Below are 48,582 nucleotides of genomic sequence, written 5' to 3'. Positions count from 1 at the left end.
AGATATTAAAAGTCATCAATTGGGTTTATCAGCACGTTATGCGCACACAAAAAGCATTTATCGTTGGGGAGTTAAGATGCTTTTGGCTGCTATTGTTCAACTGATGTTTTGGATTATCGGGGTCATCGCCCATAGCCAAAATTACCAACGCGTTTTTCAGGCAAACACCGTCAGAGATAAAAAAGTATTCTCTTATTTCTATCTGGGGCAGTTGATGATTGAATTTGATAAGCTACAAGAGCTCAATATTGACTATGAAAACTTGCCAACCCTGATGGAGCAGGAGTTGGCTAGAAAATGGTAAATTCTAGTTGTTCAAAAAATATCAGGGGATCACTCAGCCCGCGCAGGCGCACTAATGTTCGAGGAAATTGAGCTTCTTTCGATCTAATCCCCTCTCCACCGCGCGTAGCGTGGGGGAGAGGGTTTAGGGTGAGGGGGTTAAAATACTTGCCCGCAAAAGCGCGCTCATTTAAAAAATAATGCAGCAATCAAGCTCACAAAAAACAACTACGTGCATGGAGAAACGATACTGGAAGAACATTTATTTTTATTTAAAAATAAAACGCTGCGAAGGGGTAAACGCAACTTATATCAACAGCCATTACGATGAATCAGTGTCAAAAGAAAAGGAAATGAACCTATCATTCCAGTAACTAATTTAAATGAGCGCGCTTTTGCGCGCTAATATTTTAACCCCCTCACCCTAAACCCTCTCCCCCACGCTACGCGTGGTGGAGAGGGGATTGGCTCGAAAGAAGCTCAATTTCCCCGAACATTAGTGCGCCTGTGCGGGCACGATAGCTTATTTGTTATATAGAGCTTAATTAATCCGCCTCGCTAAAAAACATTTGGAAGTTCCCTGGAAGAGAAAAGAATGTATATTATGATGTTTAGGGTGCTGTAATGAGTATTCGTCATCGAAGCTACGGAAGCAGAAACAGCTTCCGTAATGATTAATTAATTTTAATGGGTTTTTCTGAGGTATCTGGACATTTTTAATGGGGAAATCATATCGTCTGCCTGGACTGCAAACGCAGATACATCGGGGAAATTGGTTTCATATTGACAGATCCAGCTTCCCTCTCCATCATCTTCAGGCGTAGGCGAACCTGACATGGTTGAAAGAATTTGATTGCTTTCTTCGATAGCAATATCTTCAGAGTCTGCATTAATTGCCCCCATGATAAATACCCAATTAGAAGGAGTATCGTAATGGCTTAAATTAAATGTCAGATATAAGCCTTCAAGAATTTCCGCAGCGTTGGTCATTCCTTCTGCCTGTACGGCTGCCATTCCAGGACATATTTCGGGCTTATCCTGGGCAGCGAAAACAGAGCTGGCAAGGACTAAGGCGCTAACAAAAGTGGCCAGCTTTGATTTGAACATCATGTTACATCTCCTTGTTACATAGGGTTAAAATTCATAGAGAGACTAACAAGTTGAATATTCTGTTGCAACTATTTTGACTAGGTAAATTTTTATCAGGCAGAACGCTTAATTGATCAAAAAGTATATTTTCCTAAAATATACAAAACATTGCCATTTTTATTAAATCCAGGAATATAGGTAGCGGCTATTGCCATTTTTTTATAAAAAATTGATGTCCAGGGAAGAATTCCCGGAAAGGGCATGTAATTATTGATATCAGAACGAGCGGTAAGCAGTACAGAATATCCAAGCCCCGCTTTTAAATTGGTGTTCAGAGTTGCTACTTTTAAATAAGCGTAACCCGCAGCAGGCTCCCAGTCAGAGTGAGAATCAAGAAATGCTATAGCAAATAAACCATGCCAATTTCCCTTCTCATCAAACAGCCCCTTCCCAAGTCCTCCGCCTAAAGCGGCTTCATTATAGGATGCTATTTTTTCTCGGCTGTACGTATAACGATTATGCCAGGCGTAGCCAGAAATATAGAGATCGGTATCACCTTCAGTCCAGACCTGATGAAGTCGTTGGCACACTGGTTTTAGAAAAGATATCCAGCGAGAACAGCTGTCTTGTAACTTTGCAGTAGAGGCGTTCGAGGTTAATGTACACATCATCAGTAAACTGGAAGTTATTCTTTTCATTCAAATTTTAACCTTTGTGGGGTTTCTCCCAGCCTTTGTTTAGTGTTAGAGTTAAATGGTGAACGGTTTTAGTTATATGGACCTTAACCAGACGTTATATTTCAACAACACAGAATTAGGTGCTGAAATAAAAAGTCATAAACCTGAGAGCATACTATCATGGACTTGTTTCGCAAAAAAGATATTGCTGATTCGTTAGATAATGAAACGCATTTAGCCAAATGCCTCACTGCATTCGATCTTACCTTGTTAGGCGTGGGCGCTATTATAGGTGCTGGAATTTTTATCCTCACGGGCATCGTTGCAGCGACTCAGGCTGGCCCTGCAGTAATAATATCCTATGTTATCGCTGGATTTGCCTGTGCCTTTGCAGCATTGTCCTATGCTGAACTGGCTGCCTCAATCGGAGGGTGTGGAAGCGCGTACGGATATGCCTACGTCGGATTTGGTGAATTGCTGGCCTGGATTGTTGGCTGGGATTTATTATTGGAATACTCCATCTCGGTTTCAGCAGTTTCAGTGGGTTGGAGCGGTTATGCCAATGATTTTCTCTTAGCATTGAAAGTACATATTCCGAATTATTTATTGCATGGTCCCGAAGATGGGGGAGTATTTAATATCCTGTCTTTTTCTATTATTGCTGTTTTGACTGGTTTATTGGTTATCGGAGTAAAGTCCAGCACCCGTTTTAATAACCTGATGGTTATAATCAAGTTATTTGTAATTTTTATTTTTATAGCGATTGCATCTACGGAAGTGCGCGCAGAAAACTGGTCATCATTCATGCCCTTTGGCTGGTCAGGAGTAATGAAAGGAGCCTCGTTGATATTTTTTGCTTATGTTGGCTTTGATGCCGTTTCCACCGCTGCGGAGGAGGCCATTAATCCGCAACGTGATTTGCCCAAAGGGATTATAGGCTCCTTAATAATTTGTACTGTCTTATACATTATCGTTTCAGGATTGCTTACTGCCATTGCTCATTACACAACGCTTAATGTTTCTTCACCGATCAGTCATTCACTGCTGGTTTTGGGGCATAAAACAGCAGCTGGTTTGATTGGAGTGGGTGCTATAGCGGGATTAACCACGGTGATGCTTGTTTTATTTTATGGCTTAACCCGAGTATTTTTCGCCATGTCTCGCGACGGATTGTTACCCAGGATATTTTCTAAAACAAACCCCAAGACCAAAACTCCAGCCCGTATCATTGTGATGTGCGGTACTTTAATGGCTTTGTTTGCTGCAGTTACTCCAATTACCACTTTGGCTGAGTTAGTGAATATAGGTACATTATTTGCCTTTATCATAGTCTGCGGTGGAGTTTTATATTTGCGAAAAACACAGCCAGATATGCACAGACCCTATAAAACTCCGGGAATGCCTTATGTTCCCATTTTAGGTATAGTCAGTTGTTTGTATCTGATAATGAATTTACCCTGGATCACGATTTTGCGTTTTGTTGTCTGGATGGTAGTGGGCATGGTGGTGTATTTTACTTTTAGCCGTAAAAACAGTGCGTTGCACATAGGTAAAACCTGTTCGGCAGAATAATAAATTAACACAGGGTTAACATCATTGCAGCAGCAACCATTGTTGCTGCAGGTATAGTGATTAACCGGGATAAAAATATTCTGCGTAACATGTTTCAATGAGTGCGATAAAATCCTTTGATGAATCCTACTCCGGCTATCGCTCCAGTTTCAACCGCGCAGCCTTTTAGAGTATTTAATTTGGTAATTTTGTTGACCATAGGAATTTGTCCTAACTTAAATATAGTAACTACTTTTGGTCATTAGTTTCGATACAATACTCATTAATTGTTTTACTGGATAAGGAAGTTCTGCTGCTCCCGCATCTAGAGCCATTGCGGCGTGATGCTCCTCATCCTCTTGCATTTGCTGAAGTATTGACCTGGATTGTTCATCTTTGTCAGGCAAGCCTTGTACATGTTTTTTTAAATGGGCGGTTACCTGTCGTTCCGTTTCAGCAACAAACCCCAGGCTTATTTTATCTCCTGCAATTCCAGCAAGGGCGCCAAGGAGTAGTGAACCGCAATACCAGAGCGGGTTCAGTATACTGGGTTTGGAGCCTAACTCCGACAAGCGCTCTTCGCACCAGGCTAAATGATCGGTTTCTTCTATAGCTGCCTGAGTCATTTGTTCTTTGACATGGGCTAACTGGGCAGTTAATGCTTGTCCTTGATACAAAGCCTGGGCACACACTTCGCCAGCATGATTCACTCGCATCAAGCCTGCAACATGTTTTTTTTCATGAGAAGAGAGTGGTACGTTATTCATTTGTGCTGCAGGGGATGGACGAGAAGCAGTTCGCTTTGGAGGGGGAAGTAATGTACGAAGGGCGGTGTCGATTTCGGTTATTAGATGATCAAGAAAATGGGGTGTTCTCATAGAAACTTTATATAGGATTCCAATACCCTATGTTAACTTGATTAATGTATACTTTGAAGTCATTCATGGATTTAATTTTACCTCGCTCATGGTGCACTATCGTTATAGAATGAGGTAAATCAATAATGTTACAAGGGATTGCGGTGACTAAGAACTCCAATTTTTTAATTTATGGCTCTTATGGTTATACTGGCTCATTAATTGCGGAACTGAGTGTGAAGCAAGGGCTGAATCCAGTGTTGGGTGGACGAAACAAAGAGCAGTTGATTCGTCAGTCGAATGCGTTAAATCTGGAATATAGAGTTTTTGATCTTGAGGATTTGGAACAAACCACAAAAATTTTAGAAGACTTTACTGCCGTTTTGCATTGTGCTGGCCCCTTTATCAATACCTATTCAAAAATGGTTCAAGCCTGCCTTGCTTCTGGGACGCATTATGTTGATATTACCGGTGAAGTGCAGGTCATTGAACAATTGATGACTTTGAATGAACAGGCTAAATCGGCTGGTATTATGATATTGCCAGGTGCGGGTTTTGATGTTGTTCCCAGTGATTGTCTGGCTCGGTACCTGGAGAGCAAATTGCCTGATGCCATAGAGTTAATTCTTGCCATAGGATTTTTGCAAAAGGGAGTTAAATCCGGTTCGAGTGTTTCTCGTGGAACAGCGAGAACGATGATGTCAGGATTTTCGGAAGGTACTCTCATTCGAGAAAACGGCCATTTAATGCAAAGTTCCAAGAACTGGAAGATGCGGACCTTTGATTTTGGCCTTAAAAAATCGCTAACTTGTGCTAGGATTTCCTGGGGCGATTTAGCTTCAGCCTGGTGGAGTACTGGAATACCTCATATTGAAACCTACATGGCATTACCCAGAAAAGTGATTCAATTGCACAAATGGATTAATCCGGTTAAATCATTATTTAAATGGGCTCCTATTCAGCATCTTATCGACTATAAAATCAGGCGATTACCTGAAGGACCATCCAGAGACGAGCGGCATAATTCCCTTTCCAAAATATACGGTGAAGTGATTAATCGCGAGGGCATCAAGAAAGCCGCATTGATGACGACACCAAATGGCTATGAATTGACGTCAATAATTTCTTTAGTCATTATGAAGCATATTTTAGCAGGAAATGCTCCTGTTGGTTTTCAGACACCATCTACTGCTTATACGGAACATCTTATTAAGGAAGTGCCTGAAGTGACTCTGGATGATGTGGTTTGAAGAACTGCTCAATGGCGGTTAAATAGTTCGGTGCTGGAGCGTGTTAAATGTTAGGCATTAGCGAGGATTAAAAATCCATTGATGCAGGGGTTTTTGAGTCAGGGGGCATCTTTTCGAGTGGAGGTTGTCCCTGTTTTGAAGCGTGATTCAGTGGTTGATCGTACAGTCTAAGCCTTGAATCGGCGCTTTGATTGGTATGATACCCGTGAATCTGCTCGACTCTTTGTGAATGCTTAGTATCTAATCGTTCTATTTCTGTAGTATTGATAGCTATAACCAGAGTGTTTTTGATTGTATTAATATACAAGGTAATCATTTCAGTTAATGCTTTTAATCCAAAATTGTTTTTAATTGCATATCCTATTATTTCTATAAGCCGTGCAAGAAGACTCAGTGTGTATTTGGGGGGATTGTAGTCAGTCTCTCCTAGCACTTCATTGACTCGTCGCCCCAGATCCTGGATTAGGGTGCCAATGCAGGTGAAAGCGGCTCCACCGATGTACCCCAAATTGCCTGCAAAGAGGATGATTTCCCTTACGAGAAAGAATAAAGCCTCTACCAGCCCTGTTAAAGCGCTATTGAGCAATGATTGTTGATGAATTTGATAGGTACGGCCTTGCATATTTAATAAATTGCGTAGCATGAATTTTAATTCAGATGAGCTATTGGACTTAATCAGAAAAGTGTAATGTGCTTCAATAGCTTCCAGGATGAGATGATATTTTGTATCCCTACTCAGCGGAGAATTATTGACAATAAAGTTGATTTGACTGCGAATGGACGTAACAAAGGTGGATAGGGTGCGGTTTGAGTCAAAATTCAGTTCTGATTTTTCACGTTGATAACGAAAGCATAATCGATAAATTGCTGACTCAAGTTGTGGCAGTTGATTCATTACCTGGTCATGCTGTTTTATCTGATCAGGTACCATGTGCGGTATAATTTGTTGAATGCAGGAACACGGTTCCAGATAATAGATGCCACGAGGTGGGCCTAGCGATATATCCTGATCATTAAGGCTAAGCCCCCTTGCGTACAGACGCTCGAATAAGTCAGGATCTTCTTGTTTTAATGTGCCAAGTTCAGCAACGACATCATGTTTGTTACTGGCGCTATCATGTGGAAAGCGTTCATCAAACTGATTTTTTTCGAATAAATAATTAAACGTTTTGGGATAGGATATTTTTAGTAGTTCACGCTCTAACTGGTTTGTAAAAAAATGGGAATTTTTTACGTAGTATTTTAAATGATTTTTTAAGGTTCTTGCGATCCTGGGAAGAGGTATTCCATCGTAAAAGTTAAGCATTTGTCCTGATGCTAAATAATGTTCACGTTCCATATGGTGAAGAGTGCATAATTTTAATAAATCCTTTGGATCAGGATTTTCCGGAAGCTCCATGATACCTTGCTCAAGATGTTGGGCGATTATTGGCGGTATTTGATTGTTTTTGAATTGGGCACCGTTTTGCGTTAAAAAATAATACAGCATATACCAGGACAATATGGCACCACTTTGCATGTCCTTATTTTTTATTTTGGTATTATCCGAATGATTCCCATACATTGGCAGCATGGATACTTTGGTTTGCGTTGGTGAAACAATAATAGTGCGTGTGATGTCCTGGGGCTTGAAATCACGTCGCATCTCATCCATTTGCAAAATGGCGATGTAATTTTTTACATTGTCTGGAATGGTTCGAGCGAGCAGGTCACTTTTATCGCTCATGCCAGCTACGGGATCAATGGCAAAAAGGTTTAATTTTAACGAGTGCAATTGATTCAGTAATTTACTGTGTCGTGCACTCAATGGTCTTGCCTTATGTTCCAGATAGGATTCAAATTCTTTGAGTTGGTTTGCGATATGAATGCAGGTTACTGAACCTCGACTAAATCCAGTTAAATTGATTGAGTTATCCATGCTGTCTTGAGCACTTAACCATTTTACAATACGACGAGCGGCATTTATAGCATTACCCCTAACTTCTCTCCCAAGCCAATCGGGACCCTCGATATTGAGATGTTCGCTGCTACAGGCAGCAGAAAATTGAGATATAATATTTTTTGTTACAGTACTTCGTTCCCCAGTACCAAACGCAAATACAGTGAATGCTGCCATCATTAGCTCAGTATTTTAACCGAATGAATTTTTATATTAAGTCAAGAAAAACGGGATTTGCAATGTGGAATGCAAAGTCCTCTCCATATTTAACTCCTTGATTAACATGCAATAAAATTTAAGGTCACTCTGTATTTGTTTTATTGCTTTTGAAAAAGACCATCCTGGGAAACATAATTAATCAATATGTACTATAATTTTCTTAAAATACAAAAGAAGAGAGAATCCATATGTTTTGGAATCATCAGAAAGGAAAACCAGAGGATGTAGAACAGATTCATCAATATTACATGGATATTATGAATTGCCTTCCTGATATGGTTTATTGGGTTGATGTGGATTGCAATTTATTGGGTTGCAATAATCGGTTTGTTCAATTATTAGGTTTCAATGGACTACGTGATTTTAAAGGAACTCCCTACTTGCAAATGAAAAAATTTGCTCGCTGGAAGGACGAATGCATTGAGGAGCTAAAATTAAAGGATATGAACGCCATATTTACCGGCAAATCTCATTATAATGTAGAAGAAAGGCCAATATTCAATGACAAGCAAAAGAGTTTTTATTTTAAAACCAATCGTGTACCGATGTTTGATGAAAATAAAAATGTAGTGGGTTTGGTGGTTGTATTAACGGATATCAGTGGACTAAAAATTCAGGAACAACAAACCAGGTCCAAAGCAGAAAAATCGCTAAGTTCAGAAAAACCATCAAAAACCACATCCTTGCCTAACGTGTTAATGATAGAAGACAATGTCATCGCACAAAATGTTGAGAAGGCTCTTTTAACTGCGTTGAATTGTCAGGTCGATATTGCCGAGACAGGAGATAAGGCTTTAAAGCTGTTTGGTCCTGGTAAATATGATTTAGTTTTAATGGATATTGGTCTGGAGGATACTTCAGGATATGTTGTTGCCAAGCAATTACGTAACATGGAAAAAGATACGAATCATCATGTTCCTATTATCGCTTTAACGGGATATGAAGCCGATGTAATAAAATACGATTGTGAGCAGTATTTCATGGAAGGTGCCATAACGAAACCATTAACCAGCGAACAGGCCGAGCAAATAATTAATCATTATGTATATCATATGGACGTTCCGGTGCGTGGATTGAAGACTACCTAACTGAACTGGTGATTGATGATTTCGATCTAGCGCTCCAGAATCGCAGCTACCCCCATGCCACCTGCTGTACAGATGCTGATTAAAACGCGGCCATTCCCTTTATGAGCAAGCATTTTAGCTGCAGATCCTACGATTCGACCACCCGTTGCCGCAAAAGGATGACCTAAAGCAAGACTTCCACCTTTTACATTTAATCGGTTTAAATCAATACTTCCCAGTGCGGATTTGCGTCCTAGGATGTTATTGCAATATTCTTCTGATTCCCAGGCTTTTAACGTACAAAGTACCTGACCAGCAAAAGCTTCATGAATTTCATAATAATCAAAATCTTGCAGGCGTAGCTTGTTTCTTTCTAACAAGCGGCTCACTGCAATGGTGGGAGCCATTAACAATCCAGCTCCATGCACAAAATCAACAGCAGCGACTTCGCAATCCACAAAATAGGCCTGTACCTCTAATTGACGGGCTTTTGCCCATTCAGGTGAGCTTAATAAAACAACGGATGCGCCGTCAGTCAGTGGGGTTGAGTTTCCTGCTGTCAGGCTTCCTTTGTCTGAGCGATCAAAGGCTGGCTTTAAATGTGCCAGCTTTTGCAAGGTTGTGTCTTTACGAGTAATGGTATCTCGATTTAGTCCATCGATACTGGTGATTAAATCATTAAAAAAACCTTCATCATAAGCTTGCGCAGCGTTTTTATGGGATAGCAGGGCCAGTTCATCTTGTGCTGCGCGGGAAATATTCCATTCTTTTACCATCAACTCACAATGCTCTCCCATAGACAAACCGGTTCGTGGTTCTCTTACTTCGGGGAGCTGGGGCTTTAACATGCTGAGCCTGAATGACTTAAGTGCGACCAGTTTTTCCGTAATGCGTTTAGCTTGTTTTAATTTAATTAGAAAATGAGTTAATTCTCGTTGACCAATTAAGGGGATGTCTGAATTCGTATCGGTGCCTCCTCCTATACCGGCACTGATTTGGCCGCTGGCGATTTTTAATCCAATAAGATTCACCGCTTCCAATCCTGTTCCACAGGCGCGTTGTATTGTTAGTCCTGGGGTCTCTGGAGATAATTCGCTTCCTAATACCGCCTCTCGAGCAAGATTCCAGTCAAACGGATGATTTATCACTGCACCAGCGATGACATCGCCTAATATTTGGCCTTGTAGTTTCGTCTTATGTATTAAATCAGCCAAAGCAGCACCCAGTAAATCTTGATTTGATTTGCCCAGATAGAGCGTTTGGGATTTAACAAATGGAGTTCTGGAGCTATTGATTATGGCCACCTTGTTTTTAAAACTCATAATAACTTCCTTCGTTGAAGCCTCTATTAAGCATATACCAAAAATGATCATTCAATTTATAGTGACGGTGTAATTCGATGAGTGTCTGATGAAATATGAAATAAGTTTATTTTGCTTAATGGAGAATAAGAGCCTAAACTTAATGTATTATATTTGGTCTTTGTGTGCGGGTTTTGAATGACTAATAAAGAAATAAACTCTCTTTTAGCGATTCATTTAAGTCATCCAAAGAGCCATGACGATTATTTAAGTGTGAAAAAATACGAGCGTGAGCTGATCAGTCAATTGATCCACATCAGTCATAATGACATGTCATTACCTGCTTATGCTGAACAGGTTATTAGTGTCTTGATTCAACATCCTCTGTTAAAAAATAATATAATCGTCATCTGGCAGTATGATGTGCACCAATCCATTAATCCCCTTGCCTTTTACGGTTCTGATTTCGATATTCAAAAAGAGTTGCGACAGGCCCCAGTGAAATTGGCAACCAGTTCGCTTTTAAAAATCAAAAAAGTCAGACTTAACCATCGGCGGCTGGATAATGTAACGAACCGCATTGATGTTTGTTTAGAAAAAACACAGCATGAACTGATTTGTATTAGTATTTGGTTTAATTCACCTGCCCATTATTTAGCCTTGGTGACCCCGTTTCTTAAAGATATATTAGGAGTGTGTGCTCTTACTTTTTCGAAAATGAACGTTAAACAAAGAGAAAAAATACTGAATACTATCCTGGAAAAGGCGGGTGACATTATAGAAATAACCAATGAAGAAGCAGTGATACAATATGTAAATCCTGCTTTTGAACACATTACATTGTACGATGCTGCTGAGGCACTTAATAAATCCGTATCGTCTTTATTACGTTCGCCTATAGAAGATATCACATTATTTGAACAGATAAAGGCTCAGTTAGACTCTGGGGCGATTTGGAAAGGCCAAATTCAATCACGAAAAAAAGACGGCAGCGATTGGATTGCTAAAACAACCATAGTTCCTGTGCTTAATGATGTTGGCAAAGTCGTCCAGCATATAGCTATAAAACAAGATATTACAGAGCAGATTAAGCAGATTAATCAGTTGAAGATAAGTGAGGAACGATACCGAAACTTGATGAATGCTGCTGCGGATGCCATTTTTATTCATGATTTAAGTGGACATTTTGTAGAAACAAACAGTGCTGCTTGTCAGTCATTAGGCTATACGAGGGAAGAGATTTGTACTTTATCTGTTTGGGATATCGAAATTGGTGCGACACAAGCGGCATTGAACCAAATTTGGCTGGATTTACAAAACGGTCCCATCACCTTTGAAGGACGCCATAAAAGAAAGGATGGAACTTCGTTCCCCGTTGATGTTCGCCTGGGTATTTTTAATGCCACTGGTGAAAAGCTGGTTTTGGCTATCGCAAGAGACATTTCTGCCAGAAAAAGCTCAGAGGATACCATCAGGAAACTAACCCGTGCTCTGGAACAAACTCCTGTATTAGTAATGATTACTGATAAATCCGGGGCTATTGAATACGTCAATGCCAAAGTGCTCGAGCAGACAGGATATTGTGCTGATGAGCTTTTGGGAAAAAATACAAGGATACTCCAGTCAGGTAAAACTCCAGTAGAAGTCTATGAGTCAATGTGGAATCAATTAATCAAAGGGGAAGAATGGCGAGGTGAGCTGCTCAATCGAAATAAAAAGGGGGAAGATTTTTGGGTATCCGCAATTATATCCCCACTTCGCAATGACAATGAGGAGACAACCCACTATTTAGCTGTTATGGAAGATGTGTCTCAGAAAAAAAGTTATGAGGAAATGCTGAAACATCAGGCAACTTACGATCATTTAACCAATTTACCCAATCGCTCTTATGGCGTTAGGAAATTAGAGCGTGCTATTTCAAAGGCCTATGCGAGTGAGAAAAAACTGGCAGTGCTGTTTCTTGATCTGGATGATTTTAAGCAGATTAATGACTCCATGGGGCATGCTGCAGGAGATATGCTGTTAAAGGCATTATCAGCTCGATACCTCTCTGTCATCCGACAGACCGATACAATTGCCCGTTTGGGCGGTGATGAGTTTATGCTGCTATTGGAAAATATAAATAATATCTCTGATGCGGAGCGTATTGTCCTGAAATGTCGGGAAATTTGTTTGTGTCCCTTTAAAATTGAATCGCTGGAGTTATATATTTCGTTCAGTATTGGAATTGCCATTTATCCTGATCATGGAATCGATGCGAAAACACTAATGCGTAATGCAGATGCTGCGATGTATCAAAGCAAAATGAAAGGAAAGAACAATTGGACAGTCTTTGCTAACACTATGACGGATACGGCGACTCATTATCTTAGCATCAAGGCCGAATTACCCCAGGTACTGGCTCGTAACGAGTTTTATTTATGCTATCAGCCTATTATTGATACTAAAGAAAATAAAATCATAGCAGCAGAAGCTTTATTAAGATGGAATAGTCAGTCATTGGGGTCGATTACTCCAGAACAAATTATTCCTATAGCAGAAGAAACGGGTCTAATCATTCCACTGGGGTATTGGATACTCAAAAGAGTGTGTTCACAAATTAAAGAATGGCAATTAATTACAGGGAGAAACATAAAGGTTGCGGTCAATATTTCACCTGTCCAGTTAAAACAAAGAGATTTTATAGAACAACTTAAGTCCATTTTAAACGAAGCGGAAGTACATCCCGAGTCTTTAATTTTCGAGATCACAGAATCTGCCTTTAATGATGACGACAAAATAATTTTGTCTCATTTAAATCAGTTAAATAAAATGAATATTCATTGTTCTCTGGATGATTTTGGTATGAGCTATTCTGCACTGGAGTACATCCGCTCCTATCCGGTCAAAAGCTTAAAAATTGATCGCGTTTTTATTCAGAGTATTAATACCAATAATAATGATATGAATTTGGTGAGCAGTATTATTGCCCTGTCCAAAAATTTAAAATTAGAGGTCATTGCAGAGGGGATAGAAACTGAGGAACAATTAGACTTGATTCGAACTCTTCACTGTGATTTGGTTCAAGGTTGGTATTTCTCAAAAGAAATGACCAGTGATAAATTTTTATTGTATTTAATTAATGAATAGATCAAGAACATGGGATTCTATCAGCAGAGGATAAAATCACAGTGTTTTAATCGAATCCATTTCTCATGATATACTCTCACATGTTTTATTCTCACCCATTCGTAGGCCATTGATCGATAAACGCTGATCTGGCCACGGTTTTCCAAGGAATTTGTTGATGTATTCTCTTGATTGGCCACGTATACACGGTATTCCAAAATCTACGGTCAGTTTTAAATTGGCTCCTGAAGATTTTCAGGTTAATGAGTATTTTGAGGGACAGTTTAGTGGTGAAGGCGAGCACATTCTGATTCGTATAGAAAAAAGAGGTTTAACTACCGAAGAGGTAGTTAAATCTTTGGGTCGGTTGATTAATAAACCGATAAAACTGATCAGTTATGCGGGCTTAAAAGATCGTCAGGCTTTAGCTACTCAGTGGTTAAGCATTCATGCTCCTGGTGAGACTATTCCTGGTATTGAAACACTTGAGGCACCGGGATGGCGGGTTTTAGAATGCACGCGCCATAATAAAAAACTTAGGCCGGGTTATTTAGCTGGCAATCAATTTGTCATGAGATTGAGGGATGTCTCCAATGAACAAGATTTAGCGGATCGAGTGGAGCTTGTTAAAACGACAGGCGTTCCTAATTATTTTGGGGAGCAGCGGTTTGGCCGCGAGGGTGGAAACCTGATAAAAGCAGAAGAAATGCTGGTACAGGGACGAAAAGTTAAAGATCGATTTTTAAAGGGAATCTATTGTTCTGCTGCCCGTTCATGGCTTTATAATTTAGTCTTGTCCCGAAGAGTGCTCGATTTAACCTGGAATGTCCCTCAGCCAGGCGATGTGATTCAACTCAGAGGATCAAACAGTATTTTTGTTATTGATGAGGTGGATGAACAGTTATTAAATCGAGTTAAGGATAAGGACATTGCTCCGGCAAGCCCATTACCAGGTAAGGGCAAACCCATGGTGCAGGGAAGGGCTCGTGAGTTGATTAACGAAGTGTTTTCAGATTGGAGTGAGTGGTTGGCTGGATTGGAGCGGAATGGCTTGGAAGAGGCTTGGCGCTCTAACATCCTTCATATTGAGCAATGCAATTATTCAATTCAAGATTCTGTTGCTGAATTATCGTTTACATTGCCAGCAGGAGCATATGCTACCTGTGTATTGCGTGAGTTGGCGCAGTACTAATCGGAACTATAGTGTTCCGATTCGTTGAGTTAATAAGGCGATAAACTTGATGAGTAAGCAGGGTAAAAATGATTTTGCATGCAGTTGTACTGCATGCAACAGCAAACCGCTTTTTAATAGTTAAGCACAGTGCGAATGCTTAATCCTCTGTGCATTAATTCGAAGCCTTCATTGATTTGATCAAAAGGTAACTCATAAGTAATCAGATCATCAATATTAATTCGTCCTTCCATATACCAATCAACAATTTTAGGCACATCAGTTCGTCCACGCGCTCCTCCAAAAGCGGATCCTTGCCAAACTCTGCCTGTAACTAATTGGAAAGGGCGAGTTGAGATTTCATGGCCGCCTGGGGCAACACCGATAATGGTTGAAACGCCCCAACCTTTATGGCAGCACTCTAAGGCCTGGCGCATGATGTCTACGTTACCAATGCATTCGAAGGTGTAATCAGCGCCACCTTGGGTTAATTCAACCAAATGCCCAACCAAATCACCATGTACGTCGTTTGGATTGACAAAATCAGTCATTCCCAGTTGTGTTGCAAGCCCTTTACGATCAGGGTTTTTATCTACGCCAATTATTTGCCGCGCGCCCACCATGCGTGCTCCCTGAATTACATTAAGACCAATGCCACCTAATCCAAATACAATGACTCGGCTTCCTGCTTCAACTTTGGCATTAAACAACACGGCTCCAAGGCCTGTAGTGACTCCACAGCCGATGTAACATACTTTATTAAATGGCGCGTCGTTACGAATTTTTGCCAGAGCAATTTCTGGCAGAACCGTATAATTGGCAAAGGTTGATGTTCCCATGTAATGATGAATGGTTTTGCCATTCAGACTAAATCGAGACGTTCCATCGGGCATGACGCCCCGGCTCTGAGTGTTGCGAATGGCCTGGCATAAATTGGTTTTTTGGGAGAGGCAGTATTCGCATTGCCTGCATTCAGGTGTATAAAGCGGTATAACATGATCGCCAGGTTTCAGGCTGGTTACCTTTTTTCCTGTTTCAACGACTACCCCGGCTCCTTCATGCCCCAGAATAGCTGGAAAGAGTCCTTCGGGATCCTGCCCTGACAGAGTATAACGGTCGGTATGACAAATTCCGGTTGCTTTAATTTCTACTAAAACTTCAGTATCTCGCGGTCCTTCCAGATCAACCATTTCTAGTTCAAGTGGCTCACCTGCTGCAAATGCTATTGCTGCTTTTACTCGCATGATTCCTTCCTGTATTGATTGTGTTGTATATCGATATTGATTCTTTGGTTACTTTAATGCAGTTCATAAGAAAAATCATTTTAAATCATATATCTTAAAAGGAAGAGTGGAGCCGAAACGAGTGTTTCGGCTTAAAATTTGATTATCGGGTCAGGCTGAATCCACAACTCGTTTCAGTAGTTGTGTTGAGGCTGTCGACAACAGTTGATGCGGCACGAGTGACCAGGTAAAGAGGATTCAACATTAAAGCAAGGGCGGTTGAAAACAGGGCCAAGGTGGCCATTCCTGTTGAAACCAGTGCATGCGTTGCTGCCAGTTTGAAGGTTTCGCTGGTGGCTTTGCTTAAGTCGGATGTAGGGGCAATAATGACCAATGCCAAAGCGCAGGGTGCTAAAATAACAGATACAGCAAGGGAAAGTACCGCTTTTAATAAAAAGCTCAAGGTATGAATACCCAGCCACAATGGTTTCTCAATCGGTCGAACTGCTAAAGTTGCGAATTCGTCTATAGACCGAATACGGTTAAAATAACTTTTTTGTGGAATAGGGATCGCGTCTGAATATTTATTTCTTAAAGAAGAATATTCATCCCATGTTGCATTGAGTTGAGAAAAAAACGAATGCCCGGCCATTGATTACTCCAAAATTTATATATGAATTTGCAGGATAGTAAAAAAAAGCACAGTAATTGTAAATATAATTCATATGGACCCATCGCATCCGGTTTAAAATGCATGAACACTATTCAGATTTCGTGATGTTTTGAGCTATTGAAAAAAGCCCTGTCTTCCGATATCGAATCAACAGGGCTAAAGAGCGTTTTACAAGGTTTTAGTTTGTGCCGTGTTTGAATTGGTTTGTATCCATTGCTCCATTTCCTGAACCAAATCCTTTTGAGTGTAGCGTGCCGTTTGGTGTGCGGTTACTAAACCCTTTTGCGCCAGTGCGTCAGCAAGATATGAAGTGAATGAATGATGGTGATAGGCTCTGGATGAATCACTCATAAAATCTTTTAGAGTACCTACAATCTCTTGTGCGGTGAGTGTATCTGAATTTATTGAGCTGTATAATGCATTTGCAGTGGCTAAACCTTTTGCTCCGTGACGTAAAAAGCTAAAGAAGCCATCTCCTTGTCCTCTGTTCACTTGAGCATTTCCTTTGTCACCAACTCTATGGTATTGGGTATAGTCTTGTACTGCTTTGAGTACAGCTTCCTGAAGCTCTTTTGCAGTGAGTTGATTATTGCTTTCTGTCGATTCTGGATTGGTATCTAATGCACTTGGTTCAGCAGGTATAGCCAAACCTTTGACTCCATTTGCAACGATTGCCTGAAGCTCTTTTATCGTTTTTTGTTTTTCGGGTTCAACAGGCGTTGACTCGGTGGTTTGTGCTGGTACTGAAGCAGATAGTACAGGTATTGATTCTCTTTCGGATGGTGATGCAGTGTTTTTATTGGGCTCGGTAGCTTGTGGTACTGCTGATGATGCGTCTTCACCTGCTTTTCTTCTGGTGGGCAATCTACGTCCTTTGGGGGCTGGGCGCGACTTGGTCAGTGAATCTAAAAGTGGAGCACTTTTGTTTTGATCGCTCTGTTCCTGTTCTTTTGTTTGTGATGATGACGCTACAGCCAGAAAAGTTCCCGTAGCTTTGTAGTGTTGGTATTTGGTTTCGGTATCTATATGAGCCCAGGCATTTTGGAGATCGACAACAGGAATTAATGCGGCTGCTTGTGGTCCATAGGGGTTAACTGCACCTATTCTTTTCATCCTTTCAAGCAGTTCATGTTGTTCTTTTAATGCAAGATATTTTTTTTGAATGTCTCCAAAAGTATCTGTTGCTGTTACATTAAGGAGATTGAGTAATTCTTCAGTAGTTTTCATATAAACTCCGGTATATTGGACTCGAATGGGCGTGTCTAAATTATAATTACTCCTCCTTAAGGAAATATTAATTGCTTCATCGTGGCGAAAAAGACCGGTTGAATGGGTGAGTTAGCCACGAATCAGCTATGGGCCATTACATTTTTTTCACGAACTGGGATTTAAGTTTCATTGGCCCTATCCCATCAATTTTACAATCGATATCATGATCGCCTTCAACCAGGCGAATGTTTTTTACCTTTGTTCCTACCTTGACTACCAGTGATGAACCTTTGACTTTCAAGTCTTTGATGACCGTAACTGAATCGCCATCTTGAAGGATATTGCCGTTAGCATCTTTTATAATACGTGAATGTTCCTGGTCTGCTTCCTGATGGTCTTTAGCCCATTCATGCGTGCATTCCGGGCAAACGTACAGAGCGCCGTCCTCGTAGGTATATTCAGAATTGCATTTAGGACAATTGGGTAATTGATTCATGGCTGATTTCCTGCATTGATTAAATAAAGGGAACAGGACTTACGGAAAAGCCCAATCGCTTCATGAAACAAAAGAGTTTCAAAGCCAGTCATCAAGCCTGTGTGTATGCTTGTATTGTTGGGTTTTTTCGTAAGTTCTGGCGCTATGATAACGCATTTAGAGAGCAGGCGTATATTTTCTATATCTTTTGGATGAGTTTGTCGCATCAATTGAAGTCAATGTGAACATTTATTGATGCGACTTTGGCGTTAGGAGTTATTAATCTGGCTTAAAGGACTCTAGTGTTGGGGAAGTAGATTGATCCGCAGTAGAATATTCTTTTGAAGAATGTTCTACCAAGAGTACTCCAGGAAAATGAGCGACTGGAGCATCAGACTGAGAAACAGGTGCTTTTCCACCTAAACCACGCAACGAGATGATGCTGCTGCAACTTTGGATAGAGTTATCGGTATTGAGTTTTGGTCCCGCATTAGGGCTGGGTTGTCTGGCTATATCAATTATTAATCCAAATACTCCAGTTATTAGCGCTGTATGGGCACCAAGTACCGCTCCAAGTATTGTGGCTCCAATGAGACCCAATCCGAAAGGAGCAAAAACACCGCTGGCTACTAAAGCAAAACCAACTATAAAAGCAAGGCTAAAGCCTAATCCAGCCATTGTAGCCATAATTTTTGCAGGGCTGGAATTTGATGTCAGAGGTGGCGTTTGCTGTGTTTTGGTGTTATCGGGTAGTACAGATTTTGGCTGAGGATGGTTATTCGGAGCCTCATCGGATACATGGGCTTGTATCACTACAGTTGAATTTTGCCCGTCAGTTATTTCCTGTTGTGGCGTAGATTGAGCGTGTTCATCGCTCCTTTGAATTGTTGATGTTCCCAGGTTGAAGATTCCAGCTACCCGTAAATCCACATCTGTGGTTTGAGTAGACGAGGCAGACGTAGAGGGTTCAGTAGTCAGTGAGTCCTGATGTTCCGTGTTGGGTTCCACTATGAGGGCCTCTGGTCTTAAAATGTCTGCCTTGACATCATCCAGGTAGAGATTCCACTCGAATTGTCCTGGTTCTTTATTAAATGCTTTAGTTTGCTCGTCGGTATAAGAATTCAATCTGGCTGCATCACGCATGGCTAAGAAATCACTCCTCGCATCATCAAGAATATATAGAGATGATGGACGTTGGCCTCGTAGATCTCGCACTTTAAGGTCTCTATCAACATCTTCAAATTTAAAGCCACTCTCCATAAAGGTTAATTTATTGATTTCACTGTCAGAAAATCCCTGATACTTAAACAGCGCGTTTACGTACTCGGAGCGATTTCGAGTGACTATATTAATACTGACCTGGTCATTCGCTAATAATTCATGGAAAAATTGAACAGCTGACGGTGCCATAAGCATGTCAGCGTCAGGTTTATTGAAGTCGAATTGCTCGGTGTATTCACCAAATTTTGTTACGAACAGTTCCTGGATTGCATCGACGGACTTCATCGGTGTTCTTTTGTAATCCTGAGTTTTACCTTCTTCATAACCTACTAATAGCGATTGGTAGAAGGGGGTAAATACAGCTTTACTTCCCGCTCTACTGGTTACAGTGCCATCAAAATCTGTATAGATTACTACTTTGGTCATTATCGTTCGTTCCAAAAAGTTAAATAAATAGAAAATATAGTGTATTCAAATTTACTTAAGGAATTATTAAGACAGATATAATTCGGTTCATTTTGTCTTTTTAATGAACCGAATTTTGGGTGTATGAATTAGGCATACGAGTCATTTAGGGGGGACTCAATCTAGTTCAAACCAAGCTCCGCAACAAAGGCCAATCCCAGCTTTGAAAAATTTACCATATGCTCCAGATTAATGATGTCGAGTTTATCTTCAGAAGTGTGTAAATAGGGATTATCATCATCCAGGGTGGTCGCTGAAGGATAGCAAGCGCTAAATCCTTCCCTTGTCCAATTGGCGTGGTCGCTGCACGCGTAACCGCATCGGGTATAAGCTACTGGAATTTTGACGTATTGAGTTAATAATTGAGCGATAAATCGGGTGAGATCCGAATCAACATAATCTTTAAGTAACCATATCGTTTGGTCTTTTGGATTTGCTCTGAATCCTGCTTGATCCAACTGCATCACCGCTTTAACAGGAATTTTTTTATTTAAAAAATGGTTCACAACATAACCAGAACCGACCAGGCCACGTTCTTCAGCTGCGTAAGCAATGATATAAACTGGATGATCCAGTTGAATTTCCGATGCTAACAATGTTCTGGCTATCTCCAGGGCTACTGATATACCGCTGGAATCATCATCTGCTCCTGGCATGTTTCCATCTAAGGTATCGATGTGAGCGCCAATGACAATTGCTGCGGTCGGTTTATCTTTACCAATTACGGTTATTGTTGAGGGTTGAGGGTATTTTGTTCCTGTTGCAATAAAATAGCTGTTAACATCCGTCCGTCCATATTCTTGGGCCAGTGTATCGAATTGCTCTTTAAACCAATGAGCGGCAGCTACACCGGTATCGGATTTTGCCGAGCGGTTAAGGTAACTGGTCAAATGTTGATTGGTTTGCCAAATCTTGCCCGGCTCGATCAGCTTAAATAATTGCTCGACCTGTTGTTCATGACGAATTGGATAGGATTTATTGCTGAATAATTCTTTGTTGTGTGTAAAATGCTGTATTAACTGTTCAGGACTCAGTGTTGTACGAGGAGTATTGGAGTAATAGGCATCCAGGTTAAGAAATTTTCCGCAAGTTGGCCTGTTCTCATGCATCGTATTTAATACTTCATTATCCAGTTCGGTTTCAATCAAACTGAATTCAGTCGTTTGATGAATGACCCTGGCTTTTTCTTTGAGTTTGTTAACCATACAGTTTGTAACGATTAATCGATCTTTATTTATGGCTGCTTGAGTCAATCCTGAGGTGCTTAATGCTCCTAATATTAGTGAAGATAGAATACTGTAGCGATATAACATAACCCAAACTCCATTTATTGAAATTCGGGCACTATATAACAAACAATAAAGTTTCAGCTATGATTTATTTAAAATTAAATCCGCATTTTAGAATGAATTACAGAAGGCTCGTCCCGGCCGTAATAAAGTTTCTTTACTAAAAGTCGATACAGATGTTGATGATTAATGGATGATTCTTATGAAAATAATTACTGTCGGTGCTAACCAATTACAATTGGTAATTAGTCAATGGATTCTTCACATATTGGGTTTAGTGATTCTCATTGGTAGTTTATTGGCAAGTTCCTTTATGATGTTGGAATACACGATTGTTTGTAAAGAGAAGCAATTAAACAGTGCCAAATCATGCACCTTGGAACGCAGCATTTTTAATATTTATCACTCAATTACTGATTTGGGCCAGTTAAAAGGAGCTTTTGTTATGAGTGGCCGTTCAAGTAAAGGGGGAACGGTTTACTCGGTAAATCTCGTTACTGGTAATGGTGACGTGAATCTTACAGGTGGAAGCTCAAGTGGTCGAATCAATAAAGACCGTGCTGCTCAGGCTATAAATAACTACATTAACCAAAGTTTTGATACACATTTCAAGATTCCGTACCCAACACCTTGGTGGGCTTATATTTTAGCCGCATTTATCTCATTACTAGGGATTGTTTTACTTGCGGTAAGAGGGGTGACCGTTGATTTTGACCGGATATTGAAAACAATCGTGATTAAACGAAAAGGATTTTTTCATGCAGAGGAACAAAAATTGTCGTTTTCAGATGTTGAACAAGTAATCATTCAGGAAAGTAGGGGAAGCAAGGGGGGCATGACCTATCGATTGGCTTTGGCCTTAAACAATCAGCCTGCGTTACCGCTGGTAAGCACTTACGATTCTTCTTTGAGAAAAAAAGAGCGTATTGCCAAACAACTCAATGATTTTATGCAGATACATCAAGACCGAAAAACCATGCTATAACGTGACAAAACCTCGGTATTCTTCCCAAGGTAAATCTTCCCTGGCGTAGCGGTCTACCCTGGCAAGTCGAGGCCCACTTTGGAGCCAAATATGAAATTGCTCCAATTGTTCATAGGTACCACAAGCAAATACTTCTACTCTGCCATCATCCAGATTTCGTGCCCAGCCACTTATGCGCAGTTTATCTGCTTCAATCTTGGCTGAGGCACGAAACCAGACTCCTTGAACTTTTCCAGCAATGTAACAACGCATACAGAGTTGATTTGTCATAAGAGATCGTGTTTCTTTATCTTTTATGCCGATAATAATAGCACAAAATAACCAATGGAAAGAGAACTATAACATTCTGTTCCACCGGTTATATTATCTATTAGCAGCGTACATTGATTGAAACGTAAGGTCCGCCTACTGAAAAATTACTTTGGGTGTGTTTGGCACTTGATGTAGAGAGTGAACCTGAATCAATGGCAATAACATTGGTATTGGTTTCGTAACTTGAAAGAGGATTAATGTATAAGGCGCCCATGTAGCCCGCTTCAAACGTTAATTCAGTTTTTTGATTATAGAGGTATCGATAACTTAAACCCAGTTTTGCATCCAGAGCCGTAACCAGCTGATTAACTGTGGGATTTGCAAGCCCTTCCTGGTTTACATAGATCTGCGCTGCAATTAATTCCTTGGAAGTACCGGTAAATTGGTATTGAGCCGGCTGCATTCTGCCATAAAGGAGCGAGCCTGCGAATTGGCCAATCAGATGAATACCCCGATAAAACTCGTAGTTGTTGTTAAGTCCTAATCTTGGCCCGATGCCTTTGTACGACGTGGTATTGTTAAATACAAAAATGGGTAATGGTAAACCACGAAAGGTAGATATCAATCGTTCTTTAATAAACACGGAACTGATTCCAGTAAACAGGCGGCTTTGCAGGTTAGAGCCAAAATTGATAAATTTTCCCATATCAAGATTAACGGAATCGTAATTAAAATTCAGTTGGGTATCGGCTATTTTCAATAAGGAAACGCCAGTGATCTGACCTGTTGCGGTCGGGGGTGTTCCTGTTTGGGAAAAAGGAGAAACCCACTGTGATGTTGGATTCACAATGACTCCATCACGGTCTTGGGAGTCGAGGTGCGACCAGTTCAGTTGGACATCGGTACCAGGGTTTGAGAACACGTAACGAGCTCCCAGATTAAAGCCCATTTGGTATTCAGGATCTATCGTTTCCACCTGCCAGTTAGGCGAGGGTATGGGGAGCACGGTTGTGATGACTGCCCAGCCTAAATTATCTGCGTGTGGCTGGAGGTATGTAGCGCTTGCTGTAAATTCAAATCCTGGTTTTAAATCCGGAATATAAACCCGGATTGAATTGTCCTCTTTGGCAGGACCAACATCACCGGCAAAGCTTAATGCACAAAAAAGCTGCAAAACGAATATAATAATAAATCTAGTGTTCATCTGCTTATGTATCCCTTCATAAATATTTTAGTGTAAAAAATCCAAGTCCTGTCATTAAGTTAATGCGACTTGAATTTCCATTGTAGATTGGTTTTGGAATGAGCTTTGAGACTTTGATTTGGCCTGTCATTGCTCAGTAATGGCTGTATTGTGGGCAGATGCCATTTTCCGCGGCAATCATATCATAGATAGTTCATAAAATAAGGATTATTTAAGATCGTGCTTGGTACATGACACAAAACCTGTCTTGCCCGCCTGCGCGGGAATACGGGTTTTTGTCATGAAGAGAGCGTGGATACGTCTTAAGAATATTGATGGATAACACGTGTTAAAAATATTGGATAAGCTCAGTAACCTTTGATTTGGACTATACTTTCACATATGGCTTTAAGTATAACTCGAATCATCTGGAGTAAAACATGCATGATAAAAAAGTTCTGGAACGATTAATCGTATTGAGACAATTAGAAGAACAAAAAAAATTGGAAGAACAGCAGTTGCAGGAATTAAATCAACTTATGGAGAAGAACAGCCAATTGGCGAAAATGTCCATGCTGGAATTACAAGAAGCCTTGGCGAAAGAAAAAGAGTTGCCGAAGGCAGATGTTTCAAGTAAAAATCTTGATCCCATTGTTGAAGATTATAAAAAGCAATTTAGTAAAGAAGATTGGTATAGAGAGCCTAAAGTTGAAAATGGCAGGGTAACGCTTGCATTTCCTACCAAGGAAGCTATGACTGATTTTTTCCATAAACAGGCTGAATTAAACAGACCTTTTGTTGTCGTGGATCATGCAACCAATAAAGTGATGGCTTTCTCAAAAGGTGATGGCAATTTATATCATGGTGATGGTCGGCCCTATGTCAAAGGGGATGAATTGACACCTAGTGGATTGGACATAGAGGAGTATCGAAAACAACAAAAGAGCCCCTCGAATCTGTCACCAATGTCTGAAACGGTGCAGGATCCCGGCAAGGGAATAGATGACGCAAAACTTCCTTCCATCCCAAAAGAGCATGCAGAACACGATGACAGAGAAATCCTGGATGATGAGAAACAGTCAGATATGCAACTTGGGACCTGATAGTGCTTAATAGGATGCCTTGAATTTGGGTTCATAGAAGTATTGTGCTTTGACTCTTGGGGTTTTAAACATGATAAAATCAGACATGTCGCCCAGACATATAGGCCTTGTTGCTGATGATTTGAAAGGTAATGGATCTTTGGGGCGTTATATTATTCTCACCGGATCAGATGGCCGAGCAAAACGCATCAGTGAACATTTTGAATCAGTTCAGATAAAACCACATCCACGACAGCATAATTGTTATCTTGGTGTGATGAAACAAGATCACAGGAGCCTTGATGTTGCTGTTATATCAACGGGTATGGGAGGCGGTAGTGCTGATATTATCATTACAGAATTAATGCTGCTGGGAGGCAGTCGTTTTCTACGTGTTGGTACTGCAGGAACGCTCTTGCCGATTCAAGTTCGCTCAGGAGATTTGGTTATCGTTACAGGTGCTGTACGGGATGACAAAGCCAGCTGGGATTATATTTACAAGGAGTACCCCGCAATTGCTTCTTTGGAGTTTGTTCTGGCTTCTCAGGAAGCGAGTAAAGATATGCCTTCAACTGCATTCAATATCCATACCGGAATAGTTCACTCTAAAAGCTCACTTTTTGCCAGGGAATTTGGTTTTTCATTGATGGATGACAACAGTTCCTACATGACGACCTTGAAAAGAGCGGGCGTATTGGCCAGCGAGATGGAGTGTGCGCAATTATTTATACTTTCCAGTTTGCATACGGCGTTCAGGTACGCGTCTAACTCACTGTATCCACCTATTCTGAGTGGAGCAATTTTGGCTGTTATTGGTGATGATATTGCGTTTGACAAAGATGAACAGTTGATCGAAAAAACGGAAGACCACGCAATAGAACTTGGATTAAAAAGTTTGTTTAAATTGAAGGCATAGGAACATGAATTAAGTAAGCACCTGTTGGCTATCCCTCATTTGGGATTAGCTGTCCTATGCCATCGTTTTATTCACATAACGGATACGAAGCCTGTTTAACAAGAAGCCATATACGGGAACAAATGCAACCAGGCTAATGATGATTTTAAACAGGGCATCGACGGCAGCAATCTCTGGCCAATGCTGATTTAAAAATGGATTGGAACTGTGATAAAACGCAATAGCAAAAAATAAAAGGGTATCGATGAGATTCCCAACGGTAGTTGACAGTGCAGGGGCTAGCCACCAGGACGAATGAGTTCTATAGTGCTGAAAAACGAAGATATCAAGAAGCTGCCCAGCAACATAAGCGATAAAACAGGCGAATGCTATACGTAAAGGTATCGGATGTAGAACAAAAAAAAGACTCAAGTCTTGAGTTTCTAAATAGCTTGCAACAGCATAAGAAATGATTAATCCAGGAAACATACTACGAAAAATAATAGTTCGTGCAGCACTGGCGGAAGTGAGCCGGGTTGTGAGATCGGTTAGAATAAATATGGCGGGGTAGGTAAAGGCCCCCCAGGTTGTATGAAAACCAAGAAGTTCAATGGGGTATTGAACTAATATGTTGCTGATTGTTATTAAAAAAACATGACAAACAGATAAAATTCCGACAGAAGAATTACTTAAAGGTGAATGATTCAATTCCAATGGTCTCTCGTTTAGAAGCCTCTTGCCCAACTGTTCCAAGGCTCATTGATATTTTAGAATAGTCAAATTGCCAATTCAATAATGGCATTTCATTGGCGATGTCTGAGGTTATCTGATTACATCGAAATGCCTGAGAATAGTTTACCGTATTTTTGGACTATAATTAAGCATATAGGCTGTATGCGGTTCTGAAAATGAGTTTAACAGAAGATTTTGTCCAGCAGAATCCTGAACTAATCAAAAAATTAACAAAAGTGGGTCTTGTGCAGGAGCATATTGAATATGGTCCATTGAATAAAAACCCATATACCTATGCTTTTGAGCACTTGATTTCAGCATTTCTTGATTACCAGGTTGGAAACAACAAGGAGCCTGTTACCTTTGAAATAAAAGATGAAATTTTGTATGCAAGGTATCAAAATGAGATCTTTGATATGAGTGAAATAATACGTTTCGCTAATATGAATCATGTAGCCTTGAGTAAAGAGGACGCGGCACATTATGAAAAGTTCATTAATAGTGGATTATCAATGGAACTTCCCCGATTGCCCGATCTGGATGGTATTCCTACTGAAAATGATTATAAAGAGCGAGAAAAGGCATCATCAAAACCAAAGGCATTGGAACAATTAAATTGGTCAGAAAAGAGCGCTATCAATATTTATTCAGGTGGATTTTATGTTCTGTGTAACAGTTTATTAAGAGGTTCGACTGAGAAAGTATCTTCTCTTGACTCCCGGCAACTGGGCGAAACATTATGCCATATTGCTTTTGTCAGCAGTGGCCTCAATCAGATTTCGGAAACCCATCCAGTACATACCTTTAGGGTAGAAGACAAATTCAGTGAAGAGTACATTGAAGAACGAATTAAAGCCGTGGAACAAGGTGGTCTTGTTACTCAGGAGATGGGGTTTATCAGTACATCACATGAGAAAATCGAATCGGAATTTATGAGGGCAATGATAGAAGAAGGTATCAACTCGGGCGTAATTACCGGGATTGTTTATTCCAATGTTATCGGGAAATACATATCAAGTATTTCCAGAAAGCCAGAGGAGCTTGAATATCTGATACCCCCTACCCAAATGCAGTGGACAGGATATGATAAAAATCCAAACGGCGGTTGTATTTTTCATGCACAGCCAGTGAGCACTTTAACTGGATTAAGTGAGAAGCAATCGAGAGGGGTGGATGAGGAACATCCTTTAGTAAAAAGCTCCAATACTGGTTTCTATACAAAATTGATGAAGGGTCAGTTGGACGCTGCAAAGAATTCAAAATCCGATTTAACTGCCGCAGATGAGGCATCGCTTTCTTCAAGTCCCCAGAAACGTTAGTGTGGAATTTTTGGATTTTAAAATAGCTAAGCTCTGCTCTGTTGACGATATCAGGTACTTAATGACGGTCCTGAAAATGAAAAGTAGCGGTTGAGCACGGGTTCAATGTCTTCTGTAGTGGCATCTATTCCTGATAAAAGCAATGTGTTATAGACATAGTTTTATTCAGGAATAGCATCAATAAAGCTGAATCCGATTTCAAAGTAATAACTTCTTGCTTCAGTGGTGATTAGTCTAAAGTATTTAATCGATTATACTCTGCTTCTGGGTTTTGCTTGAGATGCACATTTTTGTAAATATCGTGAACGATGATCATAATAACTGCTACTGCGGCGAGATATTTAAACATATCAATGAATAGCAGTAAGGTGTCTTCTCCTAAGCAAATCATGCTGTAGCCCGGAGCTCGACCTCTGTTTGCCTCCATGCATTCATTAAAAAGAGTTTGATTGTACGTCATAGTGTTCATCCTTGTTTGTATTGTTAATAAAAGAGCACATTATCCTGATTTGCAGCAAAAGAAAAGTATTTAAATCAATAATTTCTCCATCCCATTCTAAAGTGGATTTTGGATAAAATATTGGGTCGCTTAGAAATGCAGTTAGCCTGGTTGCTCGCAACCAGGATTTGATGCACCAACTATAAGCTTCGATTTAGACACTTGAGAAACCATGATCCTGTTTGCGAGCAAACAGGCTACCACTCCTATTCTCTTGATTCCTCGGGCACAGCCGTTGGGCATGGGCAAAGATGTGAGCAAAAGACAGTTTTTGCAGCCAGTTTTTGCATGGACGCCATGATCCGGTTTTTTGCTTGGTAAAATACCTAAGTAAGGAGTTGTTTTCCGTTTGTCAGTGGATTAAACCCAGCCAACCAAATTACTTTCACATTGCTCTTTTTTTTGCCTCGACGTATACTTGAGCGCTTTTTTATTACACAAGACTAGAGGATATTTATGGCTGGCAAATTATCAATAAGTTTTCTAACAGGTTCAGATCACGTAATTCAAAATCGTTTAAATAGCGATATTGTTATTCCACGTAAACGTCGTACAGTAGATCAGATGTTCTTTCAGCCTTATGAGTCTAAAGAAGAGTTTGTTTTTTGCGCACGCCATACATTTTTACCAGTAGCATTGATTGGATTGGCAATTTTAGATCCTGCGGTGCTCATAACCATGCCTGCGGTAATTGGCGCGATTATTATTGGTGGCGCTGTTCTTTCTGGAATCCATGAATTAGTTGGGGATGAGCATAACGCATCTTATTTTTTTAATGTCGCAAAATATATATTTAACGACTTGTGTCAGGCGGTTCTTGATTTAGTCGTATTGCCCCTATCGTTGCTTGTAATGACAACTCGAGGAGCCTCGACTGGATTACATGCTGCAGTAGCTTCTACTGAACGTGATGAGACACCAGCTCCTGGTCTCTAAAAAGGTTCAGCACGTGTCTTGAATGAAGCATTCAAGACACGTGCGATATCTGCTGAATTCATTAAGATAACTGATTTCAGCAAGCCGCCTCAGCACCGGCTTGTAATCGCCTTAAATATATAAAGTGAAATCGTCTTCAGCTATTGACTGATGCATTTCTTTAAAGCACTCGGTTGCATCTTGGGCTGAATTAATCTGAAACTCTTTTTGAGGTAAGAAAAAACCCGCACTGAAGTTTCTATTCATTTTATTTAATGAAGCTTGCAGCTCGTCCTTTGCATCCCAAAAATGTTCCACTTTTTTGGAAAACTTATGAACGTGTTTTTCTATAGTTTCTATACGATGGATTTCCTCATCCAAAGAAGAATGGCGCAGCCGCGTCATGATCATTTTTTTTGCTAATTTTTTCAGTTCCACAAGCATAAAGTGCTGTAAATTTTTTTGTTGATCAGAGACACTATCATAGTGATCTTCTACTGTTTCAGGTTTAAATACATCATCCATAGCTTGCTGGATCAGGCTGGGAGATATTCGTGTAGTAAATAGTTCATGAGCAACCAGCGCTTTTTGCTCGCGAATGGCCTTTTGATAATTTCTTGAGGTAAGAATTTCAGCAATAATAACACCTAAAGAAAAATAATCATGTTCTTTGTGGTATGGTTCTTGATGTTCCAGACTATATATTTCCGGATCGGTGTAACCATCGGTCCCACAGAGCTCTTTTATTTCTGAGTCGACAGGAACGGCGTCGCCAAAATCAATGATACGCACTTTAAGAGTCTCATTTGCATAATATACTTTAATGTTTTCTGGCTTTAAATCTCGATGCAATAATCCATACTGTTCCTGAAGTTTTAATACTTCTTTCATTAAACTGATGATAATTTTCAATTGCAGCTCAAAATCAATGCTTTTTTTATGAGGACAGTAGTTGGCATAGATATCATGCTTGGAAACCGTTTCATCAGTAACATAAAGGACTTGCAACAAAGTATCCCCTGGTATTTGTTTCATGATCAACGCTTGCTCGTTACTGTTGATTTGATAACGCGCATAAAACCACCCTCTTTTTTTAAGATTCTCGATCTCTATGTCACGTACTTCTTTAGTGACGCTTTTATTGAGTATTTTTATAGCCAGGTACTGTTTGTTTATTAAATCATATCCCCTGATTACTCGATTAGCCCCTTCTCCTTCAATTTTTTGCTTATCGACAAGAATGACTGTTTTGGTTTGAGTTAATGTATCCGTTTTCATTATTCGGTGAGGGGTCACTACCAAGTGGATATTTGGTCTGTCTTCATCAGTCAATACAACAATATCGGTGTCTTTCATTTTTAAATAGGGTTTTAATCTATTGAGGTACTGATGCAGGGTTTCCTTATTTACTGGTAGCAAATCAGTGAATGCTTGTTCTCTTGGTGATTCCTTTTTTCCACTATGTGGACTGGTAAATGATCTTCTTTTTCTGGGAGATTCACTGCTTTCGCTCCCGGCAAGAAACCATCTTGGACTGCTTGAATTTCTGCGTGGCGAAGGAGTTGAGGAATGAGCAGTATCATGAAGAGAATCTGATGATTTTGTGCCTGCCTGGATTATTATATCTCTGGGAGAGCTTTTATCTTTTGGAGAGCTTTTGCTTTTTGCCACGTCGCCCTCTTTAGAGGCTTTGGACCTTGCCTTTCTTTCTTCTAAATTTAGTGAAATTTTCCTATTTTGACTACGGGAACGGGGTTTTTGAGGTGTGTCAATGTGAACTAAATCACTGGTAACTACTGGATTGGAATGGGTTTCCTTTACTGGTCTTGCCGGTGCTTCACTGCCGGTGGTTGTTGTAGTTGCCTGATTCGATTGATTGACGTGTATCTTATCAACTTCAGGGTTGATTTTATTGTCCAAAGAAAGTTGTATGTTGAGATAAGTATCCAGATTTAATTTAATTATTTCCAAAATCAAGGCTGACTTTAATTCTGGAGAAAGAAGCGTATTTTCCGACACGTTGTGCAGCATTTCATTTAGAATGGATTCTTTGATTAATGCTTCGTTTTGTTGCATTTTCTTTTGTTCAAGTGCTTCTTTAATAGCTGTTGTAGATTGCATAAAATTGTTCCAAATCTAAATTATTTCATATGTATTTATGACTCACTATCTATAGATGACAGGGGATACTTGTTCAGGGCCATTTCCCTAAAAAATACAGTTGTCTCAATTGAGCTCGCGGATTATACGTTAACCTATATTTAATATCTAACTTCTTTTTGAAACAGGATACATTATGGAAAATGAAAGAGCGGCTGTTACGCTGGATGACTGCAGTTCTATTAGTGAAACTGTCCTTGATTCCTACACAGAAGGGTCAAATCTTGTCTTTTGCTATTATCATATCATGACAAATTTCTGATTTGTATGATTTCTAGCCCATGGTACAGGCAAAAGGCAAGATCGGATCCCTTTACTTATTGTGCGGGCAAAAATTCAAAAGGTTTCGTCGGTTTTAACAGTTTTGATACTTCTCCCGCATAAAAAGTACCTCTATCAACTAAAAGACTTAGCACTGGAGCGCCGGGAGCAAAATTAATTTTTTTCAGATTCACCCAAAAAATGTTGGGATAGGTTGATGAGTCAAAATAATAAACACGATTTTTCTGATCAGAGATGGTGCGCCAAACAGTTGATGCAAGGTTAGGTTTTGCCGCATCCGAGATGCCCAAAGGAACAGAAACAGAGCGTATAACCCCCAATACTCCAGCAATAGCCTGATAGGTATAAGCCTGTTCGGGTACATTTTGAATGTAATTTTTATCCACTTGTTTTGGAATGGACTGAATCAAATATGAGGCTCTGGCAAATCTATCCGCAGCACTGATGGTTCCCGGTAAAAATACAGAACCGTTAATGTTCTGCCAGTATTCGTTAATTGCCAATTGTTTGCTGTAAATGGGGGAATTAGTCATCACCTGATATTGACGGCCATGATGAATCACCAACTCGCCATTAATGTATTCAAAAATAGCGGAGTCACCATTAGAATCGGATAATGATAAGTGGACTGTGCTTGCTGTTCCATCCGGTAAATGGGGCGCGATAATCTGAAAGGGCTTTTTAGACATGGCCTCTACAGCTTCATTAACTGTTGCAAAATTATCCAGAACATATTGCCCCCATATACTCACCGATAAAGGAGGATGCCCTTCTTTGGCACTGCCATAATCTGACTCTGCCAAATAAAGCATGTTGGTGACCAAGCCACGCTCATTCATTCCATCGGCCGTTGCAAAGTTATATATAGAGATAACCACTGATCCGTATTTTGATGTCCATTGTGGTGATTCGGGGCCTGCCAATCCATTACGTTTCATCCCTCTTGGAAATACCCAGATACTGGACTGCATGTTTTCCTTCCAATCCATAGAGCGACCAGTAATAACCAGATTATCAGAACCTAAATACACTGCACGTGTGCACGCGTTGCTGGTTGGCATCTGACTCAATAAAAGCCCTGAGCATAAAAAGGTGGTTATTCTTTTCAGGAATTTTTTTTTCATTTCATTATTCAATCCATGAACTCATTTTCATCGTTTATTATTAGTTATCTGGCAAGGCTTAGCAAGCCATCAAAAACTCCTGAAAGATGATCTTTTATCAAATCATCCTCCGCCTTTGGTGTTGGTGTAAAAAACCATCTGAGTTGCTCGCGCCTGGCATTACTCAGCGCATGTCGTTGACTTGCGCCTCTGACTCGGGAGGGCGCGTTAGCAAGCAACAGCATCACAACCACTTTAGGTGTCGCGTGTTCGATAGCTAATTGCACCAAATTAACTTCAGGTTCTCTGGTCAGCCTATCTTGTGCTGAGGGTACAAATTCTCTGTCCCGTGTATCGTGATCGCTATCATCAGAACAGGCCTGGACTTCGCAATTATCAACATCCTTGGTGCTCACACAACCCACTTCCTCTTTTATATTGAATCGCTTACTGCTGAGCATCATTCGAAAGATGTCCTGTTGATTAGAAATAATGGCTAAAGCAAGTGGTGAGATTTTTTCGTAAAATGTTCTTCCCTGGAGCGAGTGACTGATTGACTGATCACAACGACTAATTTGCAATGCCTTACAGCTTAATAAGAGCCCTAATGCTACTCGATCTTCATTCACCACCGCTAAATGAAGCAAGGATGCGCCTAAAAGCCTGTCAGTATTGACCCGATGGAAAGGATCATTAAAGCAATTTATAAAATATGGTGTACGCAACATATATCTTAAAGCAAAGTAGCGTTTGTGTTTCAAAGCATTAAGTGCAAACGCCATGGGCAAGGTGAGCGCCGGATTTTTTTTGTCATCTACGCCAGCTAAACCATGTTCAGACAGTAATGATTCATCTATTTTACCAAGCAATTGGGAGTAATCTCTTGGGTTGGTCAAGCGAACGATTTTATCCCCAACTCCACGCGCCAACGTTCTACGAAATTTTACCATCTGATTGATTGGTGATTTAACTTCTTCAGTATTAGTACTTGTATTACAACGAGGTGAATCAATAGGCGGAGTCAGCGAAAAGGTTTTTCCTATGCCTTTATAAATCAAAACATACCCATCTTCTTCGGCTTTCTTACGGGCTATTTCAATCAATCGTACTTCGTGAAACCCACACAACCACTCACCTAAAATCTGTTTAAAAGCCACCATTTCTTTTGTATGTGGCGCAGCATGCTCCAACATCTCCTGTAACGTATTATAAAACACCTCGTCTATACCGTATTTGGCAAGATAAATCTGTTTGTAGGGTCCAACAAAAGAAGGATATTTTGCAATGTGTTTGTAGATGACTCTTTGTCCAGGCAAAAAGGAAGGAAAACAGGACTCCTTTTCAGGGACAATGTTGAGTTCACTACTCAGTCTGATTTCAGCATCCCATGTCAATGTTGGAATATGTAAAGGGCCATCTACATCAAAATCGGTGAGCGGATGCAAGGAGACATAAACCGCTCCTGAATATGGGCGCTCTGCCCGGCCTGTTTTATTCCACCGAGGTCTGAGCCGCTCATCTTTATGACCCTTATAGGGTTTGATGCCATAGGCATATTTATCGGCATGATACGGAGTGCCGCCAGTAGAAAGAAAAGGGTTAGCATCATTAATGAGCATCTTACTGAGCATGGGATCTTGCGATATGTATCGATGAAATGCATCATAGGCTTGAGTATAGAGATTTTGTAAAAAATAAGCGTAGGTTGAGTAGCTGTAGCCCTTCCAGGCAAGGGGACGAGGTTCACGAAAAGTCAATAATAATTCACGAAGTGTATTAGCTATCAAGGTTACTTTTCTTCTGGTTTTTGGATCTTTAAGACGCTGCCGTCCATCCGCATAATCTTTAAAAATATCAATTCCAGCAGCTTTATAGACAGAGGCACTGTATTGCGGCTGTCCTAACTCATCCGCTTTACGATGGCCTTCACGTGCTGGTTTATTCCATCTTGATGTTAAATAGGTCACGCCTCGATATTGCGCAATTTTGAATTGGGTTACTACTCTTTTTTGGGCTTCTTCAATAGAATATCCAAGCCCAATATATGCGTTAAGTCTCTCCAGATCTCGCGTTACAGCATCCATATCCTCTGACTTAGGATGATGAATTTGCATACGATCCTGCAGTTTAAATACGCTGGAGGCGTCATTAATTTTCTTAAAATCGCCACGTTGATAGTCTTTGTTTTTTTTTCTATAAAAAAGATTATTTCGCTGAGCATGGGACTGAGAAGTTTTGGCTTCAGAGAGAATAGCCTCACGGTCTTCTTCTGGTTGGGCAAGAAACGCTTGTTCTTCTTCCGAATCCGAATCATCTGACAACCAGGAACCAAAAAAATCATGTTGAGTTGTTTCTTGATGGAGGAGGTACGATTCATATGCTTTTTCATCTTTCTCCTCAAACGAAGAGTCCAGGGAATTGATGTAATATCTTAGGTTAATGCAATACTGATCATCCCAACCATGACGTTTGCTTTTGTACAACAATGTAGTAATGAGCTTATTGATGATAAGCTCTGTTGTATCATAGGAATTAATTTGAGCTAAATGTTCAACCTTTGCATGCTGAATGACCAACATACGAATAATGTTTTCGTTCTTTCCCTGTGCTGCTGTTATTGGCGTTTGCTCGTTATTATTGGCTTTAAACAGGTCAGGGTTTTGAGACAGCAAATAACGAACAATCAACGGGCGTTGCCGTACAACAGCGAGCATCAGCGGTGTATTGCCGTTAATATCAGTGCAGTCAATATCAGCTCCATTATCAATCCATTGTTTGACGTCATCCAAAGATCCTAACCGAACTGCCTCATGAAATGTTTTCATCATTAAACCAACCACGGGAAAATAATGGCGCACTATATCACAGATTGTGTATATTTGATCTAATTTTTGCTGTTATTTTGTACTTTAGCAAAATTTTGTGAGCACTTTTTTTATTAATACACAGGGGGAATTATGGATCTGTTGATTATTTTAAAAATAACCAACACTCAGTGAGTAATTCTGTTTCAGCAACCTCATGTTCAAAATTATAATAACAAAAAATGCAAGGCAAATCCCCCAGTTCCTCACCTGATGTTGGTAGCCAATTACGGTATAATTCATACACCGTGTCACTCAGGTTATTGCGTGAACCTTGATGAATGGCTACTGCGTAACGGCCAGCGGGTAATCGTTTTTCAATTACTTCACCTTCCAGTTTCAATTGCTCTGGTACCGTAATACCAAGATCAAAACGAAATTCATTTGGTGGGGTCCTTTGAGGATCATCATATCCAAATCCAAAGGCTTCTCCCGCTTTAGGTTTCAGGCTAATAGTTTGAGCTTTAGCCCAGCTAATTAATCGACTAACGCTATCTCCCATTGTTCGAGGATCTCCTCGGTGTTCTAAAACTGCTAACCGTCTTGTTTTTATATTTTTAATCGTTACATTCATGGTCATGTCACCTTGTTTAGGCAAACAATACGGCGGTTGCTCCCAGACTTGCCAGCTTGATTGTGCTCTAAATTCACTGGGGTTTAGATTGCACGCTTTTTTAAAGGCTCGTGTAAATGATTCATGAGATTCAAACCCCGAGTTGATTGCGATTTCAATAATGGACGTATCTTTATTAACAATTAATTGATGAGCCGCTCTTTTTAGGCGAAGCCAACGAATATATTGTTGCAAAGATAAGCCAGTAAAAGCCGTAAATAAGCGATGAAAATGATATTTTGAAAAGCATGCAATATCACTCAGTTGATTTAAAGTGAGTTTGTCGTCAAGATGCTCACCGATAAAATCGATTACTTTATTTAACTGACGTTCATAATTCATACTGTTCTCACTCAACTATCGCTACATATACAGGGTTCAGGTTACTTAGATCTTAAACTGATTGTTTGACCAATATTGCTAAAAATAACTTAAGAGATAGTGTAAACCAGGATTTTGTCTATTGAAGTCTACCGATTCCAATACATACATGTTCTGTTCGCCTCAGCAAGACGCAAAGGAAGAATTACATGGTCAATTACAGACGAGATTAAACTCGAGGCGATACTTATTTTTTACACTAACGTTAAAAAATAGAAAATCAGATTTATTAGTAAAATACATCCGATTATTAGGACGGTCTATTCGCTGTGCGAAAAAGAATAATCCGTTAAGTATCAAATCAATAGTAGTATTACCTGATCACTTGCATATGATTATAGAACTTCCGCATGGCTGTCCCATTAAAAATATGACGTCTTTCCGAGCGTAGCGAGGAATCTCCTGCAAGGTTGACGATCCCATTACAATGCGGCCATTAAAATCATATCAAGAGTTGAGTCTCCCCAGCCAGCCTTTTTCTGCAGGCGCCTAATGCTCATATCTTTAAATTTCTTTAATGTTTTGCCATCAATGGCTATCAAATTACCCAATGCTTGTTGGAATGATTGAATCCAAGAAATAAAGCACTTCTTAAATTCATCCAGATTTAAAATCGAAAATACACGAGCATATGTATTTTTAGATGGAATGCCATTCTCAAAAGGTAAAAATCGGCGTAAATAATCTAATTGTTCTTCTCCGAATGTTACAAAATCACGCCAACTCTGAGCTCCACATAGGTTAGCGCAGATAACAACAAATAATAGTTCCGTTAAAGGATACAATTTCTTTCTATCAATTCTTGGATCTTCGAGCGTGTCGAAATGATATAAAAATCCAGGTACATCTTCTGATGACATCATTAAATTCCTTGTAAAAACAGAGAGTTTAAAAGGTAATGATAATTAATGCATTAATTCAGATTGTGCCAATTTGCAGGAGATTCCTCGCTACGCTCGGAAAGACGTCACATTTTTAATGGGACAGCCGCGGGAACTTCCGGAGGATGACTTGGTTTATTCGACTCGAGTGCGTCAATTAAAAACATATTACTCTCAAGAGATCCAATTATTGGGTATTCCATTATTAAAAAATGCCCGAGATGAGTATAATTTGTGGCAGAGACGATTTTGGGAACATCGGGTACGTGATGAGTCAGATTTGTCTACTCATATAGATTATATTCATTTTAATCCAGTTAAGCATGGTCTAGTACAAAAGGTTATCGACAGGCCTTATTCAAGTTTTCAGAATTATGCCAGACAAGAAATGTTACCGAACAATTGGGGCGGCAAGTCATTGCAAGGTGAGTTTTGCGAATGAAGCCCTGTTTGCAAGCAAACAGGCTACTTACGGATATACAAATCCATTTCAAGGAATACTATCCAATTGAATTTTTACCAGTTTCAGGATTTCATCCAACATTTGATGTGTTTTTTCAGTATTTCCTGAAGATTGTTTATAGATTACATTAACTATAAAAGAAGATAGGGCATTAGAAACCATTTTTTGATTGCGAAAATGAGGCTGTAATTTTTCCATACTTTGAACTAAGGATGAAAATAAACTTGACCCAATAAGATTCATAGCCTGAGAGTATTCCTCAACAGTTGGTGCTGATTCAGTATTTATGTTCATATTTTTTCCTACAATATTAATTTGTGGCACAAGTATAAAGAAATTCACTAAAGAGTGGAATACAGCTTGCTGTAAGCAGCGAAGCAAACAGGCTAACTGGGATATTCATAACCAGTTAATGGTCTAGGTCAGGCTAATCCCTGATCAATTAATTGTATTGCACCTTCAATATAAAATATATCTGCATCATCTTCACCATTAAATATCCTAGCTTGCAAACTGTCTGGTTGAGAAACGTCAACAAAATTATTAGTATGAATTTCAATAACTCCATTAGAAGAGAATCCGCCTATATGTAAGACCAATGGATTAGATCGAATAATCCTTCCATTATATATTTCAGTTCTACTCATAAAAATATCGCTAATCTATAGCCCCTTAATCAGTAACTTGCATAAAATTAAAAGCAAAAAGCAAGATCTTCTCCCAATGCTGCACAACAGGGAGTAGCATGTGAAAAATAGAATCAAATTTCATGACGATTTATTTGATTAAGGAACATTTAGTTATTATGTGGATATCATTCGTTCCTTAAAGGCTCTCATCCCTTTGAAGATTGGATCTGCAATCTTTTCTGGGAAGTGGTTTGGTAATTGTGTTGAGACTTCATCGATAGCAGAATCAATACGATCAATCACCTGTTCAAAAATCTTAACAGCTTTTATTTTAGAGTATTGAACGTATTTTGCTGTTTCAATAAAGTGTCTTTTTTGAATTCCGTCAATCTTATAATGACTATTTTTACCATATAAAGCCATTGCCATTTTCAATTTTTTAAACTGTAGCTGTTTTTGTTCAATTAGGGGGTAGGCTGATATCATGTCGTATAGTGGAGTGAGCTTATAACTACCTTGGGGTTGTATACTTATACTGAAATTCTTGGCATGCGCATCAATAGCACCAAGGCACCAGTTAACGACCTGAGCCCTGAAAAAATCATCTCTGTCTTTTTGAGGCTGTTGCGAGCCATTAAGTAACTGCATAATTTCTTTAATACCTGGCCCACCATCAGACTGATATTTTAAATTGGGTGAGTATCCCAATGACTGGCATAGATCTTCCTGTGGCAATCTGAGAATATACTGATGATCGCGACTCCATTTTCTATCAAATCTTTCGACAACCAGTACCTTTTCATCTTCGAATTGTAAGATTTTAGATTCTGCAACATCTAAACCAAATTTGCTGGCTAGTAGTAAACAGAGATGTTCATTTTCACAACTCTCACTTAAATCAATTCCTTGATGTGGTAAATATCCAATAGGTAATTTGAATATGTGAGTTGTTGGTGTAGGTCCAAATGGTTTATGCCATTCATTTTGGTAATATAGAAAAGCTGTTTTTTCCTGAGCACCGGCTATTGAGATTCTAAACTCATCCTCCTCTTTATCCATTCCCAGAGGCGAGATTTGATAAGAACGCAAAGTACGAGCGATCTCGGCCTCACTGACAACGCGACTTTCAATGCTTAGACGCTGTGCCTGAGGAATACGTTCAACAATTTGTATTGCACCAACACAATCACTACCAATTAACGCCAATAAATCAAACGGTCGCGATGATTTTGCCTGAAATCGAGCTTGAATTCTGGCTCTTATCTGTGGATTATCGGGAAGTAAATTATCAAAAAAGTTATAAACAACTTCTCCTGAAAATTTTTGATTTACTAACGGCAACGATAAAGATACTGGTCGCGAATGTGGCTTGGAAATCCAGTCCGCAACATAGGAAAAACTTAAGCCACCTGCATTGTCCTGTGTAAGCTCTCCCACAAGCTCATTGTTCATCAATATGTATAATTTACGCATTACCATTCTATCTCTTCATGAGTTTCTTGATTTTTTTCAACAAGACTAATGTTTAAATTTAGGGCGGACAATATTCTAAATAAAGTATCAATTCGACTATTGTCAGGGCTATTTTCAAACTTTGATATAGTGTCCTGTTTTAATCCTACTAAATCTGCGACTTCAGATTGACTCATTCTGAGTTGCTTGCGCTTGTCATTTAAATATAATGCTAAATCTTTTGCTGATCGGATAATCATAAATTCCCTATTTTTACCCCCAATTGCCAATAATGTTAACTATACCCCCAAGTGCGGGTAAAATCAATTATACCCGCATTTGAGGGTAAAAAGCTTGCGAATGCACGAATGTGCACGAATGGGGTCGCGTCTTGACTTTTGCTTATTTCTGAAAGAGCAAATGTCAAGACGCGGCCCCGTGCCGCTTGCTATTCATATCGTGTTAAGTTTCTGATTTTTGTGATTTCTAGCTCATGGTAAAGGCAAACGGCAAGATCTGCCCCCTTTATGTTAGAGGAAGTGAGGCTGTTGGAGTGCACCAATGCAATAGTAAAATTGGCGAATTGTTTTGTTCAACAAACAAATATTCTTGCAAAACTACAGGGGGTTGGTGGTCAAAAAATAATAGTGGAAAGAGTAGATGTTCACCAAGGAGGCCAAGCTATAGTTGGTAATATCCAAGGCAGCATGGGTGGTAAGGATAAAAAATGAAAACGACCTCTTGCACCGAGAATTTTAACTATGCGTTCAATAAGGCTCCACGTTGTGGAGCAAAAACCAAGCGCAATAACGGCAATCCTTGCCTTGCTCCTGCTGTCAAAGGCAAGCAGCGTTGTCGTATTCATGGAGGATCTAAGGGTAGTGGTGGACAAAAAGATAATAAAAATACCTTAAAACATGGCTATTCAACAGCAAGTATCAAAAAACTTAAGAATAAAATAAGGGAAACATTGCACCTTGCAAAACAGGATTTCACTTATGATGAATAACTAATCTAGGAGGGTGCAGGTTTTTATTTTGGAACACGGGAGCGTCGGGTATCAACACGCGTTTGCGCATGCTCAGAAGCAATTGGTTCTAGAATGATACCCTTCATTATGATACGACTAGCTGGGTGATTTAAATTTAAGGTTTTCAAACATATAAACGCTGATTAATTTTGCCGAATTATTTTCAAATATAAATTCATCAACGTATTCACCATCACCTATCTCGCCATCTTTTAATTTAAAATTAAAGTGAAACCTGGCTGCATAATGGTTACCATCTCCTTTGCTCAAAAATGTTTGATGGACCTCCGTGTCAGCAGATTCTATATTAGGAAGAAATGCATGGAAGAAATCATTTGCTCCTACTTCACCTTTTGAGGTAGAAATAACAGTTCCACCTTCTACAAAAAGTGCTGTAATGCCGTGTGGATCGGCTTTTCCTAAATCAAGTATATACTCAGTAATTACCTGTCTTCTTTGTGAATCAAGACTGAGGGAGTCTGAATAAGACCCTGCTGCCATTGTGTTTTGCCCCATTGCTATAGCCAATAGAAAAACTGCTGCTTTTAGATTAATTTTCATTCTTATATCCTCATTAAAGTACATATTGAAACATTAGAGAATGTACCAGTGAGCAATTAATATGTAAAATATATAATAACTATTCTTATCATAGGTAAAATTTATAATATTCTGGATGGGGCTAATTGTCAGAGTTAGCCATGCCATCAGGCTTAAAGAAATCCTTAACAACGGAGCCAATGGTTTGAATAGCTTGTATATTTCTATTCTCATTGCGATAAATTAAACAGATTTCGTCAGAATATACCGGTGCGTTAGGGATGCGCTTGAGTTTATCGGGATACATTGACTTTGCGACCCGAGTTGGGAGTATGCCGATGCCGCAGCCATTGGCTGTTAAATTCGCTACTACTTCCAGGCTATTCATAGTCATAACACGATCCGTTGGAATGCCTGATTTTTTTGCCTTCTTTAATAATGTTTGTGTTTGGGTGAGCAGGGGCTCGCATAATATGATTGCTTTCTCCGAGTGGATATCTTGAATTTCTCGTGTTCCTTCACCTACCCAAAAGGTGACTTCATCCTCACAGATCTTGCGAATAATAAGATCAGGATGTTTGAATGGATTGACCACGATACCAATATCAATGGACAAATTGATCACTTGTTCCGTTATTTTCCGTGAAATATCGTGTTTTAAATGTATTTCTAATTTTGAATACTCCTCCAGTAAATCAGCCAAAAATCCCGACACCATGTAAATGGCAATCGTTGAGTGGCAGCCTAAGGTAAAATAACCCTGTACTTTTTGATGAGAAGATAGTGCTTTTGATTTTGTGTCATCCCAGTGCTGTAACAATTGCCTTGCTTGTAATAATAACTGTTTCCCTGCTTGGGTTAGTGTTACCCCATGCTTATGTCGGATAAAAAGTTCTGTTCCCACAGATTGTTCTAAACGTTTTATGGCCAAACTAAGTGATGGTTGGCTAATCCCAAGTCTCTCAGAGGCACGCGATAAATTTAAGGTACTGGAAACTTCAAGAAAGTATTCTAGCTCGGCTGCTGATGGAAGCATAAATATTACCTATGATAAATATAGACAATATAAATTTTACATATACATGCAAGCGCTGTAAAGTATGATTTGCATACAACTTGGCGTCTATAACGACAGATCCATAAAAAATAGGTGAACAATGATCAAAACATACGATGTTATTATTGTAGGGAATGGAATTATTGGCATGTCGACAGCTTTGTCATTAACCTTGTACGATCCTACCCTTAAAGTGGCTGTCATTGCGCCTTCAAATCGATTAAATGGTGCAACGCCAGCCTCAGGTGCTATGCTTGGTTGCTTTGGAGAAGTAACTGAGTCAACTTTTAAATCCAAACCCGCATTGATAAAATTAGAGATGGCCATTAAATCTTTATCATTATGGCCAGAATGGCTCAATAAAATAAATAACATTTTACCCGCTTCACAGCATCTTAAAATTCATTCAGGTACCCATGTTATTTTAAATTCTCAAGCTGGAAAGCGTGAAACAAGAAATTTCAACGCGATTACCCATGCTCTTAATCATTATAAAGGTAACTATGAAATTAGGTCGCCAGATACCATACCAGGCATTCAGCCTATAGATACTCATCGCCCCTTGCAAAGCCTATTTCTACCGGATGAAGGCTTTATTAATTCCTCCCACCTATTAAATGCTTTGGATAGCTTTGCTGTTAGGCAAAAATTATTTACCTGCATTGATGCTGCCGTGACCTCCTTATCGCATCAAAATCACATACATACTGTAAAAACAAGCTCAGGCGATATTTATAAGACCAACAAGCTTATACTTGCGGCTGGTGCCTACACACAAGAACTAATTAATCAATATCCACAATTATCAAAGCATATACCGCCTATGCTAGCCGGTGTAGGCTGCTCTTTATTGTTAAAATATTCAAATCCTTCACTCAAGCATGTCATAAGAACGCCAAACCGAGCAGGTGCCTGTGGCGCACATTTTATTCCCTTTGATAGCAGCATAGAGCAAGTTTATTTAGGGGCTTCTAATAGTGTCCGCTTGAGTCCTCAAGGCCATGCAAAATTGGGGGATGCAAGCTATCTCATGCATTGGGGCATGCACCAATTTGATCAAAATTTATTTAAAGCTGAAATTATTAAAATGAATACGGGAAATCGCCCTGTCCCAATGGACACCTTTCCTTTATTAGGTGAGACATCCATAAAAGACCTATGGATTGTGAGCGGGACTTTTCGTGATGGTGTGCATGACTCTCCCTTAATCGCTGATTATGTAGCACGGAAAATTTTGTTTGATGAAGAGGCTTTTCCGCATCCTTTTAATCCCGAAAGAGCACCGCTTAATACCATGACTCGTGATGAGGCTATAGATGAAGTGGTCGAGCATTACATGAGTGCTGGATATGAACATGGTATGGAACTGCCTAAAATTGGTTGGGAATTTAGAATTCAACATATGATCAAAAAATGGGTCATTGAATTATATGATGAACTGGACACCTCCTTTGGCATTTCGCCGGAAATCTTAATGATGTTAAACCAAGCAAAGGAATCTATTCCCAAAGTTCGTGAGTATTTTAAAGAGAACGAGAAGGAAAAAAATTATGTCTAGTCTTAGCAAAATAGAATGGCAAAATCCTTATAAAAAAATATGGGGGTTTCATGTACATCAGGAACTGCCTTTCGATGATTTTATCAACGCATTAGCATTACAAAAAAATGCTGCGACCTTTTTAAAAGAAAACCATATCCCAATTGACAATGATGATGTCTTAACGCCTGGTTATGGACCGCACCTGGATTATATGTGGGAATTACGGGTAGAGTCTGCCAAGTATAATATTTTGGAAAAAATGGGTCTGGCTATCTCATATATGGCCATTAATCGTTTCAGATTAAGTGCTTATATCCATCCGCTGATGCATGATCCTTCCCTTTCAGAAGAAATGGCCTTAAGGGCTGAAGGTCATGAAAATCAAGCAAATGCATTATGGTTTAGTCACAGAGTTCCCCAAAACCAGGACTTCTTCTTTAATCCTCCCAAAGACGAGCACAATCAGATCATCGATACGAGAACAGCTCGTATTATGTCAGCAAGAGAAAAGGAAGAGTTAACTGCCGGAGCCTTAAATAAAGAACATCAATCCTTTAAAGATCCTTCTCTAATTATTAGCAATGGCTTCCACATTCACATGGATTTTTCCAATGAAAATGAAGCCTTGGCGTTACAGATTTTTGATAAGTTTATGGTTTTTCTTTTGAATGAAAATCTAAGACCTACGAGCACACGTTTATATGCTCCCTATGAGAATGGTCCGCATGTCTTGGGCGGTTGGGAAGTTAAATTTGAAACAAGTGACCCAAGCATTTTATCAAAGATTGGAATCCCTATTGGCTGGCTAATGTGTAATCGCCAAGGTTTGTCGGTTTTTATACATCCAGTTACTTGGCGAGAAGGTGACCATGAAGAAGAATTAAAAGCACATGAACAATACTCATTTTTTCTTGGGTTTATGCCCGACTTAGAGTTGGAGTTTTTTTCAAATAAGATACCTTCTGCGCAAGATGAGGTAAATTTTTTATGAGAAAATTAATTTCATCTATCTTTTGGGTAACAGGAACCACTATTGGCGGAGGAATGGTGATGCTGCCAGCAGTAGTTGGTGTCTATGGCTATTTCTCAGCAATCGGCTTAGTTGTGGCTGTTTGGTTATTAACTACCCTAATAGCATTGACTTTTTTAGAGGCTAATTGTTATCTTCCTGCACGGACGAATCTGATTTCCATGTCAAAGCAATTAATGGGATCCCGTTTTAAATGGATTACCTGGATCATTTGCCTTTGCTTTCTGTATACCATTATGTGCGTCTATATTTCTGGAATGACAGAAATTATCGGTGGTTTTTTAGAAAAAAACTCCATTTTTATTCCATCAGCTTACTTATCCCTGTTTTCTGTTATTGCAGTCGGCCTACCCATCTATTTCGGTATGGGGAGCATTTCTCGTTTTAATCGTTTCATTGTTATGCTCATGCTTCTTGCATTTTTCACCCTGGTTTTTTTGATTGTTCCGCATATTGATGCTGATATTTTGTTAAATACCACAGAAAGCATCCCTTTGATGGCGCTCCCTATTGTTTTTACCTCATTTGGATTTTTAATTGTCATCCCAAGCTTAAGAACGTATCTTGACGATGATATTAAAAAAATTAAAATCGCTATCGTCGTTGGCAGCTTCATTGCTTTAATGGTTTACATTATTTGGGTAACGGTCGTAATGGGCGTTATTCCGGTTTTTGGGGATAATGGTCTTCAATGGATATTAGAGCAAGCCAAACCGGTTAAACATCTGACCAACACGCTTTCTTCACAGGCGCTTTCGCCATCGATTGCACTATTAATCCAGCTATTTGTTTTATTCGCCATCCTAAGTTCATTCGTGGGCACTTCTTTAGGGCTCTATGCTTTTCTTGCTGATGGTTTGCGTAACTCAAAAAAATGTGAGGGAAAAATGAAACTGCTGGTGTTGACTTTTTTACCCCCGCTGATTATTGCGGCTACCTTTAATCGATTATTTATTATAGCCCTCGGGTTTGCTGGCCTCATATCAACCATTTTATTTGGTCTATATCCCATCATGTTAACTTGGTCGGGAAGATATGGGCATAAACTACCGACGAAATATCGAATCTCTGCCAAAAGAGGAGTTTTTCTTCTTATGGGTACTTTTTGTTTGACTATTATTGGTGTCGAACTATTAACTTTACAATTAAATTTTTTAAAGTAATAAGGAGTGTATAACATGTCTGATTCCACAATTAACCTAACACCAAAGGTGTATTCCTATTTGAAAAATAACTCGCTTCGAGAACCAGAAATATTAAAAAAATTGCGGGACGAGACACATAAAATATTTCAAGAAAGAATGCAGATATCCCCCGAGCAAGGGCAGTTTATGCGCTTATTAATAGAAATCCTAGGTGCAAAAAAAACGCTAGATATTGGGACTTTTACAGGATACAGCGCACTCGCAGTAGCATTATCATTACCAGATGATGGTAAGGTCATTGCCTGTGATACTAATGTAGAATGGACTAATATGGCTCAGTATTTTTGGAAAGAGGCTAAGGTTTCTCATAAGTTAGATTTAAAATTAGCCCCTGCACTGGAAACATTAGATAAGTTACTAGTAGATGGTGAGGAAAATACCTTTGATTTTGCTTTTATTGATGCAGATAAACGCAATTATATGTCCTACTATGAAAGATCACTGGCCTTATTACGCAGAGGGGGATTAATCGCTATTGATAATGTTTTGTGGGGAGGTCAGGTTGCAGATCCCGCAATCCAAGATAGCGATACTGTCATTATCCGCGAGTTGAATGCAAAAATTTTAATGGATGAGCGGGTAACTATTAGTATGTTACCGGTTGGTGATGGACTGACTTTAGCTAGAAAAAACTAAGATGTCTGTTCGCGTTTATGTTAAAAGTGTACCCCGAAGTGTACCCAGAGAACCTGTGAAGAAATTTGAATTTTACCAGAAGCCAAGCTGGGCTTGGCTCCCCATAGTAAGTATATTACGAACTCAGAGGCGGGAGGAAGTGGTTAATTTTGGTCGGTGTTATTCGTCCACTGTAGCTGATAACATGAGAATGAGTGTATAGTGACTAGTGGTAGTTTATTAGACTGTTATTTATATAAGGAACAATTGTTGACCCATCTCGATAGTAAAAAATTTTCAGGTATGTCCGCCTTAAATCCACTATTATCCCAATAATATTGCGCCACATGCTTGTTTTTAAAAATTTCTAATGGCAGGGGATGTTTAGCATGAGGGTTATGAAAAATATACAGTCCGTCAAGTACATGTTCGGAATAATTTTCATTTGCTAAAGTTTTCTGTACAGGCTTCACGCCACCATTTCCAGGATGGTGCATAGTCTCAAATTGAAGTTGCTTATCTTTATTATTGGCAAGCGCTCTAATTTTCCCCCATGTAGTTAGTGGATTATACAATATTGCACTTATCTCATCGTATTCTCTAGACTCAAAATAGCCTAGAGGTATAACTACTCCGTTTCTTTTTTTTATGGCATTTATCTTTATACATATTGGATTATCTACATTAAAAATGGTTGATAATGATTCACAATTATAAACGCCGTAAAGTGCTGCTAATATCGGAACATTTGTCGAGAAATGTGAGCCAGGTTGATTAAAAGGGGCTAATGCTAATACAAATGGCTTATTAGAAATATGATTCAATTTTGAGTATGTGTCGTCATATTTAGTGTGCTTTGAAGAAATACTATTGCAAATTCTTACTATTGCATCACGGTTAAACTCATCCAGACCATTTGGCATTATCACAGGCAACCCATCACCATAGGGAGGAATACCATCTTTCTCAGGGGCTGCAATAGTAGCTTCAATACAAAATTTGTGTTCATTATTAGAACAAAAAAAATCAGGTGACTGATTATCCATATCCACAGCTATACCTATTTCTTTTAATACTGCATAGATATACAACTCCCACATTGAAGATTCAAATGTTGATTGAAATTCTTGGATAAATTTATTGTCGCGGTCTTTAAAGCCATTCGCCCAATTAAGAAGAACTACCCTCTCAGGTTTATTTTCACTTTGCATTAATGTCTTAAATATTTTATGTTGTTTTTCATCAGATATAACAGGTTTAAAAAGTTCCATTAGTATGCTCTTAATCGTGCAATGTTCCAATAACAATCAAAATTAAAAAAGCCAGTTTATTCAGTTAATTTACAATCAGAAGGTTTTACTAGAATGGTAGTGATATGTTTCATATTTTTGTCAAAATATTCAAACGATAAGTTGAATCCCCTAGCAAGCGTTGGTTCAGGAGCCGTTGAGTTACATATTTTGGACAATAATTGATTTTTTAGGTAAGTATGCATTGATTCGTTGATTTCAAATGCACGCTTATTTACGAGTCTATATTGGTAGCTCAATGTATGATTCGAAAATTTCATTTTGAAAAACTCAGTTTCGCTATCCGTCATCTGAGGTAATGCTTCGTTTTCTTTCTCAATTTCTTTTATATAATCTTCCATAGATATTTGTTTGTTAGGCATTTGATATTTTTCTGAAACAAATCCTAGAATGGTCAATCCAATGTAAGCGGTTAATTAACCCCATCTTTTAAATCAAAAGCTAATTTCAGATACTTGCTGCCATTGAATAACGCAGGAGTATTTAAATGAAAGTATCA

General features: G+C 39.4%; 45 protein-coding genes and 1 pseudogene. 18 read left to right on the top strand and 28 right to left on the bottom strand.

What is annotated here, in order from left to right:
• Positions 1-304 (top strand): annotated as a pseudogene (locus tag G543_RS0108070) (hypothetical protein); the annotation flags it as partial.
• Between the two features lie 662 nt (positions 305-966).
• On the opposite strand, the gene G543_RS0108065 reads toward G543_RS0108070, so the two are convergent.
• Positions 967-1,392: a DUF4949 domain-containing protein gene (locus G543_RS0108065; protein WP_028384073.1), complete on the bottom strand. Its 426-nt coding sequence runs from the start codon at positions 1,390-1,392 to the stop codon at positions 967-969.
• A 113-nt stretch (positions 1,393-1,505) separates the two neighbouring features.
• Positions 1,506-2,069, bottom strand: coding sequence for a lipid IV(A) palmitoyltransferase PagP (gene pagP / locus G543_RS0108060; RefSeq protein WP_028384072.1), 564 nt, complete (start codon positions 2,067-2,069; stop codon positions 1,506-1,508).
• 159 nt (positions 2,070-2,228) lie between these two features.
• Here pagP and G543_RS0108055 point away from each other — a divergent pair, with 159 nt between their 5' ends.
• Entirely contained in the window at positions 2,229-3,620 is a 1,392-nt protein-coding gene (locus G543_RS0108055) for an amino acid permease (protein ID WP_028384071.1), read from the top strand.
• Between the two features lie 215 nt (positions 3,621-3,835).
• Here G543_RS0108055 and coq7 read toward each other — a convergent pair whose 3' ends face one another.
• Entirely contained in the window at positions 3,836-4,477 is a 642-nt protein-coding gene (coq7, locus tag G543_RS0108045; protein WP_028384070.1) for a 2-polyprenyl-3-methyl-6-methoxy-1,4-benzoquinone monooxygenase, read from the bottom strand.
• 143 nt (positions 4,478-4,620) lie between these two features.
• On the opposite strand from coq7, the gene G543_RS0108040 reads away from it, so the two are divergent.
• Complete coding sequence (locus tag G543_RS0108040; protein ID WP_242602591.1) at positions 4,621-5,706, top strand: saccharopine dehydrogenase family protein; 1,086 nt, start codon at positions 4,621-4,623, stop codon at positions 5,704-5,706.
• A 67-nt stretch (positions 5,707-5,773) separates the two neighbouring features.
• On the opposite strand, the gene G543_RS0108035 is transcribed toward G543_RS0108040, so the two are convergent.
• Positions 5,774-7,825, bottom strand: coding sequence for a DUF5621 domain-containing protein (locus G543_RS0108035; protein WP_133141384.1), 2,052 nt, complete (start codon positions 7,823-7,825; stop codon positions 5,774-5,776).
• A gap of 227 nt (positions 7,826-8,052) precedes the next feature.
• On the opposite strand from G543_RS0108035, the gene G543_RS0108030 reads away from it, so the two are divergent.
• Positions 8,053-8,952, top strand: a complete 900-nt coding sequence (locus G543_RS0108030) for a response regulator (protein ID WP_028384067.1) — start codon at positions 8,053-8,055, stop codon at positions 8,950-8,952.
• Between the two features lie 26 nt (positions 8,953-8,978).
• Here G543_RS0108030 and G543_RS0108025 read toward each other — a convergent pair whose 3' ends face one another.
• Positions 8,979-10,253, bottom strand: a complete 1,275-nt coding sequence (locus tag G543_RS0108025; protein WP_028384066.1) for an acetyl-CoA C-acetyltransferase — start codon at positions 10,251-10,253, stop codon at positions 8,979-8,981.
• A 177-nt stretch (positions 10,254-10,430) separates the two neighbouring features.
• On the opposite strand from G543_RS0108025, the gene G543_RS0108020 reads away from it, so the two are divergent.
• Positions 10,431-13,361: a sensor domain-containing protein gene (locus tag G543_RS0108020; protein ID WP_028384065.1), complete on the top strand. Its 2,931-nt coding sequence runs from the start codon at positions 10,431-10,433 to the stop codon at positions 13,359-13,361.
• 157 nt (positions 13,362-13,518) lie between these two features.
• A complete protein-coding gene (gene truD / locus G543_RS0108015; protein ID WP_028384064.1) occupies positions 13,519-14,532 on the top strand; it encodes a tRNA pseudouridine(13) synthase TruD in 1,014 nt (337 codons plus the stop codon).
• Between the two features lie 113 nt (positions 14,533-14,645).
• Here truD and G543_RS0108010 read toward each other — a convergent pair whose 3' ends face one another.
• From G543_RS0108010 to G543_RS0107980, 6 genes are all read right to left on the bottom strand, one after another.
• Positions 14,646-15,755 carry an S-(hydroxymethyl)glutathione dehydrogenase/class III alcohol dehydrogenase gene (locus tag G543_RS0108010; protein WP_028384063.1) on the bottom strand — a complete coding sequence of 370 codons (1,110 nt, stop codon included), beginning with the start codon at positions 15,753-15,755 and terminating at the stop codon, positions 14,646-14,648.
• Between the two features lie 142 nt (positions 15,756-15,897).
• On the bottom strand, positions 15,898-16,386 hold the full coding sequence (locus tag G543_RS0108005; RefSeq protein WP_028384062.1) for a hypothetical protein: 489 nt from the start codon (positions 16,384-16,386) through the stop codon (positions 15,898-15,900).
• A gap of 189 nt (positions 16,387-16,575) precedes the next feature.
• Positions 16,576-17,634, bottom strand: coding sequence for a hypothetical protein (locus tag G543_RS0108000; RefSeq protein WP_028384061.1), 1,059 nt, complete (start codon positions 17,632-17,634; stop codon positions 16,576-16,578).
• Between the two features lie 136 nt (positions 17,635-17,770).
• Positions 17,771-18,112, bottom strand: coding sequence for a zinc ribbon domain-containing protein YjdM (locus G543_RS0107995; protein ID WP_028384060.1), 342 nt, complete (start codon positions 18,110-18,112; stop codon positions 17,771-17,773).
• Between the two features lie 258 nt (positions 18,113-18,370).
• On the bottom strand, positions 18,371-19,738 hold the full coding sequence (locus tag G543_RS18385) for a DUF2892 domain-containing protein (protein WP_028384058.1): 1,368 nt from the start codon (positions 19,736-19,738) through the stop codon (positions 18,371-18,373).
• 161 nt (positions 19,739-19,899) lie between these two features.
• Positions 19,900-21,090, bottom strand: coding sequence for a M20/M25/M40 family metallo-hydrolase (locus G543_RS0107980; protein WP_028384057.1), 1,191 nt, complete (start codon positions 21,088-21,090; stop codon positions 19,900-19,902).
• Positions 21,091-21,268: 178 nt separating this feature from the next.
• Between G543_RS0107980 and G543_RS0107975 the strand changes: the two genes are divergently transcribed.
• Complete coding sequence (locus tag G543_RS0107975; RefSeq protein WP_028384056.1) at positions 21,269-22,051, top strand: hypothetical protein; 783 nt, start codon at positions 21,269-21,271, stop codon at positions 22,049-22,051.
• On the opposite strand, the gene G543_RS0107970 is transcribed toward G543_RS0107975, so the two are convergent.
• On the bottom strand, positions 22,046-22,321 hold the full coding sequence (locus G543_RS0107970; protein ID WP_028384055.1) for an acylphosphatase: 276 nt from the start codon (positions 22,319-22,321) through the stop codon (positions 22,046-22,048). The genes G543_RS0107975 and G543_RS0107970 overlap by 6 nt on opposite strands.
• Before the next feature lie 100 nt (positions 22,322-22,421).
• Positions 22,422-23,507, bottom strand: a complete 1,086-nt coding sequence (locus tag G543_RS0107965; RefSeq protein WP_035921771.1) for an Lpg1974 family pore-forming outer membrane protein — start codon at positions 23,505-23,507, stop codon at positions 22,422-22,424.
• Between the two features lie 419 nt (positions 23,508-23,926).
• Between G543_RS0107965 and G543_RS17450 the strand changes: the two genes are divergently transcribed.
• Together G543_RS17450 and G543_RS0107955 are read left to right on the top strand one after the other, a co-directional pair.
• The gene (locus tag G543_RS17450; RefSeq protein ID WP_051190645.1) at positions 23,927-24,589 is read left to right on the top strand and encodes a hypothetical protein; all 663 of its coding nucleotides are present in this window, start codon (positions 23,927-23,929) and stop codon (positions 24,587-24,589) included.
• Between the two features lie 70 nt (positions 24,590-24,659).
• Positions 24,660-25,484: a nucleoside phosphorylase gene (locus tag G543_RS0107955; protein ID WP_028384053.1), complete on the top strand. Its 825-nt coding sequence runs from the start codon at positions 24,660-24,662 to the stop codon at positions 25,482-25,484.
• A gap of 54 nt (positions 25,485-25,538) precedes the next feature.
• Here the strand turns inward: G543_RS0107955 and G543_RS0107950 are convergent, their stop codons facing one another.
• On the bottom strand, positions 25,539-26,177 hold the full coding sequence (locus tag G543_RS0107950) for a 7-cyano-7-deazaguanine/7-aminomethyl-7-deazaguanine transporter (RefSeq protein ID WP_028384052.1): 639 nt from the start codon (positions 26,175-26,177) through the stop codon (positions 25,539-25,541).
• A 194-nt stretch (positions 26,178-26,371) separates the two neighbouring features.
• On the opposite strand from G543_RS0107950, the gene G543_RS0107945 reads away from it, so the two are divergent.
• Positions 26,372-27,514: an ADP-ribosyltransferase gene (locus G543_RS0107945; protein ID WP_028384051.1), complete on the top strand. Its 1,143-nt coding sequence runs from the start codon at positions 26,372-26,374 to the stop codon at positions 27,512-27,514.
• Positions 27,515-27,743: 229 nt separating this feature from the next.
• Here the strand turns inward: G543_RS0107945 and G543_RS0107940 are convergent, their stop codons facing one another.
• On the bottom strand, positions 27,744-27,974 hold the full coding sequence (locus tag G543_RS0107940; protein ID WP_028384050.1) for a hypothetical protein: 231 nt from the start codon (positions 27,972-27,974) through the stop codon (positions 27,744-27,746).
• Between the two features lie 495 nt (positions 27,975-28,469).
• Between G543_RS0107940 and G543_RS0107930 the strand changes: the two genes are divergently transcribed.
• Positions 28,470-28,949 (top strand): hypothetical protein, encoded by a 480-nt coding sequence (locus tag G543_RS0107930; RefSeq protein WP_028384049.1) that lies wholly within the window; start codon positions 28,470-28,472, stop codon positions 28,947-28,949.
• A gap of 111 nt (positions 28,950-29,060) precedes the next feature.
• On the opposite strand, the gene G543_RS0107925 is transcribed toward G543_RS0107930, so the two are convergent.
• The 5 genes from G543_RS0107925 to G543_RS0107900 all read right to left on the bottom strand — a co-directional run bounded on the left by G543_RS0107925 (position 29,061) and on the right by G543_RS0107900 (position 37,194).
• A complete protein-coding gene (locus tag G543_RS0107925; protein WP_028384048.1) occupies positions 29,061-31,049 on the bottom strand; it encodes a protein kinase domain-containing protein in 1,989 nt (662 codons plus the stop codon).
• Between the two features lie 356 nt (positions 31,050-31,405).
• The gene (locus G543_RS0107915; RefSeq protein ID WP_028384047.1) at positions 31,406-32,494 is read right to left on the bottom strand and encodes a linear amide C-N hydrolase; all 1,089 of its coding nucleotides are present in this window, start codon (positions 32,492-32,494) and stop codon (positions 31,406-31,408) included.
• 44 nt (positions 32,495-32,538) lie between these two features.
• A complete protein-coding gene (locus G543_RS18380; RefSeq protein ID WP_058388975.1) occupies positions 32,539-35,301 on the bottom strand; it encodes an ankyrin repeat domain-containing protein in 2,763 nt (920 codons plus the stop codon).
• Positions 35,302-35,443: 142 nt separating this feature from the next.
• Positions 35,444-36,292: an AraC family transcriptional regulator gene (locus G543_RS0107905; RefSeq protein ID WP_028384045.1), complete on the bottom strand. Its 849-nt coding sequence runs from the start codon at positions 36,290-36,292 to the stop codon at positions 35,444-35,446.
• A 461-nt stretch (positions 36,293-36,753) separates the two neighbouring features.
• Positions 36,754-37,194 carry an ISAs1 family transposase gene (locus G543_RS0107900; RefSeq protein WP_081675650.1) on the bottom strand — a complete coding sequence of 147 codons (441 nt, stop codon included), beginning with the start codon at positions 37,192-37,194 and terminating at the stop codon, positions 36,754-36,756.
• A gap of 115 nt (positions 37,195-37,309) precedes the next feature.
• On the opposite strand from G543_RS0107900, the gene G543_RS17440 reads away from it, so the two are divergent.
• The gene (locus tag G543_RS17440) at positions 37,310-37,654 is read left to right on the top strand and encodes an REP-associated tyrosine transposase (protein ID WP_035921766.1); all 345 of its coding nucleotides are present in this window, start codon (positions 37,310-37,312) and stop codon (positions 37,652-37,654) included.
• A gap of 48 nt (positions 37,655-37,702) precedes the next feature.
• Here the strand turns inward: G543_RS17440 and G543_RS0107890 are convergent, their stop codons facing one another.
• The 4 genes from G543_RS0107890 to G543_RS0107875 all read right to left on the bottom strand — a co-directional run bounded on the left by G543_RS0107890 (position 37,703) and on the right by G543_RS0107875 (position 40,016).
• On the bottom strand, positions 37,703-37,969 hold the full coding sequence (locus tag G543_RS0107890; RefSeq protein ID WP_028384043.1) for a hypothetical protein: 267 nt from the start codon (positions 37,967-37,969) through the stop codon (positions 37,703-37,705).
• Between the two features lie 128 nt (positions 37,970-38,097).
• Positions 38,098-38,322 (bottom strand): hypothetical protein, encoded by a 225-nt coding sequence (locus tag G543_RS0107885; RefSeq protein ID WP_028384042.1) that lies wholly within the window; start codon positions 38,320-38,322, stop codon positions 38,098-38,100.
• A gap of 156 nt (positions 38,323-38,478) precedes the next feature.
• The gene (locus G543_RS0107880; protein ID WP_274519398.1) at positions 38,479-39,759 is read right to left on the bottom strand and encodes a type II toxin-antitoxin system HipA family toxin; all 1,281 of its coding nucleotides are present in this window, start codon (positions 39,757-39,759) and stop codon (positions 38,479-38,481) included.
• Positions 39,760-39,776: 17 nt separating this feature from the next.
• Positions 39,777-40,016, bottom strand: coding sequence for a helix-turn-helix domain-containing protein (locus G543_RS0107875; protein WP_028384040.1), 240 nt, complete (start codon positions 40,014-40,016; stop codon positions 39,777-39,779).
• Between the two features lie 267 nt (positions 40,017-40,283).
• Between G543_RS0107875 and G543_RS0107870 the strand changes: the two genes are divergently transcribed.
• Positions 40,284-40,487: a hypothetical protein gene (locus G543_RS0107870; RefSeq protein ID WP_028384039.1), complete on the top strand. Its 204-nt coding sequence runs from the start codon at positions 40,284-40,286 to the stop codon at positions 40,485-40,487.
• Positions 40,484-40,765 (top strand): HGGxSTG domain-containing protein, encoded by a 282-nt coding sequence (locus G543_RS0107865; protein WP_028384038.1) that lies wholly within the window; start codon positions 40,484-40,486, stop codon positions 40,763-40,765. The genes G543_RS0107870 and G543_RS0107865 overlap by 4 nt, the downstream gene beginning before the upstream one ends.
• Positions 40,766-40,882: 117 nt before the next feature.
• Here the strand turns inward: G543_RS0107865 and G543_RS0107860 are convergent, their stop codons facing one another.
• Entirely contained in the window at positions 40,883-41,347 is a 465-nt protein-coding gene (locus tag G543_RS0107860) for a hypothetical protein (RefSeq protein WP_028384037.1), read from the bottom strand.
• A gap of 121 nt (positions 41,348-41,468) precedes the next feature.
• Entirely contained in the window at positions 41,469-42,362 is an 894-nt protein-coding gene (locus tag G543_RS17435; RefSeq protein ID WP_051190644.1) for a LysR family transcriptional regulator, read from the bottom strand.
• 121 nt (positions 42,363-42,483) lie between these two features.
• Between G543_RS17435 and G543_RS0107850 the strand changes: the two genes are divergently transcribed.
• The 4 genes from G543_RS0107850 to G543_RS0107835 are packed head-to-tail and all read left to right on the top strand — an operon-like array spanning position 42,484 to position 46,794.
• Entirely contained in the window at positions 42,484-43,941 is a 1,458-nt protein-coding gene (locus tag G543_RS0107850; RefSeq protein WP_028384036.1) for an FAD-dependent oxidoreductase, read from the top strand.
• A complete protein-coding gene (locus tag G543_RS17430; protein ID WP_035921760.1) occupies positions 43,934-44,914 on the top strand; it encodes a DOPA 4,5-dioxygenase family protein in 981 nt (326 codons plus the stop codon). The genes G543_RS0107850 and G543_RS17430 overlap by 8 nt, the downstream gene beginning before the upstream one ends.
• Entirely contained in the window at positions 44,911-46,116 is a 1,206-nt protein-coding gene (locus tag G543_RS0107840) for an amino acid permease (RefSeq protein ID WP_028384035.1), read from the top strand. The genes G543_RS17430 and G543_RS0107840 overlap by 4 nt, the downstream gene beginning before the upstream one ends.
• Before the next feature lie 15 nt (positions 46,117-46,131).
• Entirely contained in the window at positions 46,132-46,794 is a 663-nt protein-coding gene (locus G543_RS0107835; protein ID WP_028384034.1) for a class I SAM-dependent methyltransferase, read from the top strand.
• Between the two features lie 227 nt (positions 46,795-47,021).
• On the opposite strand, the gene G543_RS0107830 is transcribed toward G543_RS0107835, so the two are convergent.
• Both G543_RS0107830 and G543_RS0107825 read right to left on the bottom strand, forming a co-directional pair.
• On the bottom strand, positions 47,022-48,044 hold the full coding sequence (locus tag G543_RS0107830; protein ID WP_028384033.1) for a hypothetical protein: 1,023 nt from the start codon (positions 48,042-48,044) through the stop codon (positions 47,022-47,024).
• A 56-nt stretch (positions 48,045-48,100) separates the two neighbouring features.
• Positions 48,101-48,445, bottom strand: coding sequence for a hypothetical protein (locus G543_RS0107825; RefSeq protein ID WP_028384032.1), 345 nt, complete (start codon positions 48,443-48,445; stop codon positions 48,101-48,103).
• Between the last annotated feature and the right edge of the window lie 137 nt (positions 48,446-48,582).

Source organism: Legionella moravica DSM 19234 (genome assembly GCF_000423305.1).
GTDB classification, from domain to species: domain Bacteria; phylum Pseudomonadota; class Gammaproteobacteria; order Legionellales; family Legionellaceae; genus Legionella; species Legionella moravica.
The sequence above is the reverse complement of the archived record's forward strand: the minus strand, read 5'-3'. Positions and strand labels throughout refer to the sequence as shown.

Bases quoted from the DNA above. Each gene is read 5' to 3' on its own strand.
- G543_RS0108065 (WP_028384073.1), bottom strand. From the start codon at position 1,392: ATGATGTTCAAATCAAAGCTGGCCACTTTTGTTAGCGCCTTAGTCCTT.
- pagP (WP_028384072.1), bottom strand. From the start codon at position 2,069: ATGAAAAGAATAACTTCCAGTTTACTGATGATGTGTACATTAACCTCG.
- G543_RS0108055 (WP_028384071.1), top strand. From the start codon at position 2,229: ATGGACTTGTTTCGCAAAAAAGATATTGCTGATTCGTTAGATAATGAA.
- coq7 (WP_028384070.1), bottom strand. From the start codon at position 4,477: ATGAGAACACCCCATTTTCTTGATCATCTAATAACCGAAATCGACACC.
- G543_RS0108035 (WP_133141384.1), bottom strand. From the start codon at position 7,825: ATGATGGCAGCATTCACTGTATTTGCGTTTGGTACTGGGGAACGAAGT.
- G543_RS0108030 (WP_028384067.1), top strand. From the start codon at position 8,053: ATGTTTTGGAATCATCAGAAAGGAAAACCAGAGGATGTAGAACAGATT.
- G543_RS0108025 (WP_028384066.1), bottom strand. From the start codon at position 10,253: ATGAGTTTTAAAAACAAGGTGGCCATAATCAATAGCTCCAGAACTCCA.
- G543_RS0108020 (WP_028384065.1), top strand. From the start codon at position 10,431: ATGACTAATAAAGAAATAAACTCTCTTTTAGCGATTCATTTAAGTCAT.
- truD (WP_028384064.1), top strand. From the start codon at position 13,519: ATGTATTCTCTTGATTGGCCACGTATACACGGTATTCCAAAATCTACG.
- G543_RS0108010 (WP_028384063.1), bottom strand. From the start codon at position 15,755: ATGCGAGTAAAAGCAGCAATAGCATTTGCAGCAGGTGAGCCACTTGAA.
- G543_RS0108005 (WP_028384062.1), bottom strand. From the start codon at position 16,386: ATGGCCGGGCATTCGTTTTTTTCTCAACTCAATGCAACATGGGATGAA.
- G543_RS0108000 (WP_028384061.1), bottom strand. From the start codon at position 17,634: ATGAAAACTACTGAAGAATTACTCAATCTCCTTAATGTAACAGCAACA.
- G543_RS0107995 (WP_028384060.1), bottom strand. From the start codon at position 18,112: ATGAATCAATTACCCAATTGTCCTAAATGCAATTCTGAATATACCTAC.
- G543_RS18385 (WP_028384058.1), bottom strand. From the start codon at position 19,738: ATGACCAAAGTAGTAATCTATACAGATTTTGATGGCACTGTAACCAGT.
- G543_RS0107980 (WP_028384057.1), bottom strand. From the start codon at position 21,090: ATGTTATATCGCTACAGTATTCTATCTTCACTAATATTAGGAGCATTA.
- G543_RS0107975 (WP_028384056.1), top strand. From the start codon at position 21,269: ATGAAAATAATTACTGTCGGTGCTAACCAATTACAATTGGTAATTAGT.
- G543_RS0107970 (WP_028384055.1), bottom strand. From the start codon at position 22,321: ATGACAAATCAACTCTGTATGCGTTGTTACATTGCTGGAAAAGTTCAA.
- G543_RS0107965 (WP_035921771.1), bottom strand. From the start codon at position 23,507: ATGAACACTAGATTTATTATTATATTCGTTTTGCAGCTTTTTTGTGCA.
- G543_RS17450 (WP_051190645.1), top strand. From the start codon at position 23,927: ATGCATGATAAAAAAGTTCTGGAACGATTAATCGTATTGAGACAATTA.
- G543_RS0107955 (WP_028384053.1), top strand. From the start codon at position 24,660: ATGATAAAATCAGACATGTCGCCCAGACATATAGGCCTTGTTGCTGAT.
- G543_RS0107945 (WP_028384051.1), top strand. From the start codon at position 26,372: ATGAGTTTAACAGAAGATTTTGTCCAGCAGAATCCTGAACTAATCAAA.
- G543_RS0107940 (WP_028384050.1), bottom strand. From the start codon at position 27,974: ATGACGTACAATCAAACTCTTTTTAATGAATGCATGGAGGCAAACAGA.
- G543_RS0107930 (WP_028384049.1), top strand. From the start codon at position 28,470: ATGGCTGGCAAATTATCAATAAGTTTTCTAACAGGTTCAGATCACGTA.
- G543_RS0107925 (WP_028384048.1), bottom strand. From the start codon at position 31,049: ATGCAATCTACAACAGCTATTAAAGAAGCACTTGAACAAAAGAAAATG.
- G543_RS0107915 (WP_028384047.1), bottom strand. From the start codon at position 32,494: ATGAAAAAAAAATTCCTGAAAAGAATAACCACCTTTTTATGCTCAGGG.
- G543_RS18380 (WP_058388975.1), bottom strand. From the start codon at position 35,301: ATGATGAAAACATTTCATGAGGCAGTTCGGTTAGGATCTTTGGATGAC.
- G543_RS0107905 (WP_028384045.1), bottom strand. From the start codon at position 36,292: ATGAATTATGAACGTCAGTTAAATAAAGTAATCGATTTTATCGGTGAG.
- G543_RS0107900 (WP_081675650.1), bottom strand. From the start codon at position 37,194: ATGATGTCATCAGAAGATGTACCTGGATTTTTATATCATTTCGACACG.
- G543_RS17440 (WP_035921766.1), top strand. From the start codon at position 37,310: ATGGGACAGCCGCGGGAACTTCCGGAGGATGACTTGGTTTATTCGACT.
- G543_RS0107890 (WP_028384043.1), bottom strand. From the start codon at position 37,969: ATGAACATAAATACTGAATCAGCACCAACTGTTGAGGAATACTCTCAG.
- G543_RS0107885 (WP_028384042.1), bottom strand. From the start codon at position 38,322: ATGAGTAGAACTGAAATATATAATGGAAGGATTATTCGATCTAATCCA.
- G543_RS0107875 (WP_028384040.1), bottom strand. From the start codon at position 40,016: ATGATTATCCGATCAGCAAAAGATTTAGCATTATATTTAAATGACAAG.
- G543_RS0107870 (WP_028384039.1), top strand. From the start codon at position 40,284: ATGTTAGAGGAAGTGAGGCTGTTGGAGTGCACCAATGCAATAGTAAAA.
- G543_RS0107865 (WP_028384038.1), top strand. From the start codon at position 40,484: ATGAAAACGACCTCTTGCACCGAGAATTTTAACTATGCGTTCAATAAG.
- G543_RS0107860 (WP_028384037.1), bottom strand. From the start codon at position 41,347: ATGAAAATTAATCTAAAAGCAGCAGTTTTTCTATTGGCTATAGCAATG.
- G543_RS17435 (WP_051190644.1), bottom strand. From the start codon at position 42,362: ATGCTTCCATCAGCAGCCGAGCTAGAATACTTTCTTGAAGTTTCCAGT.
- G543_RS0107850 (WP_028384036.1), top strand. From the start codon at position 42,484: ATGATCAAAACATACGATGTTATTATTGTAGGGAATGGAATTATTGGC.
- G543_RS17430 (WP_035921760.1), top strand. From the start codon at position 43,934: ATGTCTAGTCTTAGCAAAATAGAATGGCAAAATCCTTATAAAAAAATA.
- G543_RS0107840 (WP_028384035.1), top strand. From the start codon at position 44,911: ATGAGAAAATTAATTTCATCTATCTTTTGGGTAACAGGAACCACTATT.
- G543_RS0107835 (WP_028384034.1), top strand. From the start codon at position 46,132: ATGTCTGATTCCACAATTAACCTAACACCAAAGGTGTATTCCTATTTG.
- G543_RS0107830 (WP_028384033.1), bottom strand. From the start codon at position 48,044: ATGGAACTTTTTAAACCTGTTATATCTGATGAAAAACAACATAAAATA.
- G543_RS0107825 (WP_028384032.1), bottom strand. From the start codon at position 48,445: ATGCCTAACAAACAAATATCTATGGAAGATTATATAAAAGAAATTGAG.